The organism is Romboutsia faecis, from assembly GCF_014323405.1.
GTDB classification, from domain to species: domain Bacteria; phylum Bacillota; class Clostridia; order Peptostreptococcales; family Peptostreptococcaceae; genus Romboutsia_E; species Romboutsia_E faecis.
Map to the genome: position 1 here is coordinate 230,686 of NZ_JACRWE010000003.1, position 57,671 is coordinate 288,356.

The following is a 57,671-nucleotide window of genomic DNA, read 5'->3' on the forward strand; positions in this document are numbered from 1 at the left end:
TTAATTTGATATAATTATTTCTATGTTTAGTAAAATAGAAATAATTATAGGAGGAATCAACTTTGTCAAAGAGAAAACAAGTACAAGTTCCTATGGAAAAAATAGAGGAACAAGATAGATTTATAGAAGCAATAGCAGAGCAAAATTCTAGATACTACGCTATACACCAAGTAAAGCCTAAATATATAATTCAAACTTTTGGATGTCAAATGAATGAGCATGACTCAGAAAAACTTTGTGCTATGCTAGATAGTATGGGATATGAGCAAGGTATGATGGTAGATGAATGTGATTTAATAATATATAATACATGTGCAGTAAGAGAAAATGCTGAACTTAAAGTATTTGGTAATTTAGGACATTTAAAACTAGCTAAAAGAAAAAATCCTGATTTAAAAATTGCTGTATGTGGATGTATGATGCAACAACCACATGTAGTTAAAGAAATAAAATCTAAATACAAGCACGTAGACTTAGTTTTTGGAACTCATAATTTATATAAGTTCCCAGAGTTATTAACTAAATCAATAGAATCTGAAAAGATATTAGTTGACGTATGGGATGTAGATGGAGAAGTAGTAGAAGGTCTTAAGAGTAATAGAAAGTTTGAATTAAAAGCTTTCGTAAATATTATGTATGGATGTAATAATTTCTGTACATATTGTATAGTTCCATACACTAGAGGTAGAGAAAGAAGTAGAACACCAGAAGATATATTAAATGAAATAAAAGAGTTAGTTGCAAATGGAACAAAAGAAGTTACTTTATTAGGGCAAAATGTTGATTCTTATGGAAAAACATTAGAAAATCCTATGACATTTGCAGAGCTTTTACGTGAAGTAAATAAGATAGAAGGAATAGAGAGAATAAGATTTATGACTTCTCATCCAAAAGATATATCTGATGAAGTAATTTATGCAATAAGAGATTGTGATAAGGTATGTGAATTCTTACACTTACCGGTACAATGCGGAAGTTCTTCATTACTAAAAGTGATGAATAGACATTACACTAAAGAACAATACTTAGAGATAATTGAAAAAGCTAAGAAAGAAGTTCCAGATATAGCATTTTCAACAGACTTAATGATAGGATTCCCAGGTGAAACAGAAGAAGATTTATTAGATACTATAGATGTGGTAGAAAAAGTAAGATACGATTCTGCATTTACATTTATATATTCTAAGAGAAAAGGAACTCCAGCTGCAGAAATGGAAAATCAAATACCTGAAGATATTAAACATGAAAGATTTAATAGAGTATTAAGTAAGGTAAATGAAATAGTTGGAGAAATAAATCAAAGCTATATAGGTAAAACTGTTGAAGTATTAGTTGAAGGAAAAAGCAAAACTGATGATAATAGATTTATGGGAAGAACTAGACAAAATAAATTAGTAAATTTTGATGCAAAGAGTGAAGATTTAATTGGAAAATTAATTAATGTAGAAATAACATCTGCAACTGGTTTCTCATTAATTGGTAAAGAGATATAAATGTTAAATATTATATAACGGATATGATTAATTAATAAAAGAAGTATAACTAAACTTAAATATAGTTTATTTATACTTCTTTTTAATTTATTTAAAAATATAGTTGCTAAATAAGTGAAAATAGTTTACGTTAAATGTATATACATTTTATTTATGAAAGTATACATTTAATTTTTAATATAAAGGAGTGCTAACAATGAAGGAACCTATCTACAAAGTAATAGAAAATTATGTAAAAGACTTAATAAACTCAGAAAAGTTGAAAAAAGGAGATTTAATACCATCAGAAAAACAGTTAAGTGAAGAGTTTAACGTTACTCGTATGACAGTAAGATCAGCTTTAAATAACCTAGTAAAAGATGGATATATAAGTAGGCAAAGAGGTATAGGAAGTATAGTAATAGGTAGTAGAATATATGATAATATTTCAGCTATAAGTGGTTTTACTAAAGAGATGAATAGAAAAGGATATGAAGTATCAAATATATTACTAGAATTAAATATAGTTCAAGCAGATGAAGTCTTAGCTAGCAATTTAAATATAGAAGAAAATGAAAATGTATGGGAAGTGAAAAGAGTTAGATTAGCTGATAACGAAAGAGTGTCTTATATGATTACGTATATGCCTGTTAAGCTATTTCCTAACTTAAATGAAAATTACTGTAAAAAATCATTATATAGTTTTGTTGAAGATATATGTGGATATAAAATAGCAGTGTCGGAAAGAGAGGTACAAGCTATTATTTCTGATGAAGAGATAATGCAAAAACTAGAACTTAGTCAAGTAGAACCTATTTTATATATAAATCAAGTATGCAGACTTCAAAACGGTGATGTGTTTGAATATTCGCATACTTACCATCATGGATATACTTTAACATTAAACGCAGTATCAGAATAATTATAAATTTTTAAAAGAAAAATTGAAAAATTTGAAAACTATTGTTGCAAATGTATATACATTTAAACTATAATATTATTAAGAAGTAAATGTATATACATTTAACAAGAATGTATACATATATTCTTTATTATCCAAAATTATACATAATAAGGGTAAATATCTAGTTTTAAATACTAAAAGGGGGAAATTAAAATGGTAAAGATAATGTTAGCTTGCTCAGCAGGTATGTCAACAAGTTTGCTAGTAACAAAAATGGAGGCTGCAGCTAAGGAAAACGATATTGAGGCAGAGATTTGGGCAATATCAGAAGTAAATCTAAAAAATGAAATAGAAAAATGTGATGTGTTACTTTTAGGACCTCAAGTTAGATATGTTCTAAATAAGGCTAGTGAAATGGCAAAACCTTTCAATGTTCCAGTAGAGGTTATTAATATGATGGATTATGGAAGATGTAATGGTAAAGCAGTGTTAGATAGAGCTTTGGAATTATATAATAATAAATAAAAATTAATATATTAATATTATGGGGGAGAAAAAATGGATAAATTTATGGAGATTGCTGGAAAGATAGGTGCTCAAAGACACCTTGTTGCAGTAAGAGATGCCTTTGTTGCGATGATACCGATAACTATGATAGGAGCAATTGGTACATTAATAAATAACTTACCAATTAAAGCCTATCAAAATTTTATGGCAAGTGTTTTTGGTGAAAATTGGACTGTATTTGGTGGAAATGTATGATGGACTGCTATATGTATGATGTCATTATTCTTGGTTGTTGGAGTTGCTTATTTCTTAGCTAAATCATATGATGAGAATGGATTACAAGCAGGTCTTATTGCTTTAAGTATATTTTTTATATTAGCTCCACAATCGTTTTCCTTCTTGCCAGAAGGTGCTACTGAAGCAGTAACTGGATGGGGAGCTTTACCAAAAGCATATACAGGTACTGATGCATTATTTACAGCTATTATTATAGGATTACTATCTACAGAAATATTTGTTAGATTATCTAGAATAAAGCAAATGACAATTAAAATGCCAGATGGTGTACCTCCAGAAGTAGCAAGATCATTTGCTAAATTAATACCAGGAGTATTAACAATAACAATATTTACTTTTGCAGCGATATTTATAAATAAAATATTTGATGGGAAATACTTAACAGATTTATTAAATACTTATTTAGGAACACCATTATCAAATGTAGCAGATAGTTTAGGTGGAGCAATGTTAATAGCATTCTTTGTTCATTTCTTATGGATATTTGGACTTCATGGTGCAAACATAGCATTACCATTTACTGAAACAATGTTAATGAAATTAGGTGGAGAAAATGCTGCTTTAATAGAACAAGGAGCAACTGAAGGATTTAATGTTATGGCAGGGGCATTCTTTGACGCTTTTGTTTACTTAGGTGGTTCAGGAATGTTATTAGGATTAGTAATAGCATTAATAATAGCAGGTAGAAGACGTAAAGAAATGATAGCTTTAGGTGGACCACCAGCATTATTTAATATAAGTGAACCATTAATATTTGGTTTACCTATAGTTATGAACCCAATATTTATGATACCATTTATAATTTCTCCAGTAATATGTACAGCAATAGCTTATTTAGCAATAGACTTTGGTATGGTTGCACCAGTTATTATGCCGAAGATACCATGGGTAACTCCACCAATATTAGGAGGACTAATGGCTACAGGAAGCTTGAGTGGAGGAATATTAGCAGCAATCAACTTAATTATATCTGTTGTTATATACTTACCATTCGTAGTAATGTCAGAAAAGATGGAAGCGAAAAAAGCAGAAAAATCTGCTAATTAAGATATAGTAAATAATAAGGACGGTATATGAGATGGGAAAAGGATTAAAAATAGTTACAATTGGAGGGGGATCTAGTTATACTCCTGAATTAGTTGAAGGATTTATAAAAAGACATAAAGAATTACCTGTTTCAGAGTTATGGCTTGTAGATATAGAAGCTGGAAAAGAAAAGCTTGAAATAGTAGGTAATTTAGCTAAAAGAATGGTTAAAAAAGCTGGTATAGATATGAAAATATATCTTACTTTAGATAGAAAAGAAGCTCTAAGAGGAGCAGACTTTGTAACTACACAGTTAAGAGTAGGCCTTTTAGATGCAAGAATAAAAGATGAAAGAATTCCTTTATCTCATGGTGTAATAGGTCAAGAAACTAATGGTGCAGGGGGGCTATTTAAAGCCCTTCGCACTATACCGGTAATATTTGATATATTAAAAGATGTAGAGGAATTATGTCCAAATGCATGGGTTATTAATTTTACAAATCCTACAGGGATTATTACAGAAGCTGTGTTTAGATATACAAAATTCAAAAAATATATAGGATTATGCAATGTACCAATACATTTGAAAAATAATGTAGCTAAGCTATTTGAAGTAGATTCAGATAGAATTAGCATGGACTTTGCTGGTCTTAATCATATGGTTTATGGATTGAATGTTTCTTTAGATGGAGAAGATATTACAAAAGAAGCTATTGATAAATTTGTACAATCTGATATATCAATGCAAAATATTAAATCTATAGATTTTAATTCAGATTTTATAAAATCGTTAGGTGCAATACCTTGTCCATATCATAGATATTATTATAAAACTAAAGAAATGTTACAAGATGAATTACAAGAATACAAAGAAGGAAAATCTAGAGCAGAAGTAGTTAAAGAACTAGAAGGTCAATTGTTTGATTTATATAAAGATGAAAAATTAGATATAAAACCACCTCAATTAGAAAAAAGAGGAGGTGCGTATTATAGTGATGCGGCATGTAATTTAATTAGTTCTATATATAATGATAAGAAAGATATACAAGTTGTAAACACATTAAATAATGGTTCCATAAGAGATTTTAGGGACGATCAAGCTGTAGAAGTCAGTAGCGTAATAACAAAAACTGGACCTAAGCCATTATCAATTGGGTATTTACCAGAATCAGTTCATGGATTAGTAAGCCAAATAAAATCTTTTGAACTTTTAGCTGCAAAGGCTGCAGTTTATGGAGATTATAATAGTGCACTTTTATCTTTATGTATAAATCCTCTTATACCATCTGACGATTTAGCAAAAGTAATATTGGATGAAATGCTTGAAGCACACAAAGAGTATCTTCCACAATTTAAAAGGTAGGTAATGTTATGACAAAGCTTATAATAAATGCAGATGATTTTGGATATTGTGAAGCTGTAAACTATGGAATAATTTCAGCTCATAAAAATGGTATAGTAAGCTCTACAACAATGATGGCAAACATGCCTGGAGTTGAACATGCTATATCACTACTTAAAGAACATAAAACGTTAAGCTGTGGAGTACATCTTACTCTTAGTTGTGGTAAACCACTATTAACTAATTTAAATACTATAGTTGACGATAATGGTAACTTTTATAGAGGTATTACTAATGACATTCTTAAAAGTATGGATTTAGATGAGATATACAACGAATTTTGTGCTCAAATTGAAAGAGTAATTGATTTTGGTATAGAAATATGTCATTTAGATAGTCATCATCATGTTCATACATTAACAGGATTAAAACCTGTTATAGAAAAGATACTAGATAAATATACTTTGCCAATCAGGGGCGGATTTGAATACAGTATGGAGTATAAAAAGACAGTTAAGCTTATAGATAGTTTTTATAAGGAAAATGTAAGTGAGGATTACTTTATAAAAATATTAAAAGAAATACAAAGATATGATGTAGTTGATATGATGTGTCATCCGGCTTTTTTAGATGATTTCATTTTAAATTCAACTTCATATGCAATAGATAGAACTAAAGAATATAAAATATTAACATCTGGTAAAATTAAGAAGGCATTAGAAGAAAATAATATTATAATTTCAAATTATAAAGACATTTAGGGGGATAAAAATGGAAGATAAAATTATAGAGATATCTTTTGGTATTATTGGATATGCTGGTGATGCTAAAGGATTAGCATTTGAAGCTATTAGTGAATCTAAAAAAGGAAATATTGAAAAAGCAAGAAATTTAATAAAAGAATCCAAGGAAGCAATACAAAAAGCTCATAGATATCAAACTGAATTGATTCAAAATGAAGCCCAAGGAAATAAAACTGAAATGAGTGTTATACTAGTACACGCTCAAGACCATCTTATGAATGCAATGAACTTTCAACAATTATCAGAGGAGTTTATAGACTTATATGAAAGATTAGAAGAGAAGGCAGTTCAAATTTAAATATAAATCCTATGACCAACTATTCAAAAATCCCACTATATAATAGAAAAACTATTATATAGTGGGATTTTTATTATTAATAAATTATTCTGTTAGAACTTTTAAGAAGTTTTCAAGAATTCGTGCAGTAAGTCCCCATATAACGTAATCTTCATACTCATAAAATAGTACAGGATAGCTACTTTCTTGGAATTTATAGTCTTCTTTATTTGGTATAATATCATATGGAAATTTATCATCTGGTACAACTTCTAATTTATTTTTATAATATGTTGGTTTATTTTCTATTAAATGAATAATAGGAACTAAGAATGTATGATCAACCTCATCTTTATTTATATCTAAATTATCTATATTGTTTAATATGCCTACATAAGGGTGGATTATTAGATTCATATGAGTAATAAGCAAATCAAGTTGAGATATTATCTCAATGTTATATTTATTGGTACCTAATTCTTCACATGTTTCTCTAATGGCAGCATCCAGAGGGCTTTCTCCATTTTCTATCCTACCTCCAGGGAATGATATTTCACTTGGTTGAGTTCTTAGATTTTTTGATCTTACTTCAAATAGTATATAGTAAGAATCTTCTATTTTAACAATAGGAACTAATATAGAATATCTTTTCATATTTTCAAATCCATTTATATAAGGTTTATAATTTTCAAATTTATTTCTTATACTTTTTAACATTTTATCCTCCATGCTGTAGTGTAAAAAAGAATATATATACATATATTATACTATTAATAAATAAAAATAACTGATAAATAAAAATATTTTAATTGATATATTTGTAAGATATTGAAAAATAAAAAGATTCGATTGAGAAATTAAGGGTATATACTAAAATGTATAAAACACTTTAAATATTTTCAAGAAATTTTTAATATAAGATAGATTATGTATAAAAAATTGTAAAAAATAAACAAGTGTAGTATAATTAAATTACAAAATATATATCAGGGGAGCCTAATGGCTGAGAGGAGATGTAGATCTCGACCCTTTAACCTGTTTGGATAATGCCAGCGTAGGGAGATAGTAATTAAAATTAATTATTTAGTTAGTTAATTTATAGTCTTACCTATATTAGGTAAGACTTTTATTATGCAAAAAAATTAGGAGGTAGAATCATGGTAATAGCAGATGTAGCAGTAATGCCTTTAAGGCCTTATGCAGGAGAAGATGAAATGTATAAAGTAGTTGATGCTTGCATAGAAGAAATAGCCAAAAGTGGTCTAAAATATGAAGTTGCAGCAATGAGTACAACAATAGAAGGAGAATTTGATGAAGTATTTGATTTATTAAAGAAAATACATAGAATACCTTTTAACCTTGGATGTGAAAGAGTCATAACTGTTGCTAGAATAGACGAAAAATCTGGGGGCATAACAATAGATGAGAAACTTAAGAATCATAGATAAAATAAAAAATAGCTTATATCCTATAATAACGTTTTTAATAATATTAATTATCTGGCAACTTGTGGTTGAAGGATTTAATGTTCCGCAGTATATATTGCCATCACCTATTGATATTGTAGGGGTATTTTTTACAGACTATGAAAGTTTATACTTACATACTGTAATTACATTAAATGAAGCTTTATTAGGATTTATATTATCCATTATAATAGCATTAATAATGGGGATAATGATGGACTTTATACCTATTTTTAAAAAGTGCTTTTATCCTATAATGCTTGTTACCCAAACAATACCTACAATAACAATAGCACCTTTATTAATTATTTGGTTTGGTTTTGGTACATTACCAAAAGTATTAATGGTAACATTAACTTGTTTCTTCCCAATATTAATAAATTTTGTTGATGGTATGGAAAATTTAGATATAGATTATTTAAATTTGTTTAAAACTATGAATGCAAGTAAACTAAATACGTTTATCCATCTTAAATTTCCTATGTCAATGGATAAATTGTTTTCTGGTCTTAAGATATCATCTACTTATGCTGTAATGGCAGCCACAGTTGCTGAGTGGTTAGGAGGAAGCCAAGGGCTTGGAGTTTATATGGTTAGATCAAAAAGTGCATATGCTTTAGATAAAGTATTTGCATCAACATTAATTGTTGTAGTTAGTAGTTTAATATTTGTGGGAATAATTCAAGTAATAAAAAAGATTGTATTAAGACATAAGAATTAGGGAGGATATTATGAGATTAAAAAAAATGGGGATTTTATCCCTAATAGGAACTTTAACTTTAGGAAGTTTAGTAGGATGTTCAACTAAGAATGCTGAATCTAGTTCAAATAAAGATCAGCTAGAAAAAGTTACTATGGTTCTAGACTGGACACCAAATACTAACCATACTGGATTATATGTAGCATTAGAAAATGGATATTATAAAGATGAAGGGTTAGATGTAGATATAGTACAACCTTCTGATGGAGGTGCAGCAACTTTAGTTGCAACAGGTAAGGCAGACTTTGGCATAAGTTATCAAGAAGAAGTAACTTATGCTAAGACAAGCAAAGACCCACTTCCTATAAAGGCTGTAGCAACAATAATACAACATAATACATCTGGATTTGCTTCACCAGTCGATAGGAATATTAATACAGTTAAGGATTTTGAAGGAAAAACTTATGGTGGATGGGGGTCTCCATCAGAAGAAGCTATATTTAAGGCTGTTATGGAAAAAAATAATGCAGATATAAGTAAATTAAAAATAGTAGATATAGGAACAGATGATTTCTTTACAGCTACTAGTAAGAATGTTGACTTTGCCTGGATATTTGAAGGATGGGATGGTGTTGAAGCTACTAGAAAAGGTATAGACTTAAACTTTATGCCAATTAAAGATTTAGATGAGAGATTAGATTACTATACTCCACTTATAATATCAAATGAAAAACTTATTAGCCAAAATCCAGACTTAGTGAAGAAATTCTTAAAAGCAACGACAAAGGGATATGAGTATGCAATAGAGAACCCAACAGAGTCTGCTAAAATACTTGTTAAATATGCTCCTGAAATAGAAGAGGATTTAGCTATTAAGAGCCAAGAGTATTTAGCAACTAAATATAAAGATGATGCAACTAAATGGGGAGAAATGAAAGATAAGGTATGGGATAATTATACAGAATTCTTAAGGGAATATAATTTGATAGATAAGGATATGGAAGCAAAAGATGCTTATACAAATGAATTCTTACCAGAATAAAAATAAAAAAATCAGTATAAATAATGTTAGCAAGAGCTATGATGGAACAAAAATATTAGATAACATAAGTATGGATGTATATGAAGGTGAATTTGTATCAATTTTAGGTCCGAGTGGATGTGGAAAAAGTACAATATTTAACTTAATATGTAATCTAACTGGTACTGACAGTGGAGATATTAATGTTAATGGCAAGATAAGCTATATGTATCAAAAAGATTTATTACTACCATATAAGACAATTATAGATAATGTGGCACTACCATTAATACTTAATAAAAAAAGCAAAAAAGAAGCAAAGGAAATAGTAAATCCTTATTTTAAAGTATTTGGCCTAAGTGGATACGAAAATAAATATCCAAATGAATTATCAGGTGGTATGAAGCAAAGAGCAAACTTTTTAAGGACTTATATTAATTCTGACGATATTATGCTTTTAGATGAACCTTTTGGTGCATTAGATTCTATAACAAAACTATCAATGCAAAGATGGTTACTAGAAGTAAAAGGTAGGGTTAATTCAACTATTATTCTTATAACTCATGATATAGATGAGGCGATAATGTTATCTAATAGAATATATGTTATTTCTCAAAAGCCAGCTAGTGTGAAAAAGGAGTTTATTGTTAACAAGACTGATAATAATGATAAAAAAATGGAGCAAGTTATTAAATTAAAAAATGAGATATTAAGTCTACTATAAATTTATATAATTATTGACTTTTAAATATTTATAGTGCTACTATTTAATTAAAATAAAATCATAAAGCCATAAAGGTAATTATCAAAGATTAGATCTTTAATATTCCTTTGTGGCTTTTTTTATAAGAAATTATATGGAAATATTCCAAGAAATGAGTAAAAAGTTTATAAAAATTGCATGGTAAAATTACAAAATAGTATTTATTTCTATATTAGTTGCATTATATAAAAAATTTAGAATAAATATTCAACTTTTATAAATAAACTTAAAAACAGTTTTTTGATTAAACTTATACTTATAAATTACTAAATACTTAATAATTTTAATGAATAAGCATAGAATTAATATAAAAAGTTAAAAAATAATAAGAATTTAGAGTTATTGACTTTTAACATAATGTACACTAAAATGTAAATAACTTAAATGAATTTTCATATTTCTAAAAATTTAGAAAATTTAAATTCTAAAGTTTAATGCATGGGTGTAGGGAGAGTAAAAGAGTTTTATAAAGTTAAATTAGATATTAGTAAAAGGGGGATTTACGTATGGACACGGCAAAATATGTTTTTAAACGTATTATGATGGCAATATTTACAATATTTGTTGCTGCTACAATTACATTCTTTTTAATGAAACTAGTACCAGGAAGTCCATTTGCTTCAGAGAAAACAAATGAAATAGCGCAACAAGCTTTAAATGAGAAGTACGGACTGGATAAGCCGGTATTAGTACAATACAAAATATACTTACAACAATTATTACAAGGAGATTTAGGTGTAAGTTATAAACTTCAAAAAAATGTACCAGTCACAAAAATAATCGCAGATTCTTTCCCTATATCAGCAAGAATTGGTGCAATGGCAATTGGCTTTGCACTATTAGTAGGAATACCATTAGGATGCCTATCAGCTTTGAAAAGAGGTAAATGGGAGGACAGTGTAATCCGTGTTGTATCAACATTAGGTATTGCTGTTCCGTCATTTGTAATAGCAACAGCATCCATGTTAATATTTGCAATTGAATTAAATTTATTACCTACTTATGGTTTAAGCAATCCATCTAGCTATATATTACCTGTATTTACATTAGGATTTTATCCTATGTGTTACATAACAAGACTAATGAGATCAAGCATGTTAGATTCATTAGGCCAAGATTATATTAGAACAGCAAGGGCAAAAGGAATGTCAGAGTTTATAGTTACATTTAAACATGCTTTAAAAAACTCACTTATTCCAGTAATAACGTATTTAGGACCATTAGTAGCATTTACATTAACTGGTGGTTTTGTTGTAGAAAAAGTATTCAATATTCCAGGGCTTGGAAGATATTTTATTAAAGCAATAGATGCAAGGGATTATAACCTTATAATGGGAACAACTGTTTTCTTAGCATCATTTATTATATTAATGAACTTAGTTTGTGACATCTTATATAAACTGGTAGATCCAAGAATTAAGTTAGATGAATAAGGGGGGACAACTTTTATGATTTTAGATAATAGTAAGAAATTTAACTGTGAAGTTGATTTATCTCCAGATGACTTCAAACCAGTTACAAAAGAAGTACAACAAAGTTTAATAACTATGGGGGAAAATACAAGCTACTGGAAAGACGCATGGAGAAGATTAAAAGAAAATAAAATTGCAATGATTGCATTAGTAGCAATTATATTAATTATAGGTTTTGCATTTATAGGACCTTTCTTAAGTCCATATACATATGATCAACAAATTAGGGGACATGAAAATCTATTCCCTTGCATGGAACATCCATTTGGAACTGACAAGTTAGGTAGAGATTTATTAGTAAGAACTATGGTTGGAGCAAGAATATCATTATTAATTGGTATAGGCTCTGCAGTTATAGTTTTAGTTATAGGATCTATTTATGGAGCTATATCTGGGCTTGCAGGTGGTAAAATAGATACAGTAATGATGAGGATAGTTGAAATAATTTATTCATTACCTGATATGTTAGTTATTATATTACTTAGAATAGTACTACATGAACCATTAACAAAAGCCTTTGATTCTGGAAAAGCATTTGGAGTTCTTCAGACTCTAGGACCGGGTATTATAGCTATGTTTATAGTTTATGGACTTTTATATTGGGTTGGTATGGCGAGGATTGTAAGAGGGCAAGTTTTACAATTAAAAGAGATGGAATATATTAGTGCAGCACGTGCATTAGGTGCAAATAATAAACGATTAATATATAAACACTTACTTCCAAACTGTGTTGGTCAATTAGTCGTAACTACAATGTTACAAATACCCTCAGCGATATTTACAGAAGCCTTTTTAAGCTTCTTAGGAATTGGTGTAAGTAAACCACTAGCAAGCTTAGGTTCCTTAGCATCAGATGCATTATCTGGAATATCATCATATCCATACAGATTAATGTTCCCAGCAGTTGCTATAAGTATTATTATACTTGCATTTAACTTATTTGGGGATGGATTAAGAGATGCACTTGATCCAAGATTAAAGAGATAGGGGGACAAAATTATGGGAGTTATTAAGGATGATACATTATTAAAAGTAAATGATTTAGAGGTATCTTTTTTTACTCATGCAGGAGAAGTAAAAGCAGTTCGCAAAGTTTCATATGATTTAAAATACGGTGAGGCTATGGGGATCGTCGGTGAATCAGGAAGTGGTAAATCAGTATCATCATATGCTTTAATGGGGATTATACCTGAGCCGGGGAAAATACTTAACGGTAGTATTAATTTTGAAGATAAAGATATTACTAAATTATCTGAAGCTGAGATGCTTAAATTAAGAGGGAAAGAAGTAGGGATGATATTCCAAGACCCTATGACATCTTTAAATCCAGTTTTTACTGTTGGAAGTCAAATTGATGAGAGTTTAAAAAAACATACAAATTTAGATAAGAAAGAAAGAGAAAAAAGAATCATAGAATTGTTTGAATTAGTTGGAATTAACCAACCTGAAAAAAGATTAAAGCAATACCCTCATGAATTTTCTGGAGGTATGAGACAACGTGTTATGATTGCTATGGCACTTGCCTGTAATCCAAAATTACTAATAGCAGATGAACCAACAACAGCTTTAGACGTTACAATACAAGCTCAAATAATAGAGTTATTAAAAGAACTAAAAGAAAAAATAAATATGTCTATAATTTTTATTACACATGATTTAGGTGTTATATCAGAAATATGTGATAAAGTAGCAGTCATGTATGCAGGAAATATTATAGAAAGAGGAAGTATTGATGATATATTCTATAATCCTAAACATCCATATACATTAGGTCTTTTAAAATCTATACCTAAGATAAATGCTGATGAGCATGAAAGATTAATACCTATTGAAGGTAATCCAGTAGATTTAATAAATCCGCCAAAAGGGTGTGCTTTTGCACCAAGATGTGATTATTGTATGAATATATGTATGGAAAAAGTTCCACCAGTTTATTCTGTTGAAAAAGGTCATGAATCTAGCTGCTGGTTGTTAGTAAAAGAAGAATTTGAAAGGGAGGTAAAGGCACTATGATAAATGAAAAGAAAAATGACAATTTAATTGAAATAGTAGGATTAAAAAAGTACTTCCCAGTTAAAGAGGGATTCTTAAAAACTAATTATGTAAAAGCAGTTGATGATGTTTCATTACATATAAAAAAAGGGGAAACTTTAGGTTTAGTTGGTGAAAGTGGATGTGGCAAGACGACTTTAGGTAGAACTATATTAAGACTTCATGAACCTACTGAAGGAAAGATTATATATAAGGGTGAAGATATAACTAAAGTAGATATGCTTTCATATAGAAGAAAGATGCAAATAATATTTCAAGATCCATATGCATCTTTAGATCCAAGGATGACGATTGGTGATATTATTGGTGAGCCGCTAGATATCCATAAACTATATAAGAATAAGCAAGAAAGACAAGAAAAGATATATAATTTGCTTGAAACTGTTGGCTTAAATAAAGAACATGCAAATCGTTTTGCACATGAGTTCTCAGGGGGACAAAGACAAAGAATCGGAATCGCAAGAGCATTAGCTGTAGAACCAGAATTTATTGTTTGTGATGAGCCTATTTCTGCTTTAGATGTTTCTATACAAGCTCAAGTTGTAAATATGCTAGAAGATCTACAAGCCGAAAGAGGATTTACTTATTTATTTATTGCGCATGATTTATCAGTTGTTAAGCATATAAGTAATAGAATAGGTGTAATGTATTTAGGTCATTTAGTTGAGTTAACAACAAGCAAAGAATTATATAAAAATCCGATGCATCCATATACACAGACATTACTTTCTGCAATTCCAATAGCAGATCCAAAGATGAGTAGATCTAGAAAGCGTATAGTTCTAGAGGGAGATATACCAAGTCCATTAAATCCACCTAGTGGATGTACATTTAGAACTAGATGTCCATATGCTACAAGTGAATGTAGTAAAGTAGCACCTACATTAAAAGAATATGATAACGGACATTTCGTTGCATGTCATAACTTAGATAAAATACAAAAATAAGGTATATATTACCAAAGGTATTATATAGATAATAATTAGGGGGAGGATAATAGTATGAAAATGCTAAAATTTAAGAAAAAAGTTGCAGTTATATTAGCTTCAACTTTAGCACTATCAACAGTACTATCTGGATGTAGTAGTTCAGGTGGCAATTCAACAGGAGGTTCTGCAAATGGATTCGAACTTAATGTATGCGTTGGACCAGAGCCTGAATCAATAGATCCAGCAAAGAATACTGCTTCAGATGGTTCTACATTAATAAACCATGCTTTTGAGGGTCTTATGAAATTAGATTCTAATAGCAAAGTAGTTGAAGGTCAAGCAGCAAAATACGAAGTAAGTGAAGATAAAAAAGTATATACTTTTACACTTCGTGATGATGCAAAATGGTCAGATGGAGAAGCTGTAAAAGCAAGTGATTTCGTATATTCTTGGCAAAGATTAGTAAATCCAGAAACAGCAGCAGATTACAACTATATGATAGATATGGTTGAAAATGCAAATGATATAATGAAAGGTAAAAAAGATCCTAGCGAGTTAGGTATAAAAGCACTTGATGAAAAAACATTAGAAATAACTTTATCAACACCTACTACATATTTCTTAGAAATATGTGCATTCCCAGCTACATATCCTGTAAGACAAGATATAGTAGAAGCTAATCCTGACACTTGGTCAACTGACCCACAAACATATATAGGAAATGGTCCATATGTTTTAAAAGAATGGAATCATCAAGCTAAAATGGTATATGCTAAAAATGAAAATTATTATGATTTAGAAAAATTAGGACCAGATACAATTAACTTCGAACTTATGGAAGATCAAAATACTATATTATCTGCATTTAAAAATGGAGAAATATTATTTGGAGATGATTTACCAAATGATGAAATAGAAGCTATGAAAGAGAATGGATTAGAAATAAAAAGTCAATTAGGAACTTATTTCTTATGCTTAAATGTTAAAGAAAAAGGTTTAGATAATGTAAAGGTTAGACAAGCTCTTGCTCTTGCAATAGACAGAGAATACTTAGTTGAAAAAGTAGCTCAAGGTGGTCAAATACCAGCAGATACTTTTGTTCCTACAGGTTTAAGTGACGAAGATGGAAGCACAGAATTCCATAGTAACGCTGAAGCTTGGTATAGTGCAGATTCAAAAGATTATGAAGCAAATATAAAAAAAGCAAAAGAACTTCTTAAAGAAGCTGGATACGAAAATGGTAAAGGACTTCCAACTATAGAGTTAATGTGTAACCAAGGACACGAACCAATAATGGAAGCTGTACAAAATATGTGGAAAGAAAATCTTGGTATAAATGCAACTATATCTAATCAAGACTGGAATGTATTTATAGATACAAGAAAGAAAGGAGATTATCAAGTAGCTCGTCATGGATGGTTAGCTGATTATAATGATCCAATATCATTCTTAGATATGTGGATAACAGGTGGCGGAAATAATGATGCTCAATGGTCAAATACAGACTATGATAAATTAATAAGCGAAATAAAAACATCAACTGATAATAAAGAAAGATATACAAAAATGCATGAAGCAGAAAAAATATTAGGTGAAGAAATGCCAGTAATACCACTTTATTATTACACTGACTTAATGTTAGTTTCAGATAAGTTAGAAGGATTCTATTCTTCACCACTTGGATATAAATACTTTATGTATACTTCAGTTGCTGAATAATAGAAAATATTATTAAGTTGTAAAAGATGATTTGTAGATTAAATCTACGAATCATCTTTTTTATTTTTAATATACAAAATCCTAACGATTGAGTGTATTTAAATATGTCTTTTATATTTATTTTTGGGTAAATAGTATAACATAATTATAAAAAAATGATCATATTATATTTTATTATTATAAAATAATTTTTAAAAACAAATTTGAAAACGTAAACACATCTATATTTATAAAAATAAAGTAAAAAATGTAAAAAGATGAAGAAAATAGTATACTATATTGTAAAAAATATGATATAATTTTTTTAATTTAAAAACACGAATTATTTTATTTGAAATTTTAAAAAAGTAAAGCGTGTAAATAAAAAGTAAAACAATATTGAGGGAGAATTTACAATGGTAAAAAGAAATGGACAAAGGATAGCGGCAATCGCTATTGCAGCAGCATTAATAGGTCAAAACGTAGAACCAATTTTTGCTCTTGAGAATTTAAAGACAGCAGAACAAGTTGAAAATTCGGAAAATAAAGAAATATCTGAAGGAGAAACACCAGAAGAAATTACTGATTCTGATGAAGATTATGCAGACCAATATGAGGCAAAAGATGCTTTAGATGCTATAGAAGAAGCTAAAGAAGAATCTAATGATGAAACTAAAGAAAAAGAAGAATCTAGTGAAAATGTAAAAAACATTGAGTCTGATAAAAATAGTCAAGATAAAAATGATAAAACAACTATAGATTTTAAAGTAATGGCTATAAGTGATTTACATGCAAACTTAATGAACTATGATTACTATACTGGATCAACAACAAAGAATTCAGGTTTAGTTAAGGCAGCTACGGTTATAAAAGAAGAAAAAGAAAAAGCAAATAAATCATCAAAAAAAGAAGTGGATAATGTAATATTAGTAGATAATGGAGATACAATACAAGGTACACCGTTAGCTAACTTATATGCAGTAAAGCAACCAGTTGCACCAGGAGAAAAATACCCTGTTTATAAAGCTCTAGAATCATTAGGTTTTGATATGACTACTATAGGTAACCATGAAGTTAACTATGGTATGGATTATATAAAGCAAATAGTAAAAGCAAACACTAGCATGGGAATGGTTTGTGCAAACCTTAAGGATGCTAAAAGTGGAGATTTAGTATTTGATCCATATAAGATATTAACTGAAACAGTAGTAGACTCAAATGGAGAAGAAAGAGAATTAAAGATAGGTATAACTGGTGTTGTTCCACAGCAAATACTAAATTGGGATAAAGTTATACTAGATGGAAAAGTAACTGTAGATGATATGGTTAAAAGTGTAGAAAAATATGCTAAAGAAATGAAAAATAGTGGTGCTGATATAGTTGTAGTACTTGGACATACAGGGTATGGTGAAGAAACTACAGATGCAACAGGTGCAGAAAATGCAGGTTATGCTATATCTATGTTAGAAGATGTAGATGTAGTTGTTGGTGGACATGTACATAGAAGTGCTAAATATGAAGTTGAAAAAGAAAATGGAGATATAACTCAATACGTTCAACCGCTTAATAATGGTAAAGAAGTAGGGGTTGTAGATCTTAAAATAGAAGTAACTGAAGATGAAAATGGTAATGATACATATACAATAAATGATAGTAATTCTAAGGTAAATAACATCAGTGTAGCTAATAAAGCTAATGATATAGAAACTGAAGCGGTTGTTAAAGAATACCATGAAGCTACTGACAAATATGTAAATGAAAAATCAGGAGAGGTTACAAAAGATCTAAATAGTTTCTTTACATTAGTAGCAGATGATCCATCTATACAAATAGTATCCGATGCTCAAAAAGCTTATGTTGAAGAACTTATAAAGAATAATGATCCAAGCTTAACTCCTTATGCTGATCTTCCAATATTATCAGCAGCAGCTCCATTTAAGGCTGGAAGTAGTGCAGATAACTACGTTGATATAAAAGCTGGAGGACTTGCTATAAGAGATTTATCTAACTTATATAAGTATGATAATACAATGGCAGTTATAAAATTAAATGGTTCTGATGTTAAAGAATGGTTAGAATTCTCAGCTAATATGTTCAATACAATAGATGTAAATTCAAATGAAGAGCAAAATTTAATAAACAGAGATTTCCCTACATTCAACTTTGATGTAATAGATGGAATAGAATACGAAATAGATGTAACTCAAAAACCTAAATATGATAAAACTGGAAAAGTAATAAATCCAGATTCATCAAGAATATACAACTTAACTTACAATGGACAACCTATAGATTTAGATCAAGAGTTCTTAATAGCTACAAATAACTATAGAGCTGGCGGAGATAGTTTCCCATGGAATGGTAGACAAGTAAGTGTATATACTACAACTGATGAAAGTAGAGATGTATTAAAGAAATATATAGAAGATGCTGGAAGATTAGAGCCAAGCATTGACAACAACTGGAAGTTTAAAACTATAGATACTGATGCTAAGGTATACTTTACTTCTCATGAAAATGGAGTAAACTATTTATCAAGCTATCCTTCTATATATACAAATAAACAATCAGCTGGTGATAGATTATACAAATACTACTATGATTTATCAGGTGAAAAAGAAAAATCTAATAAAATAACTATATTACACACAAATGATACACATGGTAGATTAAAAGCAGATGATAAAGTAATAGGTATAGATACAGTTGCAGCAATAAAGAACAATACAGAAAATTCTATATTAGTTGATGCAGGAGATACTATACATGGTTTACCATTTGTTACTTTAAGTAAAGGTAAAGATGCTGTTGATTTATTAAATGAAGCAGGATATGAATATATGGTTCCTGGGAATCATGATTTTAACTATGGTTATGGTAGACTAATGGAATTATTTAAAAATAGCGTAACTTTAAAAAATGGTGAAAACAGACTAAGATTATTAGCTTCTAATGTTAAAAAGGATGGAAAATCTATATTTGAATCTAATAACATAAAGGAAATGGAAGTTAATGGGAAAACTGTAAAAGTTGGTTTCTTTGGTATAGCAACAGAAGAAACTGCTTTTAAAACAAATCCTAATAATGTTAAAGGTATAGACTTTACGAATCCAGTAAAAGCAGCTAAGGAACAAGTAAAAGAATTAGAAGATAATGGTGCAGATGTAATAGTTGCATTATCTCATATAGGAACTGATGAAAGTAGTGAGCCTACGGCTTATGATGTTATAAATGCTGTAGATGGAATAGATGTATATGTAGATGGGCATAGTCATACTACATTTAAAAATGGAGAAAAAGTTAAAGATACTTTATTAGTAAGTACAGGTGAATACTTATCAAACCTTGGTAAAGTTGAGTTAGAATTAAATGACAAAAATGAAGTAGTAAATGCTACTGCAAGTCTTATAACAAAAGAAGAAACTTTATCTATAACTCCTGATGAAAAAGTTGCTTCAAAAATAGAAGAAATAAATTCAACACAAGAAGAAGTATTATCTGAAGTTATAGGAAATAATGCTATAGATCTTGATGGAGATAGAAATAGTGTAAGATATGGAGAAACAAACTTAGGAAATTTAATAACTGATGCTATGTTAAATGAAACTGATGCAGATCTTGCTATAACAAATGGAGGCGGAATCCGTGCTAGTATAGCTAAAGGAGATATAACAAAAGGTGATGTTGTAAGTGTTCTTCCATTTGGTAATTTTATAGTTACTAAACAGCTTACTGGAGCTCAAATAAAAGAAGTTCTTGAATTCGGTGTTAGGGCTTATGGAGAATCTTTAGGAGGATTCCCTCATGTTGCTGGAATAAAGTTTGTTGTAGATCCAAGCAGAGCAGTTGGAGATAGGATAATATCTTTAACTATAAATGGCAAAGATTTAGATATGAATAAAACATATACCGTAGCTACAAATGACTTTATGGCTGCTGGTGGAGATGATTATCCTTGTTTCGGAGATCTGCCTACATTAAATGAGTATTCTTCATTAGAAGAATCAGTTGCAAACTTTATAAAAACTTTAGGAACTGTTAGTTATACTAAACAAGGTAGAATATTAGCAGGTACAATGATAGACGGAGTTATAAAAGTTAAAGTTGAGAGTGAATATATAAAAGATATACTTACTAGTGTAATAACTTTTGGATATACTGTAGAAATTTCAGAAGAAGGGGATAAGTCTATAGTTAAGATATATGATCCAAAAGCTAAAAATAGATCTCTTATAGCTATTTTAGAAGTGAAAGATGCTACTATAGAAGAATTAAATAAGTTAGTAGAAGAAATAAGAGAAGAATTAGAAAATAATAAACCAGATAATGGTGGTAATGACAACGAAGACCAAGACGGAAATAACGGAAATGGTGAAAGTGATAACGAAGACCAAGATGGAAATAACGGAAATGGTGAAAGTGACAACGAAGATCAAGATGGAAATAACGGAAATGATGAAAGTGATAACGAAGATCAAAATGGAAGCCAAAATGGTAACAATGTAAATAGCAACAGACCATCAAATCCTCAAACAGGAGATGCTAATCTTTTAGGTTACGTAGGACTAAGTGTAGCTGCTATGGCAGGTGTGTTTGTAAATAACAGAAGAAGAAGAGAAAAATAAATAAAAAAACTCTCTAAGTTTATTTAACTTAGAGAGTTTTTTATTTATAAAATTATAAGACTTGATTAATATGTTTATGTCAAATGATAAAAATATTGAATTCAAGCTGTTTATCATTAAAAGATACACAAATTTATATAATAAAATTAAGTTAATAAAAAATATATTAAATATAATAAAAAAATTATTTTGCTGAAAAGAGTTGACAATTACCTTTGAATATAATATATTTTGATTATCGAAATAATTACTGATAATTAACGATAATCAATATGTTAATCGGAAGTAAATTTTTTTGATATATATTTTGAAAATCAAAATATATAAATATCAAAATACAAGGAGTAAGAATATGAAAGAGGTAATAATAGGAGGTGTTGGAAATTATATACCTTCTAAAATAGTCACCAATGCTCAACTAAGTGAGTTTGTTGATACAGACGATGAGTGGATATATTCAAGGACAGGAATAAAAAGTAGATACATATCAGAAGGAGAAGACACTTCTTATATGGCTTCAAAAGCTAGTATCAAAGCCATACAAGATGCTAATTTATCTCCACTAGATGTAGATTTAATTGTATTAGCTACATGTACACCAGATATGTTTACTCCATCTACAGCTTGCATAGTACAAAATTTAATAGGTGCAAAAAATGCAGTAGCTTTTGATATAAGTGCTGCATGTACAGGGTTTATTTATGGTTTAGAAGTTGCAAAATCTCTTATGATTTGTAATGACTATAAACATGCACTTGTTATAGGATCAGAAAATTTATCTAAATCAGTTGATTGGGATGATAGATCAACTTGTGTATTATTTGGAGATGGTGCAGGAGCAGCTATTTTATCTAAAAGTGATGAAAAAGGAATTGTAAGTTCTTTTTCTAAATCTGAAGGAGATAAATGGCAGTGTATAACAATAGAAGGAAATAACATAGATAGTCCTTTTGTAGAAAATAAAACAATAAGAAATTCAAAGCTAAAAATGAATGGAAATGAAGTATTTAAGTTTGCAACTTCTACAATTGTAAATTCTATAAATAAAATATTAGATGATAATAATTTAAGCTTAGATGATATTGATTATATAATACCTCATCAAGCGAATATTAGAATAATTGATTATGCTGCTAAAAAGTTAAAAGTATCAATAGATAAATTTTACATAAACATTGAAGAATATGGAAATACATCTGCAGCATCAATCCCACTTGCGTTATGTGAGATGAATGAGAAAAAAATATTAAAAAAAGGTCAGAAAATTATATTAGTTGGATTTGGAGCAGGTCTCACTTATGGTGCAACTCTTATAAACTGGTCAAAATAAAAATAAATTAATTTAAGGAATTTAAATTTAATAATTAACTAAGATACTAAGATTTAAAAACTAAGATGAATTAAACATGACTACAAAAATAAGTAGAATACAAAATAAAATATAAAAGAAAATTTGGAGGAAAATAAAATGATATTTGAAAAATTACAAGGAATAATAGAAGAAAACTTATCAATAGAAAGAGATGAAATAAAACTAGAAAGTACATTTGAATCTTTAGGAATAGATTCTTTAGATACATTCCAATTAGTGATAGAAATAGAAGAACAATTTGGAATTGAAATAGAATCACCAGAAAATATGAAGAGTATACAAGATGTTGTTAATTACATAGAAGAAAAGACTAATGAAAAAGTAAATTCATAATAAGAGTAAGTTACAGGAGGATTTATGATAAATTCAAGGATAACAGATATACTTAATATTAAATATCCAATTATACAGGGAGGAATGGCATGGATTTCAGATGCAGACTTAGCAGTAGGCGTAAGTGAAGCGGGAGGTCTTGGAATAATAAGTGGCGTAGGTGAGACAGAAGATGTTAGATCTCAAATAAAAAAAGCTAAGTCACTTACAAATAAACCTTTTGGTGTAAATATAATGCTAATGGCTAAAAATGTAGATGAAATTGCTAAGATGGTATGTGAAGAAAAAGTATCTGTAGTTACAACTGGTGCAGGTAGCCCCGGAAAGTATATGGAAGATTGGAAAAAAAATAATATAAAAGTAATACCTGTTGTCCCTTCTGTAGCAATAGCAAAACGAATGGAAAAGTTCGGTGCAGATGCTGTTATTGTAGAAGGGATGGAAGCAGGGGGACATATAGGACAATTGACAACTATGAGTTTAGTACCGCAAGTTGTAGATGCAGTTAGTATTCCTGTTATAGCGGCAGGGGGGATAGGTGATGGAAGAGGTATAGCAGCATCATTTATGTTAGGCGCTTGTGGAGTACAAATGGGAACTAGATTTTTAGTGTCTGATGAATGTAATGTCCATGATAATTATAAAGAGAAAGTACTTAGTGCAAGAGATATAGACTCAGAGATAACAGGAACATCAACTTCACATCCAGTAAGAGTCTTAAGAAATAAATTAACTAGAGAATATGTAAAACTAGAAAAATCTAATGCAGATAGTAGTGAAATTGAAGCCTTAGGAAAAGGAGCTTTAAGAAAAGCAGTTATAGATGGAGATGTTGAAAATGGAAGTGTAATGGCAGGGCAGATTGCAGGTCTTGTCAAAGAAAAACAAAGTTGTAAAGAAATAATAAATGAACTGGTTTATGAGTTCGAAGAAACTCTTAGGAGGATATAATGAGTAAAAAGACAGCTTTTCTTTTTCCAGGTCAAGGTTCACAGTATATAAGCATGGGAAAAGAATTATATGATAATATTTGTGAATGTAAAGAGATATTCGATAAAGGTCAAGAAATACTAAATACGCCAATAACAGATTTAATATTTAATGGTGAGCAAGATGAGCTTACAAAAACTAAGAATAGTCAACCCGCTATTTTATTAACATCATTAGCATGCTTAAAAGCCTTAGAAATAAATGGAGTGGATGCTGATTATTCATTAGGATTATCTTTAGGGGAATATGGAGCATTAGTACATGCAAGAGCATTATCTTTTGAAGATGGAATAAAATTAATAAAAAAAAGAGCACAAATAATGGACTCTGCAGTAAGTCCAGACGAAGGCACAATGGCCGCCGTATTAAAATTAAGTGACGATAAAGTAAAAGAATTAATAAAAAGGTCAAATGAATTTGGCCTTGTAGAAGGAGCCAATTATAACTGCCCAGGTCAAGTAGTTATTTCTGGAGAGCCTAAAGCTATAAAAGCAAGTATAAAAATAGCAAAAGAATTAAAAGGTATGGTTGTACCACTTAAAGTAAGTGGGCCTTTTCATAGTTCTATGTATGAAAAAGCAAGTTATGAATTTTATAATGAATTAAAAAAAGTAAATATAAATAACTTTGATAAAGTTGTTTATTCAAATGTAAAAGGTAAGCCATATGAAAAAGATGATGATGTATACGAGTTATTAAGAAAACAAATAATGTCTTCTGTTTTATTTGAAAAGAGTATAAGGGATCTAATTGACAAAGGTGTAGATACATTTATTGAAGTTGGTCCAGGTAAAACATTAAGTGGATTTGTAAAAAAAATAAACAAGGATGTTTTTGTATACAATGTGGAAGATATAAAATCATTAAATGAAACTGTAGAAAGCTTAAAGGCTAGAGTTGCTAGTATATAAAATAAATACCTAAATAGTAATTAGGAGGTAAATCAATGTTAAAGGGAAAATGTGCAATAATAACTGGGGCTTCTAGAGGAATAGGAAGATCTATAGCGCTAAAATTTGCAAAAGAAGGTGCGAATATAGTTTTAAATTATAGAAACAGTGAATCAGAAGCTCTAGAATTAAAAAATGAGCTTGATAAATTAGGATCTAATACTTTGATAATCAAAGCAGATATTAGTAAATTCGATGAAGCTGAAAAGTTAATAAAAGAAGCTAAAAATACTTTTGGAAAAATAGATATACTAGTTAATAATGCTGGAATAACAAAAGATACACTAATTATTAGAATGAAAGAAGAAGATTTCGATAACGTAATAGAAGTAAATTTAAAAGGAGCTTTTAATTGCTTAAGAGCAATTTCTCCAATAATGGTAAAACAAAAAGAAGGTAAAATAATAAATATGTCCTCTGTTGTAGGAGTTATAGGTAATGCAGGTCAAGTAAATTACTCAGCTTCTAAAGCTGGTTTAATAGGAATGACAAAATCTTTAGCTCGTGAAATAGGAAGTAAAAATATAAATGTAAATGCAATAGCACCAGGTTTTATAGACACTGATATGACTAAGGTATTAAGTGATGATCAAAAGAAAAATATAATATCACAAGTTCCTTTAAAGAGACTAGGAAATGTTGAAGATATAGCTAATTTAGCAGTATTCTTAGGGAGTGATAAATCAAATTATATAACAGGCCAAGTAATTCATGTTGATGGCGGAATGGCAATGTAGGAGGTAATTATGAGTAGAAGAGTAGTAATAACAGGTATAGGTGCAGTAACTCCTATAGGTAATAACGTTGATGAATTTTGGTCAAATAGTAAAGCTGGAAAGTTAGGAATCGATTTTATAAAAACGATAGATACAGAAAACTTAGATGTAAAAATAGCAGGAGAAGTTAAAGATTTAAAGATAGAAGATTATTTAGATAAAAAAGAAAGCAGGCGCCTTGATAAATTTACACAATATGCACTTATTGCAAGTGAAGAAGCTGTAAATAATGCAGGTCTTAATATAGATGAATTAGATAAAAATAAATTTGGAGTAATGGTAGGTTCTGGTATAGGTGGTTTTCATACACATGAAAATGAATTTACTACTTTATACAATAAAGGGCCAAAAAGAATATCTCCAATGTACATACCAATGACAATAATTAATGCTGCAGCTGCAAATATAGCAATAAAATATGAAGCTAAAGCTACATGCACATCAGCTGTTACTGCTTGTGCAACAGGAACAAATAATATAGGAGATGCATTTAGATATATAAAACATGGATATGCAGATGTAATGATTAGTGGAGGATGCGAATCTTCAATTACACCTATAGCTATAGCAGGATTTGCAAATATGAGGGCTTTAAACTCTAATAATGACCCAAATAGAGCGTCAATACCATTTGACAAAGAAAGAAGCGGATTTGTTATGGGCGAAGGTGCAGGTATATTAGTTATGGAAAGTTTAGATCATGCGTTAAAGAGAAATGCAAATATATTATGTGAGATAGTAGGTTATGGATCTACATGTGATGCGTATCATATAACATCTCCAGATCCTAAAGGGGAAAGTGCTTCAAGAGCAATGATTGATGCAATAAATGAAGGTAATATTGACTATAGTCAAGTTTCATACATTAATGCTCATGGAACATCTACACCCTACAATGATTTATTTGAAACTAGAGCAATAAAAAAAGTATTTAAAGAAAGTGCTAAAAATATACCTATATCATCAACTAAATCTATGACTGGACATTTATTGGGTGCAGCAGGAGCTGTAGAATCAATAGTATGTATTAAGGCTTTAGAGGAAGGTTATATTCCTCCTACTATAGGATACAAAGAAAGTGATGAAGAGTTAGATTTAGATTATGTACCTAATACTGGTCGTAAGTCTGAATTAAAGTACGCAATTAATAACTCTTTAGGATTTGGTGGTCATAATGCATCACTTTTATTTAAAAAGTGGGAATAATTGGAGGTTGTCATGGATTTTAATGAAATTAAAGAATTAATAGGACTTATTAATAGTTCAGATTTATCTTATTTTGAAATTAAAAATGAAAATAATTATATAAAAATGGATAAATCTATAACAAGAAACTATATAAATCCAAATAACGATACTATAGATATTAATAGTTTAAATAAATTAGCAGTTACAGAAAGCTTAGATAAATTAGAGTTGCAAGATTCAAATTTAAATAATATAAATACAACTAATATAAACTCACCTATAAATAATAGTATGGATGATAATATAGAAATTGACTGTGATTATATTAAGTCTCCAATAGTAGGTACTTATTATGAAGCAACATCACCAGATGCAGATCCATTTGTTAAAGTAGGACAAAAAATATCAGAAGGTGAAGTTGTATGCATAGTTGAAGCAATGAAACTTATGAATGAAATAAGTGCAGAATTTGATTGTGAAGTAATAAGTGTTTTAGGTAAAAATGGGGAAATGGTAGAATATGGTGAACCATTATTCAAAGTAAGGAGAATATAAATGTTAACTGTTAAAGAGATAAAAGAAATATTACCACATAGGTATCCTTTCTTAATGATAGATAGAGTAGAAGAAGTAATAGAAGGTAAAAGTGCAAAGGGATATAAAAATGTCACAATAAATGAAAACTTTTTTAATGGTCATTTTCCCGAGTATCCAGTAATGCCAGGAGTATTAATTCTTGAAGCATTAGCTCAAATGGGAGCAATATGCATACTTTCTATGGAAGACTTTAAAGGTAAAATTGGATTTTTAGTTGGAGCAGATAAAGTTAGATGGAAAAAGCAAGTAATGCCAGGTGATAAATTAGAATTAGAAATAGAGATTATAAAATTAAGAGGTAGCATTGGAGTAGGGAAAGGAAAGGCTACTGTAGATAATCAAATAGTTTGCGAAGGTGAAATAATGTTCGCTATTGGGTAGGTGGTATTATGTTAAAGAAATTACTTATAGCAAATAGAGGTGAAATTGCAGTAAGAATAATTAGAGCTTGTAGAGAACTTGGTATAAATACTGTTGCAATTTACTCAGAAGCGGATAGATATGCTCTTCATACACAAATGGCAGACGAAGCTATTTGTGTTGGAGGGCCTTCTAGTAAGGATAGTTATTTAAATATGGCCAATATCCTAAGCGCTTGTGTTTTAACACAATGTGAAGGTATACATCCTGGGTTTGGTTTTTTATCAGAAAATCCTAAGTTTGCTAAAATGTGTAAAGAGTGTAATATAAAATTTATCGGACCAGATTATGAAGTTATAGAATTAATGGGAGATAAGGCAAGAGCTAGAGAAATAATGAAAAAATCAAATATACCTGTTGTTCCAGGTTATGAAGGAGAAATAAATTCTTATACTGATGCTTTAGAAATTGCAAATAATATAGGATTCCCAGTTATGATAAAAGCCGCTGCTGGAGGTGGTGGTAAGGGTATTAGAATTGTAAGAGATACTAGTGAGTTTAAATATAATTATGAGGCTGCTAAACTAGAATCAAAATCTTGTTTTGGTGAAGATAAAGTTTATATTGAAAAGTATATAGAAAAACCTAGACATATTGAATTTCAAATATTAGCAGATGAATTTGGAAACATTGTTCATCTTGGTGAAAGAGAGTGTTCTCTTCAAAGAAATAATCAAAAGGTTTTAGAAGAAGCTCCATCATCATTTTTAGATGATAAATTAAGAAATGAAATGGGTAAAGTTGCTATAAGGGCAGCTAAGGCAGTAAACTATAAGAATGCAGGGACAATTGAATTTTTAGTAGATAAAAATGGTGAGTTTTATTTTATGGAAATGAACACAAGAATTCAAGTTGAGCATCCTATAACAGAAATGATTACAAATATAGATATTGTTAAAGAGCAGTTAAAGATAGCATCAGGTATAAAACTTGAATTTACCCAAGAAGATATAAATATATCTGGTCATGCAATTGAATGCAGAATTAATGCTGAAGATCCTAAGAATAATTTTAGACCATGTCCTGGGGTTATAAGTGAACTATATGTACCATCAGGTTTGGGTGTTAGAGTTGATAGTGCAATATTTTGTGGATATGAAATACCACCGTATTATGATTCAATGATTGGGAAACTTATCACCTATGGAGATAATAGAGAAAATGCTATTATAAAAATGAAAAGAGCATTAGCTGAATTTGCCATAGGGGGAGTTACTACTAATATAGATTTTCAATATGAAATATTAGAGCATAAGGATTTTATAAATGGAGATTATAACACATCATTTATAGAAGAGAAGTTGGTGAATAATAATGCTTAAAAATTTATTTAGAAAAAGAGAGTATGTTACAGTTAATAGGGTATATTTAGATAATAAATCTATTCCTAATATACCAGATGGAAAATGGATAAACTGTAATAAATGTAAAAATATTATTTATACAGAAGATCTACAGAGAAACTATAATGTTTGTATTAACTGTGGTTTTCATTTTAAAATCTCTGCAAAAGAAAGAATAAAACAGATATTTGATGAAAATAGCTTTACGTATTTATTTGAAGAAATTGTATCTGAAAATCCACTTGATTTTGCTGGATATGAAGACAAGTTAAAAATAAATAAAGAGAAATCTAAATTAAATGAAGCTGTTATAACAGGAGTAGGAAGTATAAATTCAAATAAAGTTGCAACAGCTATTATGGATAGCAATTTCATGATGGGAAGCATGGGATCTGCAGTAGGTGAGAAAATAACTAGAATTATAGAATATGCTACAGAAAATAAATTACCATTAATTATATTTACAGCTTCAGGTGGAGCTAGAATGCAAGAAGGGATATTTTCATTAATGCAAATGGCAAAAACATCAGCAGCAATTGCAAAACATAATAAAGAAGGTCTTTTATATATAAGTGTTATTACTAATCCAACAACTGGAGGTGTAACAGCAAGTTTTGCAATGTTAGGAGATATTATTATTAGTGAACCTAATTCTGTTATTGGATTTGCAGGTAGAAGAGTTATAGAAAATACTATTAATGAAAAGTTACCAGAAGATTTTCAAAGTGCTGAATTTGCATTAGAAAAAGGTCTTATTGATTCTATAGTAAAAAGAAAAGACTTAAAAGAATATTTATCAAAGATACTTAGCTTACATGAGGTGATAGAATATGCAAAATGATGTAAATATAATATGGGAAAAAGTTAATATAGCAAGACATAAAGACAGACCTAATGCTAGATATTATATAGAAAATATATTTGATGATTTTGTAGAACTTCACGGAGATAGATCATTTAGGGATGATAAAGCAATAGTTGCTGGTATAGCGAGGGTAGATAATTTTAATATAACTGTAATTGGTATTAATAAAGGAACTAATACAAAGGAAAATATAGATTCAAACTTTGGAATGGTTCATCCAGAAGGGTATAGAAAAGCTCTTAGACTTATGAAACAAGCTGAAAAATTTAAAAGACCTATAGTATGCTTAGTAGATACTCCAGGGGCATTTTGTGGTATTGGAGCAGAAGAAAGAGGTCAAGGACAGGCAATAGCACAAAATTTATTTGAAATGAGTAATCTAAAAACACCAATTATTTCAATAATTATTGGCGAAGGTGGAAGTGGTGGAGCTTTAGCACTAGCAGTAGGAGATAAAATATATATGATGGAAAATTCGGTTTATTCTATTTTATCGCCAGAAGGATTTGCATCAATACTATGGAAAGATGTAAGTAGGTCAAAAGAAGCTGCATTAGCTATGAAAATATCTGCAGATGATTTAAAGAGTTTTAACATAATAGATGATATTATTAAAGAACCAGAAAATGGAGCACATAACAATCCTATAGAGTCTGCTAACAATATAAAATCATTTATTATTAAAGATCTTGAAGAATTAATAAATCAAGACATAAATTATTTATTAGAAAATAGGTATAATAAGTTTAGAGGAATGGGAAATTTCTATTAAAACTCAGATTATAATTCAGTTTACTATAAATTAAAGCTTGGTACCAATTGAATTTATTCGAAAAATTTATTATAATATTACAGTTAAAATAAAAATATGGAGACCTAATACTATGAAAAATTCAACTGAAGAGGTACTAAATACATTATTGGTACAATTATTTAATGATATCCTACATATTGAAGAAAAAGCTTTAAGAAGTACAGAGTTTACTGACCTATCTATTACAGAAATTCATACTATAGATGCTATAGGAACAGAAGGTAATAGAACTATGGGTGAGATAGCTCATGATTTAAGAATAACTGTAGGCACATTGACTACAGCAATAAATAGACTTATAAAAAAGGGTTATGTTGAAAGAAAAAGAATAGAAGAAGATCGAAGAGTAGTAATAGTAAGTCTTACTGAAAAAGGAAAAAATGTTTTTGATATTCATAGTGTATTTCATAAGGAGATGATTGATACTATTCTTGAAAACTTCCATGGTGAAGATTTAGATGTTTTAACTAGAGCCCTAGGTAAAGCGAGCAGATTCTTCGAGAAAAAATATGAAAGCTTCCAGTAGGAGGCTTTTTTTACATTATATAAGATTATAAAAACCTAGTAGGAATTAATAAACTAAAATACAAAATATAAATTCTCATAAAAAACTAATTCTTAAGAATAAAAAAGTTGCTTTAATATAGATCAAAGCAACTTTTTTTATTCTTATAAACTTATGAATTAAAATTATTTATATTTCACAAGTTAACTCTTCAATAACTTCTTTAACTGACTTTATTTTATTTATTTTATATGCATCTGCACCACAGAATAGTAAAGCATCATCCAGGTTTCCTTTTACAGCATTTATTAATGCCTGTGAAATACAATAAGGTGTATCTTTAGGATTACATGGTACTAGACAATTGTAGCACTTTGTTATTTTAGGTTTTGAATATGAAATATGTTCAATAAACTTATTTTTTATTGCTCTTCCTGGAAGACCAACAGGACTTTTTACTATTTTTATGTCTTCTTTTTTTGCATTTATATATGCATTCTTAAAGTTTTCATCTGCATCACACTCATAAGTTGTGACAAATTTAGTTCCCACTTGAACACCACTTGCGCCCATATCTATGTATTTCTTTACATCAGAACTTGAAGATATACCACCAGCTGCTATAACAGGAATTTCTTTATTATATTTTTCTCCATAAATCTTTGCTATTTGAAGTATTTTTATAAACTCATCATCGTAATTAATAGAATTTATATTTTCTAACTCATCATTGCTAAATCCTAAATGCCCACCGGCTTTGGGACCTTCTACAATTATTAGATCAGCTGTTGTATTATCTTTTTTATCCCACATTTTAAGCAAGATATTCGCACCTTTAGATGAAGATACTATTGGTGCAATTTTAGTATTACTATTCTTTACTAAATTAGGTAATTTTAATGGTAATCCAGCACCGGATATAATAATATCACAACCAGATTTAATAGCTGTTTTTACATGTTCTTCATAGAAGTTCATTGCAACCATGAGATTTACACCTATTATACCATTACTTGTTTTTTCTTTTGCAATAGATATATGCTTTTTTAAAGCTCTTAAGTTAGCTTCTAACGAATTCTTTTCAAAATCATCTTCATCATACCCTATATTTACTCCAGAGATAACTCCTATACCACCAGAGTTACTTACTGCTGAAGCTAAAGATGAACGGGATATACCTATACCCATACCTCCTTGAATAATAGGAGCTTTTGCGATTAAATTTCCAATAACTAATGGTTTCATATAATTTCCTCCATTGATAAGGAAACTTTAAATTTTAATATTTAACTATTTACTAAGATAAGTACTATTATACTATAAAATTAAAGAATTATCAGTAAATTAATTAAGATATATTTACATATTTTAATTAATTTACTGATAATAGACATCATTTAATATAATTAGGAATATTTTATTATAACAAAAGATAGAAATATCCATTAATCACAAAGAGTTTATATTATTAAAGGAGATGAAGTAGTGACTGCGGTTGCATGGTTTTTTATGGGGATATCATGGACAGTTATTATTGCTACATGTGTGATATCCATTAGGAAATCGTTATAAAATAACAAATAAAAAAAGAGTATTCCTTTTGGGATACTCTTTTTTTATGTAAATTAAGGATATAGAAAATAAATTTTGCAGATAATATTTTTAATATCATTAAGAAAGGTAGAATTGACATATGAAAAAAAAATTTACATTTCCAACTGCATATACAGTTATATTAATTGTTATGTTGATTGTATTAGGACTCACATATATAATTCCAGCTGGAAAATATGCTAAGTTGCAATACGATTCAGTTAATAATGTTTTTATTGTTGAAGATCCAATAGGTGACATAGTTGAGTTTGAAGCTACACAAAATACATTAGATGAATTAGGAGTAAACATAAATTTAACTAGATTTACAGATGGATCCATAAGTAAGCCAGTAGGTATTCCAGGAACATACGAGCAACTTTTAAGACCTAAAAGTTCAATATTTGGAGCAATAGGAACTTTCTTAAAGGCTCCTGTACAAGGTTTATATGACTCTATTGATATTATCGCGTTTGTACTTGTAATTGGTGGTCTTATAGGGATTATTAATAAAACTGGAGCCTTTACTGCTGGAATAAACGCACTATCAACGGCAGCAAAAGGAAAAGAAGCCTTATTAATAGTAATAATAACGATACTTGTAGCTTTAGGTGGTACAACTTTTGGACTAGCTGAAGAGACAATAGCGTTTTATCCTATAGTAGTCCCGATTTTTATAGCTGCAGGATATGATGCTCTTGTTGCTATAGCAGCAATATATTTAGGTTCTTCTATTGGAACCATGGCATCTACAGTGAATCCATTTTCAACTGTAATAGCTTCGAATACGGCTGGAATTGATTTTACTAACGGTATGCCTCTTAGAATATTTATGCTACTTGCAGGTGTTGTAATTTGTATTATATATACAATTAAATACGCTGAAAAAGTAAAAAAAGATCCATTAAGCTCTTATATATATGATCAAAAGGATGAACTAGAAGCACAGTTTTTATCTAATCATAATTCAGAAGCTTTGCCAGAATTTACAACTGCTCGAAAGACTATATTAATAATATTTGCTTTAGCATTTGTTGTTATGGTATATGGTGTGAAAGAACTTGGCTGGTGGTTTGAAGAAATGACAGCTTTATTTATATTTGTAACATTTATTATGATATTTTTTGCAAAACTAAGTGAAAAAGAATTTGTTGGAGAATTTATGGCTGGTGCATCAGATCTATTAGGTGTGGCTATAATAATAGGTCTTGCTCGTGGTGTAACTATAATAATGGAAAATGGTATGATAAGTGATACTATATTAAATAGCTTAAGTGGAGCTGTTTCCAATATGAATGGTGTAATTTTCTCGACATTTATATTCTTTGTATATATAATTTTAGGATTCTTTATTTCATCATCATCAGGTCTTGCTGTTTTATCTATGCCTATAATGGCTCCTCTAGCAGATGTTGTTGGAATAAACAGGGATATTATAGTTAGCGCTTATCAGTTTGGTCAAGGTATAATGAGTTTTATTACTCCTACAGGGCTGATACTGGCATCACTTGCTATGGTAAATGTAACATATGATAAATGGTTGAAATTTGTATTACCATTAGTTATAATTATTGCAGTATTAGCAATTGTTACTCTCGGTGTAGGAGTACTGATATAATAATTATTTAACAAGGTCACTCTGTAAATGAGTGTCCTTATTAATTTTTGCTTATTTACTTATACTACTAATGCCTTAATATATGATAAACTTAAGTTATGAAATTAAGATGGGGGGAGTTTTTACATGATAAAATTAATAGCAACTGATATGGACGGAACACTATTAGATTCAAATAAAAATATTAATCCAGAATTCAATAAGATTTTGAATACATTAAAAGAAAAAGAGATTATATTTGCAGCTATCAGTGGAAGAGATTTAATATCGCTAAAACATGCATTTAAGGATATTAAGGAAGACATTATTTTTGCTTCAAATAATGGTAATTTCATAGTTTATAAAGATAAAGTTTTATTTGAAAATTATATTGAAAAAGAAGAACTAAATTGCATACTTCCAACAATAAGAAAAAATGCAAAACACTTTACTATATATTGTACTAAAGACGGGGTATATTCAGAGAGTTTATTTCCTCTTATAGCTGGGCTTAAATTTGGTTTAAAAGTAAAATTTGTAAAAGATATTACTAGAATAAATTCTAATATAATTAAAATAAGTACTTTTGGAAAGCAAAAAATGATTAATAGAAGTTTAAATGACTTAAAACCTTTTGAAGATAGATTTATGATAACTCCTTCAGGATCAACTTGTTTTGATATATGTAAAGTTGGTGGACATAAAGGCCAGGGAATTAAAATACTTCAAGATTTATATAATATTAAATTTGAGGAAACGATGGTATTTGGTGATCATATGAATGATATAGAAATGATGGATTTTGCATATTTTAGCCATGCAATGGAAAATGCAGAAAAAGAAGTCAAAGAAAGGGCTAGATTTATAGCTAAAACTAACGATGAGAATGGAGTTATTGAAGCTATAAAAAAACATGTACTTGAAAATTATAGCTATAGTTATAATTAAAGTTAAACTAATATGAATTAAATGGTACTAAAATTATATAATTTAGATTTTCTAAATATAGTTTTATTAGCTTTTATATTATTTTGCATGTATAATAGATAAATACAAATAATTGCAAAACAGTAATCTAAGGAGATATAGATATGAATTATATAGCACCAAATAATAAGTACGAAGTATTTGTAAAAAATATACCGATAAAACAAAAGTTTGATAAACTAATTACAAAATCAGTTAATATAACACCAAGACAAATTCAAGAGTGTATAGAATTTGCAAAAGAAAGTTTAGAAAAGTCTGATGATTATATGAAATTAGTACCTAATGATATAAAAGACATAGATACTCAAAAAAAGATTGGAATGCAAAGAATATTTATAGAAAAAATAGCTGAATGTGGAGTTGTTAACTTCCTAATACACAATAATATAGATAAATCTGTACTATCAAAATACAAAATAGGAATTAAAACTGCAATAGCAAAGGAAATACACACTAGATTAATTATAGATAAGAAAGAATTTGAAGATAAAAAAAATAGTAATGATTATTATATAGGTATTCATCTTAACTTAGAAATGGAAGATAAAAAAGATAGTGTAAAAAGGCACTTAGTTAAAGATTTATATGATATTGAAAAAGTTCAAATATTTGGATACTTAGATCATAAATTTATAAATGAACTTAAGTATGAAACTATAAAAAATAAATCAGGAAAAAAAGAGTTTAGATTCTTTACCAAAAAATCTTCTGATTATAATTCTAAAAAAAGCTATGCCAATCTTTTGGGTACTGAATGTAAATGGTACTACTTAGATAGATTAATGTCTATAGACAACTTATTAAAAAAGATAAAATAATCTAAAAATATATATTATAAAAACCCAATTAAGTAGATTAAAAAAATCTGATTAATTGGGTTTTTATGTTAATAATAATTTAATTACTTTATAATAAATTTAATAAAATTATTTAATATAAATTTGGGTATACCTTAATAATAGTTATCCATTATGGTATAATAATTATTTAGAAAGTAAGGAGGTCGAAATATGCAAATAGACAGAAGTAAATTAACTCCTATGATGAAACAGTATTTTGATTGTAAAGACAAGTATCCTGATTGTATACTGTTTTTCAGGCTTGGAGATTTCTATGAAATGTTTTTTGAAGATGCTATTGTTGCTTCAAAGACATTAGAAATAGCATTAACAGGAAAATCTTGCGGATTAGAAGAAAGAGCCCCAATGTGTGGTATACCTTTCCATTCTGCAAATTCATATATATCAAAATTAGTAGAAAATGGATATAAGGTTGCTATAGGAGAGCAACTTGAAGACCCAGCAACAGTTAAAGGAATAGTTAAAAGAGATGTTATAAGAGTAGTAACACCAGGTACGGTACTTGAAGGTAGTTTACTAGAAAATAAAAAGAATAACTATTTACTTTCTTTATATAAGAAAGATGATAGTATAGGGCTTACTTATGTAGATATAAGTACAGGAGAAACTAATGCAACATATTTATCTAAAGATAAAGTAATTGAAGAAATTGCTAAAATTCATCCAACAGAAATAATAATTAATGATTTAAGCTTCGTTGATGAGTTAAGAAATATAGCAACTATAGGAAATATTTATATAAATGAAAACTTTAATGAATCTTATTTGAGTACTGAAATATTAAATGAATACTTTAGTAATGAATATTTAAGTAAGTTAAGATTTGATGAAAATAATTTAATAAAAACTAGTTTATGTATACTTTTAAATTATATTTATAATACTCAAAAGCAAATTACATCAAATATTAACACAATTAATATATACAACTCAAGTGAGTATATGGTACTAGATATGTTCACAAGAAGCAACTTAGAACTTACCCAAACAATAAGAGGTAGTAAGAAAAAAGGTTCACTTCTTCACGTACTTGATAAAACTTCTACTGCAATGGGAGGTAGACTTCTTAGAAAATATGTAGAAGAGCCATTAGTAAACAAGAAGAAAATAGAAAATCGTCTTAATGTAATTGAAGAAATTAAAGATGATTTTATGCTAAGAGAAGATTTAAATGAAATTCTTAAGAATGTATATGATATAGAAAGAATATGTGGAAAAATAGCTTTTGAAAAAGTAACTCCTAAGGAAATGATTCATTTAAAAAATTCTATTGAAAAGTTACCAGATTTAAATAATATAATAAATTCTTCAAATGCTAATATTCTTAAAAAGTATATTGAAGAAATGGATGACTTAAACGATATTTACAATTTAATTGATGAATCTATAAAAGAAGATCCAAGTGTAACCATAAAGGATGGAAATATAATAAAATCTGAGTTTAATGATGAATTAAAAGAACTTAGAGATATTTCTAAAAATGGAGCTTTCATGATAAAAGAAATAGAAAATCGTGAAAGAGAAAAAACAGGTGTTAAATCTTTAAAAATAGGATTTAATAAGGTATTTGGATACTTTATTGAAATAACTAAAGCTAATTTAAATACTGCTAATATAGATGACGGATATATAAGAAAGCAAACATTAAGTAATGCTGAAAGATTTATAACTTCGGAATTAAAAGAAATAGAAGATAAAATACTTCATGCTGAGGAAAAAATAAAAACTTTGGAATATGAGATATTCGTAAATATTAGAGAAACTATTTATAAAAATATAGATAGAATACAAAAAGTTGCTAAAACAATAGCGAATATAGATGTATTTGTATCCTTTGCAATAGTTGCATATATGAATAACTATGTAAAGCCTATTATAAATGATAATAATAAATTAGATATAAAGAATGGCCGCCATCCTGTTATAGAAAATATAGTAGGTGAAGAAAACTTTGTACCTAATGATACCTATTTAAATAGTGGAGAAAATATAATAAATATTATTACTGGACCTAATATGGCAGGTAAGTCTACATATATGAGACAAACTGCAATAATTACACTAATGGCACATATCGGTTCATTTGTACCTGCTGAATATGCTAATATTCCTATATGCGACAGAATATTTACAAGAGTTGGAGCAAGTGATGATTTGTCTCAAGGACAGTCTACATTCATGGTAGAAATGAGTGAAGTTTCTCATATACTAAAAAATGCTACTGATAAGAGTTTGGTAATATTAGATGAGATAGGTAGAGGTACAAGTACTTATGATGGTATAAGTTTAGCATGGTCAATAGTAGAATATATTCAAAATAATATTAAATGTAAAACTTTATTTGCTACTCATTATCATGAATTAACTGATTTAGAGAATGAGTTTGATGAAGTTAAAAACTATTCAATTGCAGTTAAAGAAGATAATGAAGGCATTGTATTTTTAAGAAAGATAATACCACAGGGTGCAGATAAAAGTTATGGAATATATGTTGCTCAATTAGCTAAGCTTCCAGAAGAAGTAATAAATAGATCTAAGGAAATACTAAAAGATTTAGAAAAGAATCATATTAACAATAGTGTTGCTATAAAAAAAGACAACATTAATTCAGATGATTCAATAGATAATGTTCAAGTAGACTTAACTTCTTTAGTAAATATGAATATTAATAATAAAGTTAATATAGAAAAAGTAAGCAATTTGGAAAAAGAAGTAGAAAAATTAAAACTTGAAAATAACCAATTAGATAAAAACTATAAAAACGTAAAAAATGATTATGATAAGTTAAATAAAGAATATAAAGAACTAAGTGAAAACTTAGAGTCAAGTGTAGTTAAAGAAAGTGCAATAACTCAAATATCATTTGATGGTATCAATAGTAATGACTTAGTTGAAGATATACTTAAATTAGATATATTAAGTATGACGCCACTTGATGCAATGAATGCTTTATTTAACCTTCAAAAAAAAGCAAAAGATAAAAAATAACCTCTTGGAGGTGGATTATGTCAAATAGAATAAATATACTAGATGATTTAACAATAAATAAAATTGCTGCAGGAGAGGTGGTCGAAAGACCATCTTCTGTAGTTAAAGAGTTAGTTGAAAACTGTGTAGATGCAAAATCGACAAAAGTTATAGTTGATATTGTAGATGGTGGAAAAAAATCAATAAGGGTAACAGACAATGGTTCTGGTATTTTATCAAGTGAAGTTGATAAATCCTTTTTAAGACATGCGACTAGTAAAATAAAGGAAATAGATGATTTATATGATTTGTATTCCTTAGGATTTAGAGGAGAAGCTTTAGCATCAATTGCAGCTGTATCTAAGTTGGAGATGATAACAAAGGCAAAAGAAGAAGTAGTAGGAACTAAGGTTTTTGTTGAAGGCGGCAAAATTATTTCAAAAGAACCTGTTGGTACTACTAATGGTACTACAATTATTATAAAAGATATATTCTTTAATACACCTGTAAGACAAAAGTTCTTAAAATCTACTCATGCAGAAACAATAAATATAAGTGATTTAATTAATAAACTTGCAATAGGCAATCCAGCTGTTCAATTTAAGTATATTAACAATGGAAAACAAATGCTTAACACACCTGGTGATGGAAAGTTAATTAATGTAGTTAGAAGTATTTATGGCAAGGATATTACAGAGAATTTAATTGAAGTAGATTTTGAATGTGAATATTTTAGAATGAGTGGATATATAGGAAATAATAATGTATATAGGTCTAATAAAAACTTACAACATACTTATATAAATAAAAGGTTTGTAAAAAGTAAAGTTATATTAGATGCTATAAATGAAGCGTATAAATCTATAATACCAATAGGAAAGCATGCTGTATGCTTTTTAAATATAAGTATAAATCCAGCAAAAATAGATGTAAATATACATCCTACTAAGTTAGAAGTTAAATTTGAAGATGAAAAAGATCTATACATTCAATTAAGAGATTATTTAAGAAGAAAACTTTTAAGTTCAAATTTATTAGGAAAATATGAAACTTATGACAGAACAAGTAATCCTACTATTAAAGTAAAGGAATATGCAAATAAGGTTAGTGAAAGTTCTAAACCAATAGAAGTAGTACAAGCTCTAGACAATAAGCCTATAGATAGCTTTAAATCTGTCAATGATGTACTTAATCCAAAAAGTGAAGTAAATCACAATATAAAAGAATTAGAAAAGATAGACTCAATATTAAAAGAAGATAATAATTTAACTAAAAGCTTAGAAAAATCTATTCTTAATAGAGAAACTACTTTTTTTAATGAGAATAAATCATTTAACTTATCTAAGGGTGATGAAAGTATCAAACTAACTAAAACTAATAATGAAAATGAGTATATTATAGATGGAAACCTAGATATGAATAAATCATTTTCAATTGAAGACTTAGAAGAACTTGATAAACTAGATAATTTAGACGAAAGCTATGGTTTAAAAGAATCGAATAGTTTATATGATAATACTTTGAATGATAAAATGAAAAATGATATAAACTCTAATTTTGACAGTGATTATTTAAATGATTCTTCAACAAAAGAAAGTATACAAGAAGGTTTTTTTAAGGAAGACGAGGATAAATTATCATTAGATGGTTATACTGTATTAGGTGTGGTATTTAATACTTATATAGTATTACAAAAAGGTGAGTCAATGTATTTACTAGATCAGCATGTTGCTCATGAAAGAATTTTATATGAAGAGTACATGAGTAAATTTTATAAACATGATATAAGTATGCAGATGTTACTTGACCCTATTGTATTAGAACTATCAACTGTTGATATGTTACAAGTAGAAAAGAATTTAGACTTATTTATGAACTTTGGTTTTGAGATAGAGATATTTGGTAATAATCATATTATGATAAGATGTGTACCAACAACATTTGGAATACCAGAGTCTGAGAAGTTTATATTACAAATAATAGATAATATAGATGAAATAAAAAACAACTATGAATTAAAAGGAGAAAAATTTGCATCTATGGCGTGTAGAGCAGCTATTAAAGCTAATGATAAAATTCATAAACTTGAAATAGATAACTTGATAAGCCAGTTAAATAAATGTGAAAATCCTTTTACTTGTCCACATGGTAGACCAATAGTAGTTGAAATTTCGAAAAAAGAAATAGAAAAAATGTTTAAAAGAATTATGTAATTAAGGAAGGATAGTATGAAGAAGATACCACTGATAATACTTACAGGTCCAACAGCGGTTGGTAAAACAGACTTATCAATAAAAATTGCAAAAAACTTGTCTGCAGAAATAATTTCTGCAGATTCTATGCAAATATATGAGTATATGGATGTAGGAAGTGCTAAGGTAACTAAAGAAGAAATGGATGGTGTACATCACTATATGATAGATGAAGTAAAACCAGATTTTAAGTTCTCGGTTTCAGAGTTCCAGCTAAGAGCAGATAAATATATAGATGAAATAGTAGCAAAAAATAAGTTACCATTAGTCACTGGAGGAACAGGATTATATCTAAATTCATTAATATATAACATGGATTTTGCAAAATCTAATGCAAATAATGAGATTAGAGAATCTCTTAGATTAGAGCTTGAAGAGCATGGAATTGATTATATGCATGAAAAGTTAAGATCATTAGATGAAGAATCTGCAAATAGAATACATAAAAACAACACTAAAAGAGTTATTAGAGCTTTAGAAGTGTGCCTTAGTGGTGAAAAAATGAATGATTTTTCAAAAGACTTAAAATTTAATGATAAGTATGAGCCAATTATAATTGTATTAAATAGAGAAAGAGAGCATTTATATGAAAGAATAAATAAAAGAGTAGATATTATGCTTGAAAAAGGATTAATTGATGAAGTAAAGAATTTACTTAATATGGGATACTCTAAGGATTTAATCTCTATGCAAGGAATTGGATATAAAGAGATTATAAAGTACTTAGATGGAGAATACACTTATGATGAAGCTATTGAAGTAATAAAAAGAGATTCTAGAAGATATGCAAAAAGGCAAATAACTTGGTTCAAAAGATATGAATCTGCAAAATGGTTTAATTTGGATGAATATAATGATTTTAATATACTTGAAAAAGATGTATTAACTTATATTGAAAATAAGATTAAACTTGTATAAAATATAATAGAGGTATAAGATATAGTATAAAATATTAAATATATACATTAATTTTAAATTTAATTTATCTCGGGAGGGTATTAGGCAATGAAAAATACAGTTTTAAACTTACAGGACTTATTTCTAAATAATGCTAGAAAAGAAAGAATACCTGTAACAATATACTTAATGAATGGAGTTCAAGTAAAAGGACACGTAAAAGGTTTTGATAGCTACATAATTCTATTAGAAGGGGATAATAGACAACAAAATATGATTTATAAACATGCTGTGTCAACTATAGTTCCGGCTAAGTACATAAATTTACAAAATAACCAACAACAAAATACAAATAATAGATAAGTAAATAATATAACTCAATATAAAATGGATATAAGTAATTTAACAATTACTTATATCCATTTTTTGTTAAGAATCTATAAAATTATTTAATAAAATCAAGTAATATATATAAATGATGTTATTATAACTATTAATGCAGTTACAAAAATAGGTATAAGTACTGAAGTAACAAATATATCTTTATATGCATCTTTATGAGTTAAACCGCAAATTGCAAGTGTAGTAATTACGGCACCGTTATGAGGTAGTGTATCTAATCCACCAGATGCCAATGATGCAATTCTATGCATTACTTCTGGTGATATATTTAAACTTTGACTCATCGTAATAAATGTTGGAGCTAAAGCATCTAAGGTTATTGTAAGACCACCAGATGCTGATGCTGTAATGCCGCAGATAATATTAACTGAAAGAGCTTCAGAAATTATTGGATTAGATGATATATTAAGTATTAAACTTTGTAGAGTTATAAAAATAGGAAGAGATTTAATTACGCTTCCATAACCTACTATTGCACTTGAGCTTAGTAAAGGTAAAAAAGAATTGCTTATACCTTCATTTAGTACTTTATTTAAATTTTTTAACTTATTCATGTTAACTAGTAATATGATTAATATAGAAATAAAGATAGATATAATAACACTCCAAGTTCCTGAAATAGAATCTAATGTTAGATTATACTTATTTAAATATGAACCATCTACTAAATGCTTATAAAAAATTTTAGAGAAAAATAAATTACTAATAAAAATTATTATAATAGGCATAACTGATATAAATATATTTGGTATATTTAAGTTATTATCAAATCCTTCATCAGAATTAAGTGTACCATAACCTTCATTGTTTAAATTTGCTTGCTTTACTCTATATGTAAGCCAAGTAATACCAAGAATTAGCATAAGTAAGCTAGCAGTTATTCCAATAAGAGGAGCTGAAAAAGTATCTGTTTTAAAGTATCTCATTGGAATTACATTTTGAATTTCTGGTGTACCAGGTAAGGCGGTCATAGTAAATGTAAATGCACCTAATGCAATAGTTCCTGGTATAAGTCTTTTAGGAATATTAGACTCTTTAAACAATACATTTGCTATAGGATAAAGCACAAAAGCAACTGTAAATAATGATACACCGCCATAAGTAAGCAATGCACCTGCTAATACAACTGCTAAAATAGTTTTATCATTTCCTAATTTTTTAGTTATGAAATAAGCTATGGACTTAGCATAGCCGACTTCTTCCATTAATCTAGCAAAGATAGCTCCTGTTAGAAATATTGGAAAATAGTTTTTTACAAAGCTGGAAAATCCATTCATATATGTTTCTGTATATGTAAACATTAGGTGTCTACTTGAATCTCCACCAATAATTAAAACTGTTAATAAGGCTACTATTGGAGCAGTTATTATTGTTGAATATCCTTTATAAGCTAAGTATATTATTAGTGATAAAGATAAGATTAGTCCGATAATACTGAACATTATAATTACTCCTTTTATGAAATTTAATTTATATATCTAATATACCCAAAATTAAATATTAAAAACTTATACATATATTTATAAGTTGAAATAATAAAAATAACTAATAGAATCTATGTAAAAAACTATAAACTTGCGTGAAAATACAGGATATGATAGAATTCTAATGTTAAATATATACAAAAGACAGGTGAAAAAAATGCTTAATGAAACAAAAGAACTTTTAAAAGGTTTTTATGGATTAGATAACGAAACTTTTGAATTATCAGAAGAAGTAATGAAAGACATAGAACCTCAATTTGAGAAGATAAAAAAAATAAGAGAATACAATCAGTATAAAGTATTAAAAGCTATGCAAGAAGCTCGTCTAAGTGATAATCACTTTAATTGGACTACGGGTTATGGATACAATGATATAGGAAGAGAAAAGGTTGAAGAAATATATGCAAATGTATTTGGTGCTGAAGATGCATTAGTTAGACCTATTATTGTTAATGGGACTCATGCGTTAAGTCTTTGCGTACAAGGTCTTGTTCGTCCTGGAGATGAAATATTATCCGTAACAGGTGCACCTTATGATACATTGCAAGGTGTGATAGGTATAAGAGAAGAAAAGGGATGCTTAAAAGAGTTTGGTGTTACATATGATCAAGTAGATTTTTTAGAAGATGGTAACATAGATTTAGATGGTATAAAAAGAAAAATAAATGATCGAACTAAGCTTGTAATGATACAAAGATCTAAAGGATATGCTTGGAGAAAATCATTAACAATAGAAGATATAAAAGAAGCTGTAGAAACTGTTAAATCAGTTAATAAAGACATAATAGTAATGGTTGATAACTGTTATGGTGAATTTTTAGATACAAAAGAGCCAATTGAAGTTGGTGCTGATATTATGGCTGGTTCATTAATAAAGAATCCAGGTGGAGGACTTGCTTTAACTGGAGGTTACATTGCTGGTAAAAAAGAATTAGTTGAAATGATATCTTATAGATTGACTACTCCAGGAATAGGTAAAGAATGCGGACTAACATTTGGAACAACAAGAACTGTACTTCAAGGATTCTTTATGGCGCCTTATGTTACATCTCAAGCTGTAATGGGAGCAATATTCTGTGCAAGAGCATTTGAAAAGCTAGGATATGATGTTCTTCCTAAATATGATGATTTAAGGAGTGATATTATACAAGTTGTTAGACTTAACAATGCTGAAGAAGTTATAAGCTTCTGTCAAGGTGTACAAGAAGCTGCACCAGTTGATTCATATGTTAGACCAGAGCCATGGGCGATGCCTGGATATGATAGTGATGTTATTATGGCTGCAGGAGCATTTATACAAGGTTCTTCTATTGAATTAAGTGCAGATGCACCAATAAGACCACCATATAATGTATACTTCCAGGGTGGACTTACATTTGATCATTCTAAGATGGGAACTTTAAAAGCTATCCAATCTATGAAAAATGCAACTAAATAATAAATAATAAATAATATAAAAGAGGCTTACTAATATTAGTAAGCCTCTTTTATATTATTTATTATCTATCATTTTTATAGTTTTCAAGTTATTAAAATAATATTAGAATACTGGTATTATAATTCCTTTGTAATATTCTTCACTATATATTTTTCAATATATTTTTAAAAAATTCAAAATATATTGAAAAATATAAAATGTAGTACTATACTTAAGTTAATAAATTTACAATATGGAGGGTATTATGAAGAATTTAAGAAAGGGATTAGTTAAAATATATTATCGCTATTACGCTATCTAGTATTTGTTATTAAATTTTAATACTAGTAATTTATATTGCGAAAATATATAATCCTTATCTTATTGGGTGAATAATACTAATTTATATTAATCTTATTTATATTATCATATAAAATAAGGTTAAATAGTGTATATAAATGGAGCTCATAAGAGCTCTATTTTTATTTGAACAAAATGTGTTCTAAATGTAAATTTATTAGAAATTATTTATATTTGAAGGGAGAGGAGTTTATGGAAGTTGACTATCACTATTTGTATATATGGGAATTAATTAAAAAAAGAAAGTTTAAAACTTAAGGGGGATTTTAAAATGAATTTTATTGAAAAAATTGGAAAAATAGTATCTAAGAATTTAACTATATTAGTAATACTTGTAGCTGTTTATTGCTTTTTTATACCTTCTACTTTTCAGTGGGTAACTCCAAATATGGGAAGAATTTTAAGCATAATGATGTTTGGGGTTGGAATGACAATAAAAAGAGATCAATTTAAGCTAGTTTTAGAAAGACCAAGAGATGTATTTATCGGAGCATTTTGCCAGTTTACTATAATGCCACTAGTAGCATTTATTATATCTAAAATATTTAATTTATCACCAGAGTTATCACTAGGTCTTATATTAGTTGGAACTTGTCCAGGAGGGGTATCATCTAATGTAATGAGCTTTTTAGCAAAAGGGGATGTAGCACTTTCTGTAAGCTTAACAACAATGTCTACAATATTAGCACCAATACTAACACCAGTTATTACGTTAATATTAGCTAAAAGCTATATAGAAATATCAATCATATCAATGTTTATTTCAATAATCAAAACAATAATTATTCCTATTTTATTGGCAACATTATGTAGCAAACTATTTCCTAAAATTAATGAATTTATGAATAAGTTATTGCCTTTATTATCTAGTATTTTACTTATGATGCTTGTATCTGGAAGTATAAGTGGAAGTGTAGAAAGTATAAAAACATCAGGAATTATAATGTTTTTAGCAGTTATAATACATCATGGAATAGGTTTTCTACTTGGATACATTATTGCAGGAAGATGTAAAATGAATGAAAATAAAAAAAGAGTTATATCTTTGGAAGTAGGTATGCAAAATTCTGGCTTAGCAACTACTTTAGCTTTTGATCATTTTACACCTGTTGTTTCTGTAGCAGCAGCACTTTCTGGTCCACTACAAACAATATTTAGTGCTATATTGGCTAATTATTGGGCAAATAAAGAACTTAATAAGGATACTGATAATAGAAATGAGGATAATATAATAGAATATTAAATAATAAAATTAATATGATAAAAAATATTTATATATTTATAAAATATAATTAATTATTATAAAAGTTTTATAAAATATTTAATTTTTAAAATTGATTTTTATAATATGAATGAATACAATATGCGTATAGGTAAAATATTCAAAGGAGGATATTATGAATAAATTAGGAATGAATTTTTCACAACGATTTTTTAGTTTCTTTAACTGGGGCTTTTACTTTAGCGCTAGAAGATTGTTGTGTAAAAATAAAGAAATTTTCCTAATGAGAATAATATCTATATATATGTAGCTATATTTTGTATAAGTGATGTTTTAATAATACCATTTCATAAAATAGCTATAAACTTTAGTATAGTAAATTAAAAGAGCTCATTAGAGCTCTTTTTTTATTGTTAGGGGGGATGTAAATGGAATCTGATTTCGGAGACTTTAGAATAAAGAAATTAATAAAATTAAAAAAAATGAAATTACTAATTTAAGGGGGATTTATCATGAAATTAATAAATAATATAGAAAAGATAGGAAAGTTAATGTCAAAATACATGACTATATTAATAGTAGGTATTGCAATATATTCATTTGTAATTCCTTCTACATTCACTTGGGTTACACCTAATATGAATACAATACTACAAATTATGATGTTCGGAGTTGGTGTAACTATTAGTATAGAGCAATTCAAGTTAGTCTTAGAAAGACCAAAAGATGTTTTCATTGGAGCGATAGGACAATTTACAATAATGCCTCTTGTTGCATATGCTGTTTGTAAATTATTAAATTTACCACAAGAAGTATCAATTGGACTAATATTAGTTGGTAGTTGCCCAGGAGGGGTATCATCAAATATGATGAGTTTTATAGCAAAAGGCGATGTTGCTCTTTCAGTAAGTTTAACTACAGTATCTACTCTAATAGCTCCTATAGCAACACCAATTTTGACATTAATATTAGCTGGAAGTTATATAGAAGTATCATTATCTGCAATGTTCTTATCAATAATAAAAGTTGTTTTAATACCTATAATTGCAGGTGTTTTATGTAATAAATATTTACCAATTGTTAGTGAAATAAGTGGAAAATGTATTCCTATGTTATCAAGTATAGCTTTAATGTGCTTAGTAGCTGGAGTTATAAGTACAAGTGTAGATAATATAAAAACAACTGGTTTATTATTATTTGTTGCTGTTTTAATACACAATGTTTTTGGTCATTTACTTGGTTATATATTGGCTAAAAAATTCGGAATGGACGAAGAAAAAAGAAGAGTTGTTTCATTAGAGGTAGGTATGCAAAATACAGGCCTAGCAACAACTTTAGCAATAAATCATTATAGTATTCTTGCAGCTTTACCAGCGGCAATAGCAGGTACATGGCAAACCATATTCAGTGCCATACTAGCTAATTATTGGGCTGAAAAATCTAAAAATAAGGTATTACCTCTTGAGTCTGAGTATATGAATAATAAGTAAAATATTACAAATAATAGCTTATAAGAAATAAGATAGGAGAAAACTTATGATAAAGGTTTTAAAAATTATTTTACTTATTATGGCTATTACAATTTTTGCAAGTTATAATAACAGTTTTACTTTTGCAATGGAGCCAATTATGGACTATAAATATTCTTTAGAGGAACATAGAATAAAAAGAGCAAAGTTTATATGGGAAGCATCTTTAACTGAAATGGTTAAAGCTAATGATTTAAGTAACGAAGAAATGAAATCTGTAAAAAATTATCTAAAGGATTCTATAAAACAATCAAAAAAACAAGAAAGCCGATATGAAATAGAAAGAAAAGCCTTGAGTGTATCTAGAGTAGATGATCTGGTAAAAAATCATATTTTAGATGAGATTCAAGGTAATAAACTTAAGAAAAAATTAAATAAATATGATTTAAGTGATTTAGAGTAATATTATATAGTTGAGATAGTTTATAGTTGTATAAAAAAATAGGAATATTATTATATTTTATAATAATATTCCTATTTTTTATTTATAATACAAAGCACTAAAGTTGAAATGTCTTGTTGACACTTTTTTATGTAAATATCTTTTTTATAAAAGAAAGTATAAATTAAAAAAGAATAATATTATAAAATATAAAATGAAATATTTTTTATATAACTTTCATTTTTAATTATTTTGTAAAAAACATAAAAAATAGATGCAATATTGAAAAAAGAGTAATACAATATATTACAAGATTGAAATACTAATCTTAAATCTAACTAAAAATGAAATATATATATAAAAATTTGCAAAATACTTTGATTAATATATATAAATAATTAATTTAAACCAATATAATAAATGTAGGAGGTATTTAGTATGTGTGTAGTTGATAAATCTAATTCAAAAGGAATAAGTATAGTAGATACTACTTTAAGGGATGGAGAACAAACTGCTGGTGTTGTATTTGCAAATCATGAAAAAATTGCAATAGCAGAAATGCTAAGTGACCTTGGAATAAATCAATTAGAAGTAGGTATCCCGGCTATGGGTGGAGATGAAAAGGAAGTAATTAAATCCATATGTAAAAGGAATTTAAAGCCAAGTATAATGGCTTGGAATAGGGCGGTAATATCTGATATTGAAAATTCAATAGACTGTGGTGTTGATGCAGTTGCAATTTCTATATCAGTATCTGATATACACATTCAACATAAACTTAAAACATCAAGAGAATGGGTAATAGAAAATATGGTAAAATCAGTAGAGTTTGCCAAGAAAAATGGGTTGTATGTATCTGTAAATGGAGAAGATGCTTCAAGAGCTGATTTAGAATTTTTAACTACTTTTATAGATGCTGCTAAAGAAGCTGGTGCAGATAGATTCAGATATTGTGATACAGTTGGAGTGATGGAACCATTTTCTATAAAAGATACTATAATGAAACTTTATAATAGAACAAAGTTTGATATAGAAATGCATACACATAATGATTTTGGATTAGCAACAGCAAATGCTATAGCTGGTGTTTTAGGTGGTGCTAATTATATAGGAGTAACTGTAAATGGCTTAGGAGAAAGAGCTGGAAATGCAGCATTAGAAGAAGTATTAATGGCACTTAAGTATGTATATAATTACGAAGTTAATATTGATACAACAAAATTTAAAGATTTATCTGAATACGTATCAAAGGCAGCTGGTAGGGAATTACCTTCTTGGAAAGCAATAGTTGGAAGCAATATGTTTAAGCATGAATCAGGAATACATGCAGATGGAGCATTAAAAAATCCTAAAAACTATGAAGCTTTTGATCCAAAAGAAGTAGGTCTTGAAAGACAAATTGTAATAGGAAAACATTCTGGAAAAGCTGCTATAATCAATAAATTTATGGAATATAATATTAATTTGACTGAAGATGAAGCAAACATGATGTTAAAAGCTGTAAGAGCATTATCTATTAGAGCAAAAAGAATATTATTTGATAAAGAATTAGTTCAACTTTACAATGATATAAAAAAATATAGAAATATAGGCTAAATATATAATTAATATAGGGGGAGATACCAATGGGAGATAATTTAACTTATAAGATACTAAAAAAACATATCGTAGATGGAAAATTAAAAAAAGATGAATTTATTGGAATAAAAATAGATCAAACATTAACTCAAGACTCAACTGGAACAATGGCTTATCTTCAACTTGAAGCAATGAATATAGATAAAGTTAAAACTAAAAAAAGTGTAGCCTTTATAGATCATAATATGTTACAACAAGGTTTTGAAAATGCAGATGATCATAAGTATATTCAGACAGTTGCTGATAAGCATGGTGTATACTTTTCAAGGCCAGGAAATGGAATATGTCATCAAGTATTTCTAGAAAGATTTTCAACTCCTGGAGATACTCTTTTAGGATCAGATAGTCATACACCAACTGCTGGAGCAGTAGGCATGTTATCAATTGGAGCTGGGGGACTTGATGTTGCTTTAGCTATGGCAGGAGGAGCTTATTATATAAATGTACCTAAGGTTTGTAAAGTTAATTTAATAGGTAAGTTAAATTATATGGTAGCTTCAAAGGATATTATATTAGAGTTGTTAAGAAAACTTACAGTAAAAGGTGGAGTAGGTACTGTATTTGAATACTCTGGAGAAGGCCTAAAGTATCTATCTGTACCACAAAGGGCTACTATAACAAATATGGGTGCTGAACTTGGAGCAACAACTTCTATATTCCAAAGTGATGAAAGAACTTATGAATTTTTTAAAGCACAAAATAGAGAGAATGAATGGATTGAATTAAAGGCAGATGAAAATTGTGAATACGATGAAGAAATAACTATAGATTTAAGTAAGCTAGAACCTTTAGCAGCTATTCCACATTCACCTGATAATGTGAAAAAAGTTAATGAAATAGGGAAGATAAAAGTGGATCAAGTTGCAATAGGAAGCTGCACTAACTCATCATATGAAGATTTAATGAAAGTTGCTCAGATACTAAAAAATAGAAAGGTTCATAAAGATGTAAGTTTAGTTATTGCCCCTGGTTCAAGACAGGTAATGGAAATGCTAGCTAGAAATGGAGCCTTAGCAGATATTATAAACTCAGGAGCAAGAATATTAGAAAACTCATGCGGACCATGTATAGGTATGGGGCAATCTCCAGGCACAAATTCAGTATCTCTTAGAACTTTTAACAGAAATTTTTATGGTAGAAGTGGAACTTTATCAGCACAAATATATTTAGTGAGTCCTGAAGTAGCTGCAGTAAGTGCAATAGAAGGAGTACTTACTGATCCTAGAGATTATAAGATAGAATTTAATAATTTAGAAATAGATAAGTTTTTAATAGACGATAGTATGATTATAAAACCTTCAGAAGAAAGTGATTTAGTAAAAGTTGTAAGAGGCCCTAATATTAAGCCTTTTCCAATTAATACTAAACTAGAAAATACTATTAGTGGTAAAATAGTTTTAAAAACTGAAGATAATATTACAACTGATCATATAATGCCATCTAACGCTAAGTTATTACCATTTAGAAGTAATATACCGTACTTATCAGAATTCTGCTTTAATACAGTAGATACAGAATTCCCTAAAAGAGCTAAAGAAAATAATGGTGGATTTATAATAGGTGGAGAAAACTATGGTCAAGGATCAAGTAGAGAACATGCTGCTTTAGCTCCACTTTACTTAGGTATTAAAGGTGTTATAGCTAAAAGTTTTGCTAGAATTCATAAAGCAAATCTTATAAATAGTGGAATAATACCTATGAAATTTTTAAACGAAAAAGATTACGACGAAGTTGATTTATTAGATGAATTAGAATTAAGAAATTTAAATGAAAATTTATATAATGGGGTATTAGAAATAACAAATATTACTAAAGGGAATACATTTAAAGTTAAAATTGAATTATCACAAAAAGAAATAGAAATTATAAAAGCTGGTGGAAAATTAAATTACACTAAGAACCAAGTGGATCAAGCAATAGAACGTATATAAAATTGGAGGGGTACAAATGTATAATGTAACATTAATACCAGGGGATGGAATAGGACCAGAAGTATCTAAATCAATGGTTAGGGTAGTAGAAGCTACAGGCATAGATATTAATTGGGAAATAGTAAATGCTGGTCTAAATGTAATTGAAGAATATAATACACCATTACCAGACCATGTTATAGAATCTATTAAGAAAAATAAAATAGCAATAAAAGGACCAATAACAACACCAGTAGGTAAAGGATTTAAAAGTGTTAATGTGACACTTAGACAAGCTTTAGATTTATATGTTAATTTAAGACCAATTAAAACATTCAAAGGGATAAAATCAAGATACGAAAATGTAGACTTAGTAATAGTAAGAGAAAATACTGAGGACTTATATGCTGGAATAGAACATAAAGTAGGAGATTATGGTGCCGAAAGTATAAAAATAATAACAAAAGGTGCCTGTGAAAGAATCGTTGAGTTTGCATGTGATTATGTTAAAGAAAACAATAGAAAAAAGCTTACAGGTGTTCATAAAGCAAATATAATGAAGTTAACAGATGGATTGTTTTTAAAAGTATTTAGAGATATATCTGAAAAGAATAAAATAAATTATAATGACTTAATTGTAGATGCAGCAGCTATGAATTTAGTACTTAATCCAGAAAAATATGATGTATTAGTTATGCCTAACTTATACGGTGACATATTATCTGATTTATGTGCAGGGCTTGTTGGTGGTCTTGGTATAATACCAGGAGCTAATATAGGAAAAGACTACGCTATATTTGAGGCGGTTCATGGAAGTGCTCCTGACATTGCAGGTATGAATAAAGCAAACCCAACAGCATTAATACAATCAGCAATAATGATGCTTAGATATTTAGGAGAGTATGATGCAGCTAAAAAAATAGAGAGGGCATTAGAAAAAGTATTTATAGAAGGCAGGGTATTAACCATAGATTTAGGAGGAAATGCAACAACTGATGAATTTACAGATGAACTTTGTAAATATGTACTTGAAGGTGTAAAAGCATATTAAATTTATGTTATTATATTATAGTACAGATTTATTAATAAAGGAGTGTTCTTATTGAAGATAACATATATTAATCATAGTAGTTTTGCAGTAGAGTTAGATACATGTGTTTTATTATTTGATTATTTTAAAGGAGAGATACCTAAATTTAGTAAAAATAAAAAAATATATGTATTTTCTAGTCACGGACACCATGATCATTTTAGTCCAAAAGTTTTAAAATTAGAAAAAGAATATGATAATATTTTATATATTCTATCAGACGATATACAGATAAAGGAGTCTGATAAAATAATATTTGTTAAGGAAGATGAAAAGCTAAATATAAACGATTTACAGATACAAACATTAAAATCCACAGATATTGGTGTTGCATTTATAGTTAATGTAGAAGGATTAAGTATTTACCATGCAGGTGATTTAAACTGGTGGCATTGGGAGGGTGAAAACTCAATAAAGGAAAATAAAGAAGCTGAATTAATATATAAAAAGGAAATAGATAAAATTAAGTATAATAATTTTGATTTAGCATTTGTACCTCTTGATCCTAGACAAGGTGAACAATATTATTTAGGATTTGATACATTTATGAAAAATACTAACACTAAAGTGGCATTTCCTATGCATTGTTGGGGGGACTATAGTATTATTGATAAATTAAAAAAATCTAGATTTGCACAAGATTATAAAGATAGAGTTATGGAAATTTCAGAAGTTAATGAAACATTCAATATAAATATAGTATGTAAGTAATAATATAATAAAGTGAATAAATTTATTTTATTTGCTTTATTGTTATACTAAAATAAGTTACAATATTATAATTCAGTTTACATAATTATAATATTGTAACTATTTGTATAATATTTACAATAAGATTCAATTAAATATTATGTAAAAATATCTATAATAAAAGGTCAATGATTTTAACATTGACCTTTTTACTTTATATGATTACTAAGCTTCTTTAATTTCTATAATTCCCATTGGACATGCATCAACACATATTCCACATGCAATACATTTACTTGGAACAGGTTTTTCTTCAACTTTTGCTATAATACCCTTTGGACAGACGTCTACACATGTCATGCATCCAGTACATAATTTTTTGTTTATTATATATACACCTTTAGCATTTTCTTTAATTGCTCCTTCGGGGCATTTTTTAGCACAGATACCACATTGGTTACAGACTTTTACATCTAATGAATCATCTTTTTTATTACCTATTTTTATACAAGAAGTTCCATCAGAATAGTTTTTGTAAAATGCTTCAGAACAAGCTATTTCACATGTTAGGCAAGATTGACATAATGACCTATCTTTAACAACTAATTTTTTCATAATAATTTCCTCCAAAGTTATAAGTTATTATTACACTTATTGTCAAATTCCACCTGTTGATAATTAAAGTGTAGATTATAATAATTAAAAAATCAATTACAAACTCTATGAGGTATGAATATTTTTATTAAGCAAGAAATATGGAAATAAACAGAATAAATGCTTACCATACATCATAAGCTTAAATAAAATAACTATTTACTTTAATGTATATAGCAATAATACTTTGTTCATTTTGATGGAGCTTATTATGGTGGAGGTAAAATATGAATATAGTTATAATAGGGAATGGTAATATTGGTAAGTCTTTAGCAGACATACTATCAAAAAAAGGACATGATATAGTTATGATAGATAGTAATTACTCAAAGGTTAATAAAATAGTAGATAATTATGATGTAAAAGCTATATGGGGTAATGGAGCTGTATATGAAACACAAATAAAAGCAGGAGTAGATGAATCTAGCTTAACAATTGCTGTTACGTCATCAGATGAAACCAATTTAATTTCATGTATGATAGCAAAACAAATTGGAGCCAAGAAAGTAATTGCCAAAGTGAATAATATAGATTATTCACCACAAATAGAATTTATGAAAAATAATTTTAATTTAGATTTGGTTATAAATACAGATAAATTAGTTGCAGATGAAATTTTAAAAATGTTAAGATATCCTAACTGGTTAAAGATTAAGCCTTTAGGAAAAGAATCTCTTACTATTAGTGAGTTAGTGCTAAAAAAAGGTAACAAATTAATTAATAATCGTATTTCAGACATTAATAAGAAATATAAATCCAATATACTTGTCTATGCACTATTTAGAGAGAATAATGTTTTTATCCCTAGTAAAGAAGATATATTAAATGAAAAAGATACAATTTGTGTTGTTGGAAGAAATGATGAGTTAAATAGCTTTTTTAATAATATAGGAATAATAGAAAATAGTATGAAATCTATAATAATAGTTGGTGGAAGTAATACAAGTGTGTACTTGGCAAATCAGCTAAGTAGTATAGGTATAAAAGTAAAAATAATAGAAAAAGATTTATATGTTTGCAAAAGATTAGCTCAACTAGTTTCTAAAGCAAAAATAATAAATAAAGATGGTACAATTCAAGATGTATTAATAGAAGAAGGTATTAATAGTACTGATGCTTTTATATCTATGACTGACAGTGATGAAGAAAATACAATAATATCTTTATTTGCATCTCATTGTAATGTAGAAAAAGTAATAACTAAAGTAAATAACACATCAATAATAAATTTATTAGAATTTAGTAGTTTAAATACCTTTATTTCACCTATAGATGTAATATCAAATGAAGTTGAACAATATATTAATCAGGAGAATAGCCTTAATTTAAATGAATATCCAAGTGATGATATATTAGATGAGAAAGTTAATTTTTTAGAGTTTAAAGCTTCTAAAAGAGATAAAGTCTTAGGAGTTCCTATAAATAGACTAAAAATAAAATCAGATGTAACAATTATTGCAATTCTTAGAAATGGAAATTTAATAGTTCCAAGTGGTAATGATTATATAAAAATTAATGATAATCCAATAATAGCGACTAAGAATAGGTTTTTAAAACATTTAGATGACATTTTATGTTAGGGGGGATAGATTATGAACTTAAAGGTAGTGTTAAAAACGACAGGTAAAATTATATTACTTGAGTCTGCACTACTTATTTTACCTTTAGTTATATCTATATATTATAACGAAAATACTCAGATTTACTTTATTAAATCTATTTTAATATCTTTAGGTATTGGATTATTCTTATCATTAATACCTGGCAAGGGAAATAAAATTTATGCTAAAGAAGGATTTTTAATTGTTTCATTATCATGGGTAATTATATCAGTTCTTGGAGCATTACCGTTTTATTTGAGTGGAGAAATACCTAGGTTTATTGATGCACTTTTTGAAACCGTATCGGGATTTACGACTACGGGTTCAACTGTACTAAAAGATGTAGAAGCTTTAAGTTATGGGATGTTATTTTGGAGAAGTTTTACACACTGGATTGGTGGAATAGGAATATTAGTTTTCTTACTAGCATTCTTACCTAGATCAAAGGGACAAAATATTTACTTAATGAGAGCTGAAGTTCCTGGACCTGTAATGGTCAAATTTGTATCTAAGGTAAATATGAATGCTAGAATTTTATGTTTTATATACATAGCTTTAAGTTTATTCCAGGTAGGTTTTTTACTATTAGGTAAAATGCCATTATTTGATAGCGTGGTTATAACATTTGG

The 57,671-nt window shown here is 28.3% G+C and carries 52 protein-coding genes and 1 riboswitch (1 of these 53 running past the window's edge); of the genes, 48 read left to right on the top strand and 4 right to left on the bottom strand.

The window, feature by feature from the left end:
* Positions 1 to 62: 62 nt before the first annotated feature.
* From miaB to H8923_RS07675, 8 genes are all read left to right on the top strand, one after another.
* On the top strand, positions 63 to 1,493 hold the full coding sequence (gene miaB / locus H8923_RS07645; RefSeq protein WP_153926178.1) for a tRNA (N6-isopentenyl adenosine(37)-C2)-methylthiotransferase MiaB: 1,431 nt from the start codon (positions 63 to 65) through the stop codon (positions 1,491 to 1,493).
* Between the two features lie 196 nt (positions 1,494 to 1,689).
* Positions 1,690 to 2,394 (top strand): GntR family transcriptional regulator, encoded by a 705-nt coding sequence (locus H8923_RS07650; RefSeq protein ID WP_153926179.1) that lies wholly within the window; start codon positions 1,690 to 1,692, stop codon positions 2,392 to 2,394.
* Between the two features lie 195 nt (positions 2,395 to 2,589).
* Complete coding sequence (locus H8923_RS07655; RefSeq protein WP_153926180.1) at positions 2,590 to 2,901, top strand: PTS sugar transporter subunit IIB; 312 nt, start codon at positions 2,590 to 2,592, stop codon at positions 2,899 to 2,901.
* 33 nt (positions 2,902 to 2,934) lie between these two features.
* Positions 2,935 to 3,138, top strand: a complete 204-nt coding sequence (locus H8923_RS17310) for a hypothetical protein (RefSeq protein WP_243139916.1) — start codon at positions 2,935 to 2,937, stop codon at positions 3,136 to 3,138.
* Between the two features lie 15 nt (positions 3,139 to 3,153).
* Complete coding sequence (locus H8923_RS07660) at positions 3,154 to 4,227, top strand: PTS sugar transporter subunit IIC (protein WP_243139917.1); 1,074 nt, start codon at positions 3,154 to 3,156, stop codon at positions 4,225 to 4,227.
* 31 nt (positions 4,228 to 4,258) lie between these two features.
* The gene (locus tag H8923_RS07665; protein ID WP_153926181.1) at positions 4,259 to 5,569 is read left to right on the top strand and encodes a 6-phospho-beta-glucosidase; all 1,311 of its coding nucleotides are present in this window, start codon (positions 4,259 to 4,261) and stop codon (positions 5,567 to 5,569) included.
* A gap of 8 nt (positions 5,570 to 5,577) precedes the next feature.
* The gene (gene chbG / locus H8923_RS07670) at positions 5,578 to 6,309 is read left to right on the top strand and encodes a chitin disaccharide deacetylase (RefSeq protein ID WP_153926182.1); all 732 of its coding nucleotides are present in this window, start codon (positions 5,578 to 5,580) and stop codon (positions 6,307 to 6,309) included.
* 10 nt (positions 6,310 to 6,319) lie between these two features.
* Entirely contained in the window at positions 6,320 to 6,649 is a 330-nt protein-coding gene (locus H8923_RS07675; protein ID WP_153926183.1) for a PTS lactose/cellobiose transporter subunit IIA, read from the top strand.
* Between the two features lie 84 nt (positions 6,650 to 6,733).
* On the opposite strand, the gene H8923_RS07680 is transcribed toward H8923_RS07675, so the two are convergent.
* Positions 6,734 to 7,345: an NUDIX hydrolase gene (locus H8923_RS07680; RefSeq protein WP_153926184.1), complete on the bottom strand. Its 612-nt coding sequence runs from the start codon at positions 7,343 to 7,345 to the stop codon at positions 6,734 to 6,736.
* 261 nt (positions 7,346 to 7,606) lie between these two features.
* A riboswitch (TPP riboswitch) is annotated at positions 7,607 to 7,706 on the top strand.
* Between the two features lie 79 nt (positions 7,707 to 7,785).
* Between H8923_RS07680 and H8923_RS07685 the strand changes: the two genes are divergently transcribed.
* The 22 genes from H8923_RS07685 (at position 7,786) to H8923_RS07790 (ending at position 31,528) form a co-directional block, all read left to right on the top strand.
* Complete coding sequence (locus H8923_RS07685) at positions 7,786 to 8,076, top strand: MTH1187 family thiamine-binding protein (RefSeq protein WP_147540290.1); 291 nt, start codon at positions 7,786 to 7,788, stop codon at positions 8,074 to 8,076.
* Positions 8,051 to 8,815 carry an ABC transporter permease gene (locus tag H8923_RS07690; protein WP_153926185.1) on the top strand — a complete coding sequence of 255 codons (765 nt, stop codon included), beginning with the start codon at positions 8,051 to 8,053 and terminating at the stop codon, positions 8,813 to 8,815. The genes H8923_RS07685 and H8923_RS07690 overlap by 26 nt, the downstream gene beginning before the upstream one ends.
* 10 nt (positions 8,816 to 8,825) lie before the next feature.
* Positions 8,826 to 9,836, top strand: a complete 1,011-nt coding sequence (locus tag H8923_RS07695) for an ABC transporter substrate-binding protein (RefSeq protein WP_153926186.1) — start codon at positions 8,826 to 8,828, stop codon at positions 9,834 to 9,836.
* Positions 9,805 to 10,539 (top strand): ABC transporter ATP-binding protein, encoded by a 735-nt coding sequence (locus tag H8923_RS07700; protein ID WP_243239218.1) that lies wholly within the window; start codon positions 9,805 to 9,807, stop codon positions 10,537 to 10,539. The genes H8923_RS07695 and H8923_RS07700 overlap by 32 nt, the downstream gene beginning before the upstream one ends.
* Positions 10,540 to 11,084: 545 nt before the next feature.
* Positions 11,085 to 12,011, top strand: a complete 927-nt coding sequence (locus H8923_RS07705) for an ABC transporter permease (RefSeq protein ID WP_153926188.1) — start codon at positions 11,085 to 11,087, stop codon at positions 12,009 to 12,011.
* Between the two features lie 15 nt (positions 12,012 to 12,026).
* Complete coding sequence (locus H8923_RS07710; RefSeq protein WP_153926189.1) at positions 12,027 to 13,037, top strand: ABC transporter permease; 1,011 nt, start codon at positions 12,027 to 12,029, stop codon at positions 13,035 to 13,037.
* Between the two features lie 12 nt (positions 13,038 to 13,049).
* On the top strand, positions 13,050 to 14,063 hold the full coding sequence (locus H8923_RS07715) for an ABC transporter ATP-binding protein (RefSeq protein WP_153926190.1): 1,014 nt from the start codon (positions 13,050 to 13,052) through the stop codon (positions 14,061 to 14,063).
* On the top strand, positions 14,060 to 15,049 hold the full coding sequence (locus H8923_RS07720; RefSeq protein WP_153926191.1) for an ABC transporter ATP-binding protein: 990 nt from the start codon (positions 14,060 to 14,062) through the stop codon (positions 15,047 to 15,049). The genes H8923_RS07715 and H8923_RS07720 overlap by 4 nt, the downstream gene beginning before the upstream one ends.
* A gap of 54 nt (positions 15,050 to 15,103) precedes the next feature.
* A complete protein-coding gene (locus tag H8923_RS07725) occupies positions 15,104 to 16,750 on the top strand; it encodes a peptide ABC transporter substrate-binding protein (RefSeq protein WP_243139918.1) in 1,647 nt (548 codons plus the stop codon).
* Between the two features lie 395 nt (positions 16,751 to 17,145).
* Complete coding sequence (locus H8923_RS07730) at positions 17,146 to 21,354, top strand: bifunctional 2',3'-cyclic-nucleotide 2'-phosphodiesterase/3'-nucleotidase (protein WP_153926192.1); 4,209 nt, start codon at positions 17,146 to 17,148, stop codon at positions 21,352 to 21,354.
* 352 nt (positions 21,355 to 21,706) lie between these two features.
* Entirely contained in the window at positions 21,707 to 22,684 is a 978-nt protein-coding gene (locus H8923_RS07735; RefSeq protein WP_153926193.1) for a beta-ketoacyl-ACP synthase III, read from the top strand.
* 138 nt (positions 22,685 to 22,822) lie between these two features.
* Complete coding sequence (locus H8923_RS07740; protein ID WP_147540280.1) at positions 22,823 to 23,059, top strand: acyl carrier protein; 237 nt, start codon at positions 22,823 to 22,825, stop codon at positions 23,057 to 23,059.
* Positions 23,060 to 23,083: 24 nt separating this feature from the next.
* The gene (gene fabK / locus H8923_RS07745) at positions 23,084 to 24,010 is read left to right on the top strand and encodes an enoyl-[acyl-carrier-protein] reductase FabK (protein WP_153926194.1); all 927 of its coding nucleotides are present in this window, start codon (positions 23,084 to 23,086) and stop codon (positions 24,008 to 24,010) included.
* Positions 24,010 to 24,960: an ACP S-malonyltransferase gene (gene fabD / locus H8923_RS07750; RefSeq protein WP_153926195.1), complete on the top strand. Its 951-nt coding sequence runs from the start codon at positions 24,010 to 24,012 to the stop codon at positions 24,958 to 24,960. Before fabK ends, fabD begins: the two co-directional genes overlap by 1 nt.
* Before the next feature lie 35 nt (positions 24,961 to 24,995).
* Entirely contained in the window at positions 24,996 to 25,736 is a 741-nt protein-coding gene (fabG, locus tag H8923_RS07755; RefSeq protein WP_147540277.1) for a 3-oxoacyl-[acyl-carrier-protein] reductase, read from the top strand.
* A 9-nt stretch (positions 25,737 to 25,745) separates the two neighbouring features.
* Entirely contained in the window at positions 25,746 to 26,981 is a 1,236-nt protein-coding gene (fabF, locus tag H8923_RS07760; protein ID WP_153926196.1) for a beta-ketoacyl-ACP synthase II, read from the top strand.
* Positions 26,982 to 26,993: 12 nt separating this feature from the next.
* The gene (gene accB / locus H8923_RS07765; protein ID WP_153926197.1) at positions 26,994 to 27,518 is read left to right on the top strand and encodes an acetyl-CoA carboxylase biotin carboxyl carrier protein; all 525 of its coding nucleotides are present in this window, start codon (positions 26,994 to 26,996) and stop codon (positions 27,516 to 27,518) included.
* Positions 27,519 to 27,941: a 3-hydroxyacyl-ACP dehydratase FabZ gene (fabZ, locus tag H8923_RS07770; protein WP_147540274.1), complete on the top strand. Its 423-nt coding sequence runs from the start codon at positions 27,519 to 27,521 to the stop codon at positions 27,939 to 27,941.
* A gap of 8 nt (positions 27,942 to 27,949) precedes the next feature.
* Positions 27,950 to 29,302, top strand: a complete 1,353-nt coding sequence (locus tag H8923_RS07775) for an acetyl-CoA carboxylase biotin carboxylase subunit (RefSeq protein ID WP_153926198.1) — start codon at positions 27,950 to 27,952, stop codon at positions 29,300 to 29,302.
* Entirely contained in the window at positions 29,295 to 30,164 is an 870-nt protein-coding gene (gene accD / locus H8923_RS07780) for an acetyl-CoA carboxylase, carboxyltransferase subunit beta (protein ID WP_153926199.1), read from the top strand. Before H8923_RS07775 ends, accD begins: the two co-directional genes overlap by 8 nt.
* Positions 30,154 to 30,960: an acetyl-CoA carboxylase carboxyltransferase subunit alpha gene (locus H8923_RS07785; RefSeq protein ID WP_153926200.1), complete on the top strand. Its 807-nt coding sequence runs from the start codon at positions 30,154 to 30,156 to the stop codon at positions 30,958 to 30,960. Before accD ends, H8923_RS07785 begins: the two co-directional genes overlap by 11 nt.
* A 112-nt stretch (positions 30,961 to 31,072) precedes the next feature.
* Entirely contained in the window at positions 31,073 to 31,528 is a 456-nt protein-coding gene (locus H8923_RS07790; protein ID WP_147540270.1) for a MarR family winged helix-turn-helix transcriptional regulator, read from the top strand.
* A gap of 168 nt (positions 31,529 to 31,696) precedes the next feature.
* Here H8923_RS07790 and H8923_RS07795 read toward each other — a convergent pair whose 3' ends face one another.
* Positions 31,697 to 32,752, bottom strand: a complete 1,056-nt coding sequence (locus H8923_RS07795) for an NAD(P)H-dependent flavin oxidoreductase (protein WP_153926201.1) — start codon at positions 32,750 to 32,752, stop codon at positions 31,697 to 31,699.
* Between the two features lie 448 nt (positions 32,753 to 33,200).
* Here H8923_RS07795 and H8923_RS07800 point away from each other — a divergent pair, with 448 nt between their 5' ends.
* The 7 genes from H8923_RS07800 (at position 33,201) to hfq (ending at position 43,026) form a co-directional block, all read left to right on the top strand.
* On the top strand, positions 33,201 to 34,718 hold the full coding sequence (locus tag H8923_RS07800) for a YfcC family protein (protein ID WP_153926202.1): 1,518 nt from the start codon (positions 33,201 to 33,203) through the stop codon (positions 34,716 to 34,718).
* A gap of 126 nt (positions 34,719 to 34,844) precedes the next feature.
* Entirely contained in the window at positions 34,845 to 35,645 is an 801-nt protein-coding gene (locus tag H8923_RS07805; protein ID WP_153926203.1) for an HAD family hydrolase, read from the top strand.
* 143 nt (positions 35,646 to 35,788) lie between these two features.
* Complete coding sequence (locus H8923_RS07810) at positions 35,789 to 36,505, top strand: hypothetical protein (RefSeq protein WP_153926204.1); 717 nt, start codon at positions 35,789 to 35,791, stop codon at positions 36,503 to 36,505.
* 192 nt (positions 36,506 to 36,697) lie between these two features.
* Complete coding sequence (gene mutS, locus H8923_RS07815) at positions 36,698 to 39,535, top strand: DNA mismatch repair protein MutS (protein WP_153926205.1); 2,838 nt, start codon at positions 36,698 to 36,700, stop codon at positions 39,533 to 39,535.
* A 17-nt stretch (positions 39,536 to 39,552) separates the two neighbouring features.
* Complete coding sequence (gene mutL / locus H8923_RS07820; RefSeq protein ID WP_153926206.1) at positions 39,553 to 41,727, top strand: DNA mismatch repair endonuclease MutL; 2,175 nt, start codon at positions 39,553 to 39,555, stop codon at positions 41,725 to 41,727.
* A 15-nt stretch (positions 41,728 to 41,742) separates the two neighbouring features.
* Positions 41,743 to 42,684 (top strand): tRNA (adenosine(37)-N6)-dimethylallyltransferase MiaA, encoded by a 942-nt coding sequence (gene miaA / locus H8923_RS07825; protein WP_153926207.1) that lies wholly within the window; start codon positions 41,743 to 41,745, stop codon positions 42,682 to 42,684.
* Between the two features lie 87 nt (positions 42,685 to 42,771).
* A complete protein-coding gene (gene hfq / locus H8923_RS07830) occupies positions 42,772 to 43,026 on the top strand; it encodes an RNA chaperone Hfq (RefSeq protein ID WP_147541020.1) in 255 nt (84 codons plus the stop codon).
* A gap of 95 nt (positions 43,027 to 43,121) precedes the next feature.
* Here the strand turns inward: hfq and H8923_RS07835 are convergent, their stop codons facing one another.
* Entirely contained in the window at positions 43,122 to 44,507 is a 1,386-nt protein-coding gene (locus H8923_RS07835; protein WP_153926208.1) for a GntP family permease, read from the bottom strand.
* 199 nt (positions 44,508 to 44,706) lie between these two features.
* Here H8923_RS07835 and H8923_RS07840 point away from each other — a divergent pair, with 199 nt between their 5' ends.
* From H8923_RS07840 to H8923_RS07875, 9 genes are all read left to right on the top strand, one after another.
* Positions 44,707 to 45,987, top strand: a complete 1,281-nt coding sequence (locus H8923_RS07840) for a methionine gamma-lyase family protein (protein WP_153926209.1) — start codon at positions 44,707 to 44,709, stop codon at positions 45,985 to 45,987.
* Between the two features lie 610 nt (positions 45,988 to 46,597).
* A complete protein-coding gene (locus H8923_RS07845; RefSeq protein WP_153926210.1) occupies positions 46,598 to 47,569 on the top strand; it encodes a bile acid:sodium symporter family protein in 972 nt (323 codons plus the stop codon).
* A 154-nt stretch (positions 47,570 to 47,723) separates the two neighbouring features.
* The gene (locus tag H8923_RS17475) at positions 47,724 to 47,858 is read left to right on the top strand and encodes a hypothetical protein (protein ID WP_263457701.1); all 135 of its coding nucleotides are present in this window, start codon (positions 47,724 to 47,726) and stop codon (positions 47,856 to 47,858) included.
* 202 nt (positions 47,859 to 48,060) lie between these two features.
* Positions 48,061 to 49,038, top strand: a complete 978-nt coding sequence (locus tag H8923_RS07850; protein WP_153926211.1) for a bile acid:sodium symporter family protein — start codon at positions 48,061 to 48,063, stop codon at positions 49,036 to 49,038.
* 46 nt (positions 49,039 to 49,084) lie between these two features.
* Complete coding sequence (locus H8923_RS07855; RefSeq protein WP_153926212.1) at positions 49,085 to 49,480, top strand: hypothetical protein; 396 nt, start codon at positions 49,085 to 49,087, stop codon at positions 49,478 to 49,480.
* Positions 49,481 to 49,897: 417 nt separating this feature from the next.
* Positions 49,898 to 51,055, top strand: a complete 1,158-nt coding sequence (gene nifV, locus H8923_RS07860; protein ID WP_153926213.1) for a homocitrate synthase — start codon at positions 49,898 to 49,900, stop codon at positions 51,053 to 51,055.
* 29 nt (positions 51,056 to 51,084) lie between these two features.
* Positions 51,085 to 53,028, top strand: coding sequence for an aconitate hydratase (locus H8923_RS07865; RefSeq protein ID WP_153926214.1), 1,944 nt, complete (start codon positions 51,085 to 51,087; stop codon positions 53,026 to 53,028).
* A 16-nt stretch (positions 53,029 to 53,044) separates the two neighbouring features.
* Complete coding sequence (locus tag H8923_RS07870; RefSeq protein ID WP_153926215.1) at positions 53,045 to 54,058, top strand: isocitrate/isopropylmalate dehydrogenase family protein; 1,014 nt, start codon at positions 53,045 to 53,047, stop codon at positions 54,056 to 54,058.
* Positions 54,059 to 54,109: 51 nt separating this feature from the next.
* Positions 54,110 to 54,808, top strand: coding sequence for an MBL fold metallo-hydrolase (locus tag H8923_RS07875; RefSeq protein ID WP_153926216.1), 699 nt, complete (start codon positions 54,110 to 54,112; stop codon positions 54,806 to 54,808).
* A 204-nt stretch (positions 54,809 to 55,012) separates the two neighbouring features.
* On the opposite strand, the gene H8923_RS07880 is transcribed toward H8923_RS07875, so the two are convergent.
* Complete coding sequence (locus H8923_RS07880; RefSeq protein ID WP_153926217.1) at positions 55,013 to 55,402, bottom strand: 4Fe-4S binding protein; 390 nt, start codon at positions 55,400 to 55,402, stop codon at positions 55,013 to 55,015.
* 266 nt (positions 55,403 to 55,668) lie between these two features.
* Here H8923_RS07880 and trkA point away from each other — a divergent pair, with 266 nt between their 5' ends.
* Positions 55,669 to 57,021, top strand: coding sequence for a Trk system potassium transporter TrkA (gene trkA, locus H8923_RS07885; RefSeq protein WP_153926218.1), 1,353 nt, complete (start codon positions 55,669 to 55,671; stop codon positions 57,019 to 57,021).
* Between the two features lie 12 nt (positions 57,022 to 57,033).
* A protein-coding gene (locus H8923_RS07890; RefSeq protein WP_153926219.1) for a TrkH family potassium uptake protein crosses the window boundary here: on the top strand, positions 57,034 to 57,671 show its 5' end (the start). The gene runs 802 nt beyond the window's last position; only the first 638 of its 1,440 coding nucleotides appear in the window; it begins with the start codon at positions 57,034 to 57,036; its stop codon lies off the right edge, out of view.

What these genes read in the sequence shown, in the direction of transcription:
- fabD (WP_153926195.1), top strand. Translation starts at nt 24,010, where the DNA reads ATGAGTAAAAAGACAGCTTTTCTTTTTCCAGGTCAAGGTTCACAGTAT.
- trkA (WP_153926218.1), top strand. Translation starts at nt 55,669, where the DNA reads ATGAATATAGTTATAATAGGGAATGGTAATATTGGTAAGTCTTTAGCA.
- H8923_RS07835 (WP_153926208.1), bottom strand. Translation starts at nt 44,507, where the DNA reads ATGTTCAGTATTATCGGACTAATCTTATCTTTATCACTAATAATATAC.
- H8923_RS07690 (WP_153926185.1), top strand. Translation starts at nt 8,051, where the DNA reads ATGAGAAACTTAAGAATCATAGATAAAATAAAAAATAGCTTATATCCT.
- H8923_RS07785 (WP_153926200.1), top strand. Translation starts at nt 30,154, where the DNA reads ATGCAAAATGATGTAAATATAATATGGGAAAAAGTTAATATAGCAAGA.
- hfq (WP_147541020.1), top strand. Translation starts at nt 42,772, where the DNA reads ATGAAAAATACAGTTTTAAACTTACAGGACTTATTTCTAAATAATGCT.
- H8923_RS07855 (WP_153926212.1), top strand. Translation starts at nt 49,085, where the DNA reads ATGATAAAGGTTTTAAAAATTATTTTACTTATTATGGCTATTACAATT.
- H8923_RS07650 (WP_153926179.1), top strand. Translation starts at nt 1,690, where the DNA reads ATGAAGGAACCTATCTACAAAGTAATAGAAAATTATGTAAAAGACTTA.
- H8923_RS07805 (WP_153926203.1), top strand. Translation starts at nt 34,845, where the DNA reads ATGATAAAATTAATAGCAACTGATATGGACGGAACACTATTAGATTCA.
- H8923_RS17310 (WP_243139916.1), top strand. Translation starts at nt 2,935, where the DNA reads ATGGATAAATTTATGGAGATTGCTGGAAAGATAGGTGCTCAAAGACAC.
- H8923_RS07865 (WP_153926214.1), top strand. Translation starts at nt 51,085, where the DNA reads ATGGGAGATAATTTAACTTATAAGATACTAAAAAAACATATCGTAGAT.
- H8923_RS07850 (WP_153926211.1), top strand. Translation starts at nt 48,061, where the DNA reads ATGAAATTAATAAATAATATAGAAAAGATAGGAAAGTTAATGTCAAAA.
- accD (WP_153926199.1), top strand. Translation starts at nt 29,295, where the DNA reads ATGCTTAAAAATTTATTTAGAAAAAGAGAGTATGTTACAGTTAATAGG.
- H8923_RS07790 (WP_147540270.1), top strand. Translation starts at nt 31,073, where the DNA reads ATGAAAAATTCAACTGAAGAGGTACTAAATACATTATTGGTACAATTA.
- H8923_RS07720 (WP_153926191.1), top strand. Translation starts at nt 14,060, where the DNA reads ATGATAAATGAAAAGAAAAATGACAATTTAATTGAAATAGTAGGATTA.
- H8923_RS17475 (WP_263457701.1), top strand. Translation starts at nt 47,724, where the DNA reads ATGAATAAATTAGGAATGAATTTTTCACAACGATTTTTTAGTTTCTTT.
- H8923_RS07710 (WP_153926189.1), top strand. Translation starts at nt 12,027, where the DNA reads ATGATTTTAGATAATAGTAAGAAATTTAACTGTGAAGTTGATTTATCT.
- H8923_RS07655 (WP_153926180.1), top strand. Translation starts at nt 2,590, where the DNA reads ATGGTAAAGATAATGTTAGCTTGCTCAGCAGGTATGTCAACAAGTTTG.
- H8923_RS07660 (WP_243139917.1), top strand. Translation starts at nt 3,154, where the DNA reads ATGATGTCATTATTCTTGGTTGTTGGAGTTGCTTATTTCTTAGCTAAA.
- H8923_RS07695 (WP_153926186.1), top strand. Translation starts at nt 8,826, where the DNA reads ATGAGATTAAAAAAAATGGGGATTTTATCCCTAATAGGAACTTTAACT.
- fabF (WP_153926196.1), top strand. Translation starts at nt 25,746, where the DNA reads ATGAGTAGAAGAGTAGTAATAACAGGTATAGGTGCAGTAACTCCTATA.
- H8923_RS07810 (WP_153926204.1), top strand. Translation starts at nt 35,789, where the DNA reads ATGAATTATATAGCACCAAATAATAAGTACGAAGTATTTGTAAAAAAT.
- H8923_RS07680 (WP_153926184.1), bottom strand. Translation starts at nt 7,345, where the DNA reads ATGTTAAAAAGTATAAGAAATAAATTTGAAAATTATAAACCTTATATA.
- mutS (WP_153926205.1), top strand. Translation starts at nt 36,698, where the DNA reads ATGCAAATAGACAGAAGTAAATTAACTCCTATGATGAAACAGTATTTT.
- H8923_RS07675 (WP_153926183.1), top strand. Translation starts at nt 6,320, where the DNA reads ATGGAAGATAAAATTATAGAGATATCTTTTGGTATTATTGGATATGCT.
- fabG (WP_147540277.1), top strand. Translation starts at nt 24,996, where the DNA reads ATGTTAAAGGGAAAATGTGCAATAATAACTGGGGCTTCTAGAGGAATA.
- chbG (WP_153926182.1), top strand. Translation starts at nt 5,578, where the DNA reads ATGACAAAGCTTATAATAAATGCAGATGATTTTGGATATTGTGAAGCT.
- H8923_RS07740 (WP_147540280.1), top strand. Translation starts at nt 22,823, where the DNA reads ATGATATTTGAAAAATTACAAGGAATAATAGAAGAAAACTTATCAATA.
- fabZ (WP_147540274.1), top strand. Translation starts at nt 27,519, where the DNA reads ATGTTAACTGTTAAAGAGATAAAAGAAATATTACCACATAGGTATCCT.
- H8923_RS07735 (WP_153926193.1), top strand. Translation starts at nt 21,707, where the DNA reads ATGAAAGAGGTAATAATAGGAGGTGTTGGAAATTATATACCTTCTAAA.
- H8923_RS07725 (WP_243139918.1), top strand. Translation starts at nt 15,104, where the DNA reads ATGAAAATGCTAAAATTTAAGAAAAAAGTTGCAGTTATATTAGCTTCA.
- H8923_RS07715 (WP_153926190.1), top strand. Translation starts at nt 13,050, where the DNA reads ATGGGAGTTATTAAGGATGATACATTATTAAAAGTAAATGATTTAGAG.
- nifV (WP_153926213.1), top strand. Translation starts at nt 49,898, where the DNA reads ATGTGTGTAGTTGATAAATCTAATTCAAAAGGAATAAGTATAGTAGAT.
- H8923_RS07775 (WP_153926198.1), top strand. Translation starts at nt 27,950, where the DNA reads ATGTTAAAGAAATTACTTATAGCAAATAGAGGTGAAATTGCAGTAAGA.
- H8923_RS07840 (WP_153926209.1), top strand. Translation starts at nt 44,707, where the DNA reads ATGCTTAATGAAACAAAAGAACTTTTAAAAGGTTTTTATGGATTAGAT.
- mutL (WP_153926206.1), top strand. Translation starts at nt 39,553, where the DNA reads ATGTCAAATAGAATAAATATACTAGATGATTTAACAATAAATAAAATT.
- H8923_RS07845 (WP_153926210.1), top strand. Translation starts at nt 46,598, where the DNA reads ATGAATTTTATTGAAAAAATTGGAAAAATAGTATCTAAGAATTTAACT.
- H8923_RS07665 (WP_153926181.1), top strand. Translation starts at nt 4,259, where the DNA reads ATGGGAAAAGGATTAAAAATAGTTACAATTGGAGGGGGATCTAGTTAT.
- H8923_RS07700 (WP_243239218.1), top strand. Translation starts at nt 9,805, where the DNA reads ATGCTTATACAAATGAATTCTTACCAGAATAAAAATAAAAAAATCAGT.
- accB (WP_153926197.1), top strand. Translation starts at nt 26,994, where the DNA reads ATGGATTTTAATGAAATTAAAGAATTAATAGGACTTATTAATAGTTCA.
- miaA (WP_153926207.1), top strand. Translation starts at nt 41,743, where the DNA reads ATGAAGAAGATACCACTGATAATACTTACAGGTCCAACAGCGGTTGGT.
- H8923_RS07685 (WP_147540290.1), top strand. Translation starts at nt 7,786, where the DNA reads ATGGTAATAGCAGATGTAGCAGTAATGCCTTTAAGGCCTTATGCAGGA.
- H8923_RS07795 (WP_153926201.1), bottom strand. Translation starts at nt 32,752, where the DNA reads ATGAAACCATTAGTTATTGGAAATTTAATCGCAAAAGCTCCTATTATT.
- H8923_RS07880 (WP_153926217.1), bottom strand. Translation starts at nt 55,402, where the DNA reads ATGAAAAAATTAGTTGTTAAAGATAGGTCATTATGTCAATCTTGCCTA.
- H8923_RS07800 (WP_153926202.1), top strand. Translation starts at nt 33,201, where the DNA reads ATGAAAAAAAAATTTACATTTCCAACTGCATATACAGTTATATTAATT.
- H8923_RS07870 (WP_153926215.1), top strand. Translation starts at nt 53,045, where the DNA reads ATGTATAATGTAACATTAATACCAGGGGATGGAATAGGACCAGAAGTA.
- fabK (WP_153926194.1), top strand. Translation starts at nt 23,084, where the DNA reads ATGATAAATTCAAGGATAACAGATATACTTAATATTAAATATCCAATT.
- H8923_RS07705 (WP_153926188.1), top strand. Translation starts at nt 11,085, where the DNA reads ATGGACACGGCAAAATATGTTTTTAAACGTATTATGATGGCAATATTT.
- H8923_RS07730 (WP_153926192.1), top strand. Translation starts at nt 17,146, where the DNA reads ATGGTAAAAAGAAATGGACAAAGGATAGCGGCAATCGCTATTGCAGCA.